Raw genomic sequence first — 56460 nt, forward strand, 5'->3', positions numbered from 1 at the left:
TCAAGATACCCGTTGCAACAAAAAGTCGTCATTCAACAACCCCGCCGCCCAGGCATCCCTTCTCATAATATCCACAATGTCAAAAAACAAACCGCCCAAAATCAAAAATTCCGGACAAAAAAAACGCCGCCGAACTCACCCTGAACTTCATCAGGCGTATCCGACTGCGTCGTTGCCCATCTTATATAGATAACCGGACAACGGCGTCAACAGGTAATTTTACAAAAAAAGGAAGAAAAGATTATATCTTTAACGCGCCTTTAATACAACTCTTATCTAATACAGGAATATGGATTACCTTGCCCGCTCTATAGCAATAATTGCGCAAGAGCGGAACTAGCAGAATATCCCTGTGCAAAGATTGCCTCGAGTATGGAGTTAGTAAGATTTATCTGTTAAGGCATAAGCATAATAATAATTGTAACACACAAGGTAGTGCAATCATGTCACGGCCAAAAATTGGCTTGGCCCTGGGGAGCGGCGTCGCCCGCGGCTGGGCTCATATCGGCGTTCTGAGGCGACTGGAAAATGAGGGTTTCAAACCCGACTATGTCTGCGGCACTTCTATTGGCGCCCTCATCGGCGGCATGTATCTGGCAGGAAAACTCGATGAACTGGAAAGCTGGGCGAGATCCCTTGGAAAATCCGGCCTGTTTCGCCTTCTCGACATTCGGCTTACCGGTGGCGGGCTTATTTCAGGCTCCAAGTTATTCACCCTGCTCGAAGACACATTAGGTGACACCAAGATAGAAGACCTGCCGGTACCTTTTGCGGCCGTCACAACTGAACTTGGTACCGGTCACGAAATCTGGATTCGTGAGGGAAACCTGGCGCAAGCGATTACCGCGTCTTACGCCCTACCCGGATTATTCTCTCCCCAGAAAATCGACGACCGCTGGCTTATCGACGGCGCCCTGACTAACCCTGTTCCGGTATCTGTATGCCGGGCCATGGGCGCCCGGCTGGTCATTGCCGTAAATCTGAACGCAGACGTCTTCGGAATGGCCAATATCGGTGAAAGCGAATCAGATTTTGTTCTGGATGACAATGGCAACAAGACGAGGCTGTTCCACGCCCGATCACCGCTCAACCTGATGAAACACAGGTTTTTCGACAAATCCGGCACCGAGCCGAGCATCTTCGGCGTCATGATGTCGTCCCTGAATATTGTTCAGGATCGCCTCAGCCGGTCGCGCCTTGCCGGCGATCCCCCCGATATCACCATTGCACCCAGGCTGGCGCAACATGGATTGCTGGAATTCGACAAGGCGGCGGAAATGATTATCGAAGGAGAGGCAGCAACAGAACGCTCCCTCACCTTCTTGAAGCATGCCATGGATGTTCTTGCTTAACGCCAAGATCAGCCGGTCGCGATGTAGTCACGAAGGGCCGCGGCCTCCCGCTCAACCTCATCCATCCGGCTTTTCACGACGTCACCGATCGAGATAAAACCGGCAAGTTCCCCATCATTCAGCACGGGCAAATGGCGAATGCGCTTCTCTGTCATCAATGCCATGACATTATCGATCGTTTCGGACGGGCTGGTTGTCACAAGATCAGATGTCATCAGGTCCTTGGCCAGCAGTTTGAGGCAGCCTTCGCCGGATTCCGAAAGACCACGGACTATATCCCGCTCAGACAACACACCACATAACTTGCCGGCCCCGTCCACAACCAGAACGGCGCCAATGCGCTTTTCCCCAAGAACATTCGAAACCGTCGCTATGCTGTCCGTGGGAGAAGCCGTGATAACGTCGCTCCCTTTTACCTTCAGAATACCTGCCACATTCATAGGGACCCTCCTTCTGGCACGCCGGACCGACCGCCGTCATAAATTTACTTTTGAAAAAACTAATTTATCAGAAGGGCCATGCAAACACAAATATTACCGTAAAAAAGAAGCACTTACGGCATTGCGAAGGGGCCATCGTCGTCATCGTCCTCGCCCTCATCACGTGTCGGTGGCGCGATAACGATCGTGACCTCTCCCTTGATTTTCTTCTCAGAGAATTGCTCCACCAGATCAACCAGCTGACCGCGATGTATATTCTCGAACTTTTTGGTAAGCTCAATACACACCGCCGCCGGACGATTGCCCAATATCTCATGGGCAATTTTTAATATTTTGCCCACACGAAAGGGAGATTCAAAAAATACGATTGAGGTTGGAGCCTCCGCAAAGGCCGCGAACAGCTTCCGCTGACGCCCCGGACGGCGGGGCAGGAACCCCAAAAAGGAAAACGCGGGCGTCGGCAGGCCTGAAACAGTCAAAGCGGTAATCACCGCACTCGGTCCGGGCAGTGCGACAACTTCATACCCGGCATCAACGACAGCGGCCGCGGCACGCTGTCCCGGATCGCTGATTCCCGGCGCCCCCGCATCAGAGGTGAGCCCAACAGACTTGCCTTCCCGAAGTAGGGATAGAATGCGTCCTACAGCCCGATCCTCATTATGCGCATGACAAGCAAAGATGATGGGCGGACTGGCAAGAGAATGACGCTCGAATATTTTCCGTGTATGACGGGTATCTTCGCACGCCAGCGCGTCGACCGATTGCAATATCCGCATCGCGCGCAGTGATATGTCCTCTAAATTTCCGATTGGCGTGGGAATGAGGTAAAGGGCTGGGCTAATCTCTTCGTTGTCTGTCATAACTGAAGGACTAACCATATTCTGCTGATCGACGCAACGATCCGCTGCCTTGCCGACCCTAAATAACAGAAAATATCTGGTCGCGAAGCCATTTGCCCGCCTCTGTCTGATCGGTGGATATATGCCAGTAGAGCTGAAGTTCGAGGTTCGGCGCGGCGAAGGGTAACGGAAAAGTCCGACAATTATACATTCGCGTCAGCTGCAACGGCGCCGTTAGCGCTAGACTGCTCTGTTCGATCATGTGAAATGCAGACTGGTAATGCTGAAGCCGCACGGCAATGCTTCGGGAAACACCGACTTTCCCAAGCTCTAAATCGACAAGGCCACCTCCACGGGGGCGCGACGATACAAGAATATGGGTCAGGCTTAAATAGTCGTCGAGCGACAGTTCCGCCTTGCCTGCCAGCGGATGATTCTGACCAACGACGCATACCTGTTGATCGCTCATCAACCTGCTGTGGATGAGCTGGCTATTTGCAAGCAGGGGAATATCAACCGCAAAATCGATTTCGCCAAGGGATAGCCGCCGCGGTATCGAGCGCCGGGGAACTTGAAAAGCCTGAATCGTCATAAGAGGCGCAAGTTGGCGTAACCTTTCAACGAGCCTGGGCAACAGGATGGTTTCACCAATATCACCGATTGCAATGCGCATCACTTTTTCACTTGTCAGCGGATCAAAATCCTCTTCAGCGCTGATGCCGGTCAGCAGGAGACGGAGCGCCTGACGAACCGGGCCTATCATTCTTTGGGCCATCGGCGTCGGATTCATCCGCTTACCCGCATGGATAAAAAGCGGATCGTCCAGACGTTCGCGCAAGCGTGCCAAAGCGTTGCTGACAGCCGGTTGCGTTACATTCAGATGGCGCGCCGCAAGTGTCAGATTGCCATGCGTATAGATCGCCTCGAATGTCATAAAAAGATTAAGATCGATTTGGTTGAGATTCATTCCGTTACTATAATTATTGTGAATAGTTTTTTATCATATAAATAAATTTTAATGATTATCATAGTGAGATTATCCTGCCTCGAGAAACAAATCGAGTTTACGAGGGTTCAGAAAAATGAATTTTACATTTACCGCAAAAGTCGACGACCTGGCCAGGCGCGTTGATAGCTTCATGAATACCAATGTCTATCCGGCTGAGCGGGAGTATCACGACTATATTGAGAAATCCAAGACTCGCTGGGTTATTCCCCCCGTGATGGAGGACCTAAAAAAGAAGGCGAAAGCGGACGGCTTATGGAACCTCTTTCTAGCAGAATTCGAAGATTATGGTGCGGGACTGAGCAATCTTGAATATGCCCCGCTTGCTGAAATCATGGGTCGGTCGATGATCGGACCCGAAGTTTTCAATTGCAGTGCACCTGATACCGGCAACATGGAAGTCCTCGCCCGATACGGAACCCAGGCCCAGCGCGATGAATGGCTGGTCCCGCTCCTGAACGGTGAGATTCGTTCCTCCTTTGCCATGACGGAGCCCGCTGTAGCCTCCTCCGACGCAACAAATATTCAATGTATGATAGACAAACAAGGCAATGAATATGTCATCAACGGGCGCAAATGGTGGACGTCCGGCGCCCCTGACCCACGCTGCAAAATCATGATCGTGATGGGCAAGACTGACGTAAATGCGCCGCGCCATCAGCAGCAATCCCAGATCCTTGTCCCCGTGGCGACCAAAGGGGTCACGATTGTTAGACCACTTAAAGTCTTCGGGTCGGACGATGCGCCCCATGGTCATGCCGAGGTTTTATTCGAGAATGTTCGCGTACCGGCGTCAAACCTGATCGGCAGCCAAGGTGAAGGCTTCGCCATCGCTCAAGGTCGTCTCGGACCCGGACGGATCCATCACTGCATGCGGTTGATTGGCTGCGCCCAACGGGCACTGGAAATGATGTGCGCCCGGGCAGAAAGTCGGGTTGCCTTTGGGAAGAAGCTAAGCGAACAAGGTTCGGTGCGTGAGGATATTGCAAGATCCATCTGTGACATTGAACAGGCACGCTTGCTTACCCTGAAAGCCGCCGCGCGGATGGATGAAGTATCCTATAAGGAAGCCCGCGACCTGATCGCCATGATTAAAGTTGTTGCCCCAACCATGGCACAAACGGTTATCGATCGGGCTATTCAGGTTCATGGCGCCATGGGATTGAGCCAGGATACCTTCCTTGCCGAAGCCTTTGCCTATGCCCGCACCGTCAGGCTCGCCGATGGACCGGATCAGGTTCATATGTCCTCGCTCGGCAAGCAGATAGTAGGCCGCTATGCCGCGTGATGATCAGATACCTGCCGGAGTGTCGGAGGGCTACGCCAGGCCCTCCGTCTTTTTACCACTCTTGCCATTTGTCCAAACCTATAGGGTCAAGATACTGGAGGAGACTGCAGGACATATTGTGATTGAAGCCCCCTTTCAGGAAGCTCTCTCGACACCCCCTGATCTTTTTCCGGCATCCTTCGTAGGAACGATTGGGGATATTGCCGCCGTAAGTGCCTGCAATTCCCTCCTGCCTGCGGGATGGGCGTGTGCCACTCTCGATTTTACAGTGAAAATGACCGGGCAGGCGCGAGGCGAAAAGCTGATCGCGCGCGGTCGTGTTCTGCAGAACGGCCGCACCCTTTCCGTTGGAGCGGCGGACATCTATTGTGTTTCCCAGGGACAAGAACGGCTTTGTGGCTCAGTTCTCGCCTCAACACGGAATTTCAAGATTTAGCCGACGTCAAGCTGCGGGGCGGCGGCGCACCAGGTAGCGCTGCTCCCCTTCCAGGACAAGCTCCCGCCGCTGGTTATGAATGGTGGAGCGCACCGTAACAACCCCGGTCGACTTCTGTTCCTTGAGGTCTGTGATAACCAGTTCCGGATAAACGGTATCGCCATAATATACAGGCCCAAGGAATTTTGATGACTGGTCAATAAAGGCGATAAGGGAGTCGCCGATCACATGCGGAAAAACGCCTGCGCCGGATGCCGTCTGAATCAGCACCTGAAATCCGTGGGCAAGCAATTCCGGGTGCCCCTGCTTCTTGCAGTACTCAACATCATAATGGATCGGGTGATTGTCACCGGAGGCCGCCTGAAAGGAAGAGAAATTGGCATCACGCAACGTTCGCGACGGAATGTAAAACCGTTGGCCGACAGTCAAGTCTTCAAAATAGCTTGTCTCGGCAAATTTATGATTATCTGGGTTAAATTGATCTTCTGACATTCCTCGCCTCGCTTGTTCATCAAGTCTTTTTAGTTATGGCATTTATAAAATGCGGCCTGCGCGCTATAGTTAAGGAACATATCATTCAAGTGCAAGGAACTAATCATGAAGGGCGACAGGTCCATTATCAAACATCTGAACATCATACTGAAAAATGAACTGACGGCCATAAACCAGTATTTCCTTCATGCCCGCATGCTCGAAGATTGGGGCCTCAAGGAGCTAGGTGAGAAGGAATATGACGAATCCATCGATGAGATGAAACATGCCGACAAACTCATCAAGCGGATACTATTCCTTGAAGGCCTCCCTAACCTGCAAGACCTTGGCAAATTGATGATAGGCGAAGACGTCAAGGAAATCATCGAATGCGATCTCAAGATGGAGAAGAGTGGCCATGTCGATCTAAAAGCAGCCATCAAGGATTGCGAAAGCAAGCAGGACTTTGTTTCCCGCGATTTGCTGGTCGATATTCTAGAATCGGAAGAAGAACATATTGATTGGCTGGAAACACAAATATCGCTGATCGAGAAGATGGGCATTCAGAACTACATCCAGTCACAAACCTCCTGAAAGCCCGGTTGTCTAACAGGTAACATTTCGCCTTAGCCCGGCAAAATGCCATTGACAACTATTCGCACAATGCCTATTTGTTAGGAATGATTTTCATTTTTAATATTAATTGGGCGTGAAATGTATATATGCCTTTGCAATGGATTGACGGACCGAGATATCAAAAGTGCCGTCGCGTCTGGCGCTCAGCGAATCGCAAATGTCTATGAATCTCTGGGGGCGGCCCCGCAGTGCGCGAAATGCACGACCAATATCCGGGATATCATTCGGGAATCCGCGGGCAATAATGCGCCAGTTACCGTTCGTCGGTGATCTGGCGACTTAATCAAAACTCAATCATTTATCGGGAAATGAAGAAATTACCCCCACCCTTTTAGGGTGAGGGATAAATTCAGTCTAAAGGGCCTTATTATTAATTTCAGCCTTGGCCTGGGCATACTGTTCTTTTAAGCGATCAACATATTCTTTAACGCTCGGCACGTCGCTTACGCTGCCAATTCCCTGCCCGGAACCCCAAATGTCCTTCCAGGCTTTTGACTTACCGGTTCCGCCGCTGCCAAAGTTCATCCGGCTTTTATCGGCACCCGGTAAATTTTCCGGATCAAGTCCAGCTTTCACGACGCTTGGGCGCAAATAGTTCCCGTGTACGCCGGTAAAGGTGTTGGTATAGAGAATATCCTCACCGGTACTCTCCACGATCATATTTTTGTATTCTTCGACCGCATTTGCTTCCCTGGTCGCGATAAAGGCGCTTCCCATATAGGCGAGGTCTGCTCCCATCGCCTGGGCTGCCAGAATCGATCGGCCATTAGCAATCGCGCCCGAAAGTGCAATCGGTCCATCGAAGAACTGCCGAACTTCGGAAACAAGAGCAAAGGGGCTCAACCGTCCGGCATGACCGCCTGCGCCGGCACAAACCAGAATCAATCCGTCGACTCCGGCTTCAAGTGCTTTCTCTGCATGGCGGATGGTAGTCACGTCGTGCAGGATAATACCGCCGTAAGAATGGATGGCTTCTACAATCTCATTCGGCGCACGAAGGCTTGTAATAATGACCGGGACTTTATGCTTGATGCAAAGCTCAACATCCTGCTCCAGCCGGGAATTCGAGGCATGAACGATTTGATTGACTGCAAAGGGAGCAACTTTCTGCTCCGGATTAGCCGTTGCATAATCAGAAAGTTCAGTCTTGATCTGGTGGAGCCATTCATCCAGCTGGGAGAGAGGCCGCGCATTAAGGGCAGGAAATGATCCAACGATACCCTGCTGGCACTGCGCAATAACCAACTCTGGCCCGGACACAATAAACATCGGTGATGCAATTACCGGAAGAGAAAGACGCCCTTCCAGAACGGTCGGCATAGACATTTATTGAATGTCTCCTGTTTATTTTTTGAAGGTTCAGCCAGGTCTGGATCTTGCGCCCAGTTACCTGGCTTTATAAAGTTCTACCAAGCCTGGATCTTGCGCCCAGTTACTTGGATTTAGATTTTTTAGCCAGGCCTGGATCTTGCGCCCAGTTACCCGGCTTGGCCATTCTATTAGCAGGCTTTTTTTAAAATGACAAATTGTCATTATTGACAAAATTTCATTTTTCCTCTTCGCACCTGCAGCATTATTGCGAATAATCTTTGAAAAACAAAATATTATTACTTTTGGCCCTGCGTAAAAAAAATTTCTTCGAAACCAACGGTCGCGGTACTTCAGAGTCAAAACCGGGTCCTCGGGTCGCGATTCACCATTTTTGATTCTCTTTTCATCGACAAATTCCGTCTCTTCGAACCCAATTTTGTAGTCGGCTAATTTTTCCCACAAATCGGGAAATATTGCCGCCTCTGCCTATGATGAGAAGGTGCTGTTTCTCGCCGCCACCTTAAAAACCTATAGTTTTACTCCACTTTGCCGTTGATTTGATTCTGGCACAAAGGCTGCATATGGAAGAGCAAGTAAATCTTTATGGAGACTATTTGTGCTGCAAGCTGAAATAAACACACAATCTGTTTCAAACAGATTCGAAAAACGGGGTGCCTTTCGGGTATCAAACCCTGTCCTTAGTGTCGAGATTGACGGAGTCCGGTTTTCCACGGAGAACTGGTCGCTGGATGGATTGCTGTTGAACGGCGTCGCGGAGCATATAGAGTTGGATAAACCAATCGAAGGAATTATCGGTCCGATTGGCTCTCCGGAAATGTGCCGCTTTGGAGGACGTATTGTGCGCATCGATGAAGATGACATGACGACGGCAATTGAACTGGACGAGAAAAATGCCGACGTAGCGGCACTACTTCCTTTATGGGTTTTGAAATATGGCGCTCGTTAGACCATTTCGGCGCTCCCGGGCTTGACAATCCGGAAGCGCGATCACTAAGGTCATTTAAGTTGCCGGGTTAAGCTGGCATTCCTTGATTATCCTGATGGGAGAGACCGGTACACCGGCGCCGAAGGAGCAACCGCCCCGGAAACTCTCAGGCACATGTACCGTCAGGAAAGAGGGCTCTGGAGAGTATGTCGCGGCACGGCCGAACGCATCACCGAAGAGGTAAGCCGGGATTATACCGGCATAATCTTTCAGGTACCGGGACAGAGGGGGCATCTATTGAACGCGTTGGTGGATTTTCACCAGAGTGAGAAGGGGTGCCTGCAAATGACGAAAATCTCCAAATCCGGCCTCGGTAATGTAACGCCCGTCGTGCCGTCGAAACCAACCAGCCCGCCAAACCCAACGTCCCAGTTAAACGTTAATATCAGCGTTACCGATCTTTATACAATTGGCATTGGCCCCTCCAGTTCTCATACTGTGGGCCCGATGCGGGCCGCAAAGCGGTTCGTTGATCGGCTGGAAGTAGAAAAATTACTCCCTAAAACTGATCGGCTTCTGGTCGAACTTTATGGTTCCCTGGCCCTGACTGGGCATGGCCATGCGACAGATATCGCTATTCTTCTGGGGCTGAGTGGCGAGCGCCCGTCCACCGTCGATCCGGAGAATGTCCATCCGCTGGTCGAAAAAATTCGGGCAAGCGGGAGGATTTTACTCAATGGTCAGAAGGAGATTCCGTTTTTCGAAGACCAGAGCCTTCTCTTCCTGAAAGACCAACTCCTTCCCGAACATTCAAACGGCATGCGGTTCTATGCCTATGACGCAGACGGCACGCAACTTTTCAGCCGTGACTATTTCTCTGTCGGTGGCGGCTACGTCGTCTCTCACAACGAAGGCGACAGGGCAGAGACAAAGGGGCATAACATAGTCCTTCCCTATCCCTTCACCTCCGCAGGAGAACTTCTCGAGATGGGAAAGAAAAGCGGGCTCAGCATCGCGGAAATGATGCTTGCTAATGAAGGAAGCTGGCGGAGCGAGGAAGAAACCTTCACCTTCCTCGACGATGTCAACGATGCCATGATCAGTTGCATCAAAAGGGGTTGCGAGGGCAAAGGTATCTTGCCGGGCGGTCTCAAGGTGAAACGACGGGCAAACGCGTTATACAGGGATTTGATGGAGAATCCTGAACGGGCTTCCCGCGATCCATTGACTGTACTGGACTGGGTTAACCTCTATGCCCTCGCGGTGAACGAGGAGAATGCGGCTGGCGGCCGGGTCGTAACGGCACCCACAAATGGCGCGGCTGGGGTGATCCCCGCCGTCCTGAAATATTACCAGCGCTTCTGCCCCGGCGTCACAAAGGAAGGTACACGCAATTTCCTGCTCACCGCGGCCGCGATTGGTGCCATCTATAAGAAGCGCGCGTCAATCTCCGCCGCCGAGATGGGCTGCCAGGGCGAAGTAGGTGTCGCCTGCTCCATGGCCGCCGGCGCGCTAACGGCTGTTCTTGGCGGCACAAATGAGCAGGTGGAGAATGCCGCTGAAATCGGGATGGAGCATAATCTCGGCCTTACCTGTGATCCTATTGGCGGACTGGTGCAGATACCCTGTATCGAACGGAATACCATGGGCGCAATGAAGGCTATCAATGCCTGCCGCCTTGCGCTATCCGGTGACGGCACCCATGTTGTTTCCCTCGATGAGGTGATCGAAACCATGCGCCAGACCGGCGTTGATATGCTCAGTAAATATAAGGAAACCTCGCAAGGCGGCCTCGCGGTAAACGTCGTGGAGTGCTAAACGTTCACTCGTCGCGGGTCAGTATCTTCTGGATGTGAAGCGGCAGGGCAAACGCCGCGAGATGCACTTCCGGCGTATAGTAATCCGTTGCAATCCCGGCCTCGACATATCTTTCCGCGAGCCGGGAGAGGCTGACTTTTCGATGATCTGCATCATCCGTCGCCCAACCATAGGCCATCACACCGCCGACGTAGCTCGGGATTGCGGCAAGATAAAAGCTGACATCCTTAAATTGGCTTCCAAGCCGATCATAGCTCGTCCGAAGTTCGCCTTCCTGCACGAAAGGCACGCCATTTTGCGTGATGATGATCCCGCCCGGTGATAGGCAAGCCTTGCAGTCAGCATAAAATTCCTTGGTATACAGGACTTCGCCAGGACCGTGTGGATCGGTGCTATCAATAATGATGACATCCCATCGGTCAGACGTCTCACGCACAAATTTGCAGCCATCGGCAATGATCAACTCGAGACGCGGGTCATCAAACGCGCCGCCGGACACCGAGGGCATAAATTTCTTGCTGAGTTCCACGACTGTGCGATCAATATCAACCATGGTCACAGCGATATTGCTGTGTTTCATTAACTGTCGCGCTGCACCGCCGTCTCCACCGCCAATAATCAACGCCCGGCTCACTTTACCATGCGCCAGAACAGGAACATGCACGAACATTTCGTGATAGATGAACTCGTCCTTTTCCGTCGTCTGGACGGCGCCATCAAGGGACATGACCCGACCAAACTGACTATTTTCAAAAATCATCAGGTCCTGGAGGTCTGTTTTCTCCCGGTAGATCACCTTTTCGACATTAAGGGCCAGATTGACGCCTGAATGCAGCCCTTCATCAAACAGTTCCATCAACTGACAATTCCCCGCTTGATTTCATTAAGCTGAAGGGTTTCTGGGTTGAAAGCCTCCCGTAAGATCGGGATGGCCTTATACGGGTCCGTCTTGCCACACATAAAGATGTCCAGCGCCATATAGCCGCGCTCCGGCCAGCTGTGAAAACTGATATGACTTTCTGCCAACACCGCGACACCGGAAAGACCATCCGGTTCAAACGCATGAATATGGAAATGCAGCAAGGTGGCGCCCGCCACGTCGATCGCATGACGCAGCGTTTCCTCGATCAGCACCGGATCGTTAAAACCGTCGCCATTCCAAAGATCAATGATCAAATGGGTGCCCGCGAATGTCAGGCCATCCTTATGAACAAAATAATCGAGACGATCTTCTTCCACCGCTTCGGGCGCGATTGCCATATTCTCATTCTCGAGCATAATTCCCGCGAATGCCTCCTTCACTGCCATATCATAAGGTGCCGCGTTATCGCCGAGACCACTACTTAGTGCAAGTGAAAAGTGGCAACTTCACTTGTGTTTCGGACACCAGTCAACGCAAAATGAGGAGGATTGAACAAGAGAGATAAACAGGTCGTCAAAATGCCCGAAACAAATGTCGAATTATTCGGCTATAAATTCAGCGTTTATACCCGGATCGTAAGGATCGTTCTGCAGGAAAAGGGAATCGCCTTTGATGCGCAGGAGATTAATCCATTCGCAGTGGATTTACTAGACAATTACCTCGACATTCACCCCTTCAAGCGGGTCCCTGCCATCCGCCATGGTGATTTCACACTGTATGAGACGAGCGCGATCACGCAATATCTTGACGAGGCTTTTGATGGCCCTTCCTTGCAGCCCGGAACGGCAAGAGAGCGTGCCAGAATGCATCAGGTCATCGGGATAACAGACAGCTACGGATACCAGCCTCTGGTCAGGAAGGTTTTCTCCCAGAAAGTTTTCGGACCGGCATTTGGCGACCCGACCAATGAGAATATCGTGGTCGAGGGATTAACAGAAAGCGACCGCATATTAAGTGCACTTGAAAAGCTCCTAAGCGAGGACGGATATATATCTGCCCCCACTTATTCACTGGCCGATGCACATGTCATTCCGATGATCGACTATTTTCTGATGGCGCCGGAAGGCGCCGCCATGTTCAGCAGATACCCAAAACTTAGCCGCTGGTGGAACAGCGTAAAAGAAAGGCCGAGCACTGTTTTTACCCGGCCAAGTTTACCATGTTAGGACCAACCAACTGGTCTATTTCAGATTCACATACTCATAGTCGACCGGCATATTGTTGATGCCGCGGTCCGGCGCGGCGATCCAGCCTGCCATCTTGCCAGGTTCAATAACCTGTTGCATCAGGCTATGAATAAAAGCACGGTCACTATCTGACGGCAGGAACTCGTCACGGCGGCGTTCATATTCTTCCGCAGAAATAAAAGCGCCTTTGGGATCTGTAATGACATCCGCCCAAAGCCCGATCTGCCGACGGAACCGGCTTGAAGGTAATTCGATCGTGAAGTCAAATCCTGCTTTCTTTATCAGGCGATTCCAACGGGTTACGCCAACCATGCAGTCCTTGATATAAGCGGTTCGGACTTGCTCGTTTATGGCACTACGTACCGTAATCTCACCCATACGAACGCTGCCCGCTTCATCTGGCATTTCAATCTCTAAGGATGTGTCCCGCTCCACATGATCTTCAAACACGCGCTCATCCGGACGCCCCTTGATGCCATTCGCAAAAGAGATTGCTGCATTGGAGGAGATTTCCGCGCCAAATAGATCCATGCAGGAAGAAAACCAGTAATTCACATAGCGCTGCAAGGTCGGGAGATCAATAACACCCGCTTTCCGCAAAATTACGGGATCATCAGACTTGAGCTCCACCATTTTTTCCAGCGTGCGCTTGAATATCCGAGTGATTCCGGTCTCCCCGACATACATGTGATGCGCCTCCTCTGTCAGCATGAACTGGCACGTGCGCGCAAGCGGATCAAAGGACGATTCAGCAAGGCATTTGAGCTGATATTTTCCGTCCCGATCGGTGAAATAGGTAAACATGAAGAAGGAGAGCCATTCACTGATTGGCTCGTTGAACGTGCCAAGAATACGCGGATTATCCTCGCTTCCTGAATGACGCATCAATAGGTCTTCCGCCTCTTCGCGGCCATCCCGACCAAAATAGGCATGCAGCAGATATACCATGGCCCAAAGATGCCTTCCCTCTTCCACATTGACCTGAAAAAGGTTACGCAAATCAAAAAGCGAGGGGCATGTCTGCCCAAGCAGGCGCTGCTGCTCAACCGACGCAGGCTCTGTATCACCCTGGGTCACGATCAACCGGCGAAGGATCGAGCGATACTCGCCCGGCACCTGCTGCCACACCGGCTTGCCAAATTCATCACCAAATCCAATGGTGCGACCCTCTTGCTGATCTGCGAGAAAAATACCCCAACGGTAGTCCGGCATCTTTACCGCGCCGAATGTCGCCCAGCCCTTGGCGTCAACGGAGGTTGCCGTCCGAAGATAAACGTCGTTGGCTTGAAACCCTTCTGGACCCAGTTCCTGCCACCATTCAAGAAACCGGGGTTGCCAATGCTCCAGAGCCCGCTGCAAACGGCGATCATTACCAAGGTCGACGTTATTCGGGATACGCTCCTGATAATTGATCATCATGTTACACTCTCCTTTTGTCGAATTCTGCTTTGGTACCGCTACCAAACAATTTAAGGGCACCCTTCTCGCCAACGGCATTGGGCCGGTTAAATATCCAGTTTTGCCATGCTGATAGACGTCCGAATATACGCGTCGCCTGGGTTTCCGCGCCGCCGAAGCGCAAATTTGCTTCCAGGCCCGTCAATGCATCCGGAGACAGGCTCGCGCGCTCCTCAATCAGGAGCCGGATTTCCTCAGCCCAATCAATATCATCGGGAATAAAGGTGACGAGGCCCTTTTCCTCCGCATCTACCGCATCGATCTGCATACCGGTCTGCTGCTTCAGGAGACTGAGAACACTCTCATCTTGATAAAAGCGACGAGCGAGTCGGGTTAGCCCGTTCACGGCTTCAAAGGCCCCGAAATTCATCTGGCTTAAGGCAATATGCGGCGGATTACCGTCTTCCTTCGCGATATCCAGCATGTAGATACGATCCGCAGCGAGAGCGACCTCGTAAAGAGTCCCAGCAAAACATGACCCCTCGTCCACCAGTGCAAAAAGACTGCGGGAGGAAACATCAAGGCGGGCCAGTGTCCTACGGATCATTCCGATGACTTCCCGGACGAACCAGTCATCCTGATGCGCGAAAAGGACGGTATCTGCTTTCAATACAACATCGACGTCACCGCGTGTTTTCAGGAGAATTGTACCGACTTCCTCGTTATTTGTCCGCAGCATGAGAATGGCGTCGTCAAGCTCACGCGCCATGGCGAGAGGCCACCACCCAGCGCCAGCCGCGTGAATATCCGTGAGAGTCTCCGGGAGTTGTCCATCCGGAGACAAAATCGTAATCGTCGCAACCCCTGACGCTTCATCCAGCGCAGCATCAACATACCGATAATGATAACCATCCTTATCAATCCGCCGATCCAGTGGCGTCAATTCTATACCCACTGCCTGCTCAGGTCGCAGACTGCCGACCGCGAGTTCTTCTGCACGCAATTTTACTTTTTTATCAAAACTGTTTCGCGGCACGACCTCATCCACGAGTCTCCACTCCTTTGCGCGGCGCCCGCGGACACCGTCCGGATTGGTACAAAAAACATCAGCGAGATCATGCCGCACTTTACGCTTGTCCGTGAGGCGCGTAAGCCCGCCTGTACCCGGCAACACCCCTAGAAGGGGCACCTCCGGCAGGCTTACGGCGCTGGACCGATCATCAATCAGGAATATTTCGTCACACGCCAGCGCCAACTCATATCCACCGCCGGCAGTTGTTCCGTTACAGGCAGCAAGAAATTTTATGCCGGAAAAACGGCTGGTATCCTCGATACTATTTCGGGTTTCATTTGTGAATTTACAGAAATTCACCTTCCATCCATGCGAGGACGTACCCAGCATATATATGTTGGCGCCAGCGCAGAACATCTTGTCCAGCCCGCTGGTAATGATAACGCTACGCACTGTCGGATGTTCGAAACGGATCCGCTGCAGCGCATCGTTTAGCTCAATATCCACACCGAGGTCATAGGAGTTGAGCTTTAACTGGTATCCAGGCACCAACCCACCATCTTCATCAACCACCAGCGTTAGGGTGGCTATGTCACCTGCCACGGAAAGCTGCCAATGGCGGTAATTGTCAGGATGTCTGTCAAACGTGATCATAGGGTTTCCTACCGGGATAGATAAAGAAAACGCCTATAGATTAGATGCACTTTAGTGCATGTCAAGCAATTTACTGCATGTCACCGGACAGAAGGCCGGAGACTATCTGCCCCAAATCCTGGAGACTTTCCGGGACCTCCTTGCCAGAGGTGTCACAATTGGCATCCGCGCGTCGATAGAGGGGCACTCTTGCTGCCAGTATTTGCTTCAGGTCGGCCATCGCCTCCCGGCTGTTGGCCATAGGACGCATGTCACCTTGAGCAATAACCCTTGCCATATGCTCTTCCGGTTTCGCCTGCAGCCAGACAACGTGGGTTCTGCTTAATAGCAGCGAGAGAGTTTGTTCATCAACGACGATACTTCCTCCCGTGGCGATAACAACCTCATCCTGCTTGGTAACGATGTCCGTCAGGCAACGGCGTTCCCACCTGCGAAAGGAGGGTTGTCCTGCCAACGCAAAGATTTCATCCAAGCTCGCGCCGAATTCCGTCTCAATAACCTTGTTTAACTCAATGAAACCAAACCCGAGCATTTCGGCGAGAAGCGGGCCAAGCGTTGATTTTCCAGCCCCGCGAAGACCAATCAATGATATCCGCCGACCTTTCGCCGCATCCTCTGACTTGACCAGATGCTGCTGGGCACCAGCAATCACAGCGGAAAGCTGATCCCGTGACAACCGCCTTCCAAGACTGTACAGTTCACGCATTTCGGCGCTGAACTCTTCACCAACGGAAACCAAATCTACCAGTGTCGTATCCATGGCCTCAGCAATCTGCCGAAGCACAAGCATGGACGCATTCCCCTGCCCCGTCTCCAGCTTGGCGAGATAGCGCTCAGACACACCGGAATCGCGCGCAAGGATTTTGCGGGTCATTCCCCTCTGCGCTCGCAATGCACGAACATTGGCACCAAGCGCAGAAAGAAAGTCATCTGCCTTGTCATCTTCTCGTCGCTCGGTCTCAAAGGTCGTCTTGATCATGTCACAACCACCTGCCAATTGAACATTATCCGCTGGACAAAATGCATTATATTTCCTATTCCATTTTTTAGTAGTATTTTTTGGAGAAAAGCAACATTGGCCGATCAGATAAAAATTCTTGTTAGCACCATGACCGGAACAGCCGAGCTTGTCGCCGAAGAAATAGCAGACGCATTGTCGGCCAAGGGAGAAGTTGCGGAAATCCTGTTAATGGATGACCTGGACGCCAATATTCTGAATAACGGTAGTGCCTATATTATCTGCACATCAACGTATGGACAGGGAGATATACCGGATAACGGGCAGGCCTTTATCGATCATCTCTCCCTCGCGTCTCCTGATCTTTCCGGTGTCAAATATGGCGTTTTCGCGCTTGGGGATCTGACCTACAACCAAACCTTCTGTAATGCAGGAAACCTATTCGACGAAGCCTTTAATAAGTATGGCGCGGTACGCATCGGGGAGATCTTGCGTCACGACGCCTCCTCCGGTGAATTGCCCGAAGACCAGGCAGGAGAATGGGCCGAAGAATGGCTTGAGTTGCTGAAGGCAGCGTAGTGCGAATTGACAGGAAAAGCTTGTCGTTACAACAGGGATGACAATAAAATCGAAGTAACGATAAACTACGGAACCGCATATAAACTATAATATGAAGCGCTATTCGTTCTGGGAGGGATACAATGTCTGGCAATGCCGAGGTAGTGGAAGCTTTTAATGCGGCTGTAGATCTGATCGACCACAATTTAGCGGCCGGCCGCGGACAAAAAGTGGCCGTTATTGATAAGTCCGGCCCTCATAGCTATCAGGCGTTAAGCGATGACATCAATCGTTTTGCCAACGTGCTGCGCCAAATTGGTGTTCAGCGGGAACAACGTATCGTTCTTTGCCTGAACGATTCTATTGATTTCCCGATTTGCTTTTTGGGAGCGATCAAGGCGGGCGTTATCCCCGTCCCGATCAATACCCGTTTCACCGAAAGCGACTATTCCTTCATCCTCGAAGACAGTCGTGCCGTTGCGCTTATTGTTTCCAGCGAGTTACTGGCGCCATTTGAAGGCCATCTCAAAAAGCATCCGGCGCTTAAATCCATAATTGTATCCGGCGACAATGTGAATGGGCACCTCAGCCTTTCTGAACTTGTAAAGGAGGAATGCCCGGAATTTACGGCGGCAGACACCTGTCGCGACGACATGTGCTTTTGGCTTTACACCTCGGGTACGACCGGAATGCCAAAAGGAACTGTGCACCTGCATGGAAACCTGCGTGCTACTGCAGAGTTGTATGCGAAGAAAACCATAGGCATCCGGGAAAATGACATTATGTTCTCTGCGGCCAAGCTCTTTTTTGCCTACGGCCTGGGCAATGGCCTGACATTCCCGTTTTCAGTCGGCGCCACAGCCATTCTGCTGGAGGGCCCACCAACGCCGGAAGCTGTTTGCAATATCTTTAAAAAACAGGGACCCACTATTTTCTATGGTGTTCCAACCTTGTTTGCCATGCTACTGGCCAGCGGCCATTTGCCAGAGAAAAAGGAACATAATCTCAGGTTCTGTGCATCGGCTGGCGAAGCACTACCTGCTGATCTGCTCGCCCGGTGGCAAAAGCAGATGGGGATTGATATCCTGGATGGTATTGGCAGCACCGAAATGCTGCATATTTTCCTTTCCAACCGGCCGGGCGATGTCCGTCCGGGCTCAACAGGCAAACCGGTCGAGGGCTACGATATTCGCCTGACGGGAGATGGTGGCCTGCCCGTTCCGCAGGGCGAGATGGGTGCGCTGGAAATTTCGGGCCCCTCAAGCGCCCTGATGTACTGGAACCGACGCGACAAAAGCCTTGAGACATTTCAGGGCCCCTGGACCCGGGCAGGCGATAAATACTATCAGGATGAAGAGGGGTATTTTATCTATTGCGGGCGGACGGATGACATGCTCAAAGTAGGTGGAATTTATGTCTCTCCTTTCGAAGTTGAAGCCGCATTGATCGAACATGAAGCGGTCCTTGAGGTGGCGGTTGTAGGCAAGGCGGATTCAGATCAGTTGATTAAACCAAGAGCAGTCGTTGTTGCTAAGCAGACTGATTTTGATGCGGAAATTCTGGCAGAGGAGTTGAAGCTATTTGTCAAGGAACGGCTGGCGGCTTTCAAATATCCAAGGTGGATCGAATTTGTCGATGAACTCCCGAAAACTGCAACGGGCAAAATTCAACGATTCAAATTACGTGATCCATCCTAACCCCCGATGACTGACTGGGTCGCCGCGCAAAAATGGCGCTCAGTGCTGCTGCTCGCCATCTGTCAGGTTTTGGCACTCTCCCTCTGGTTTTCGGCAACGGCAGTGATCCCGGTTTTAAAGTCGGAGTATGGCTTGAGCGGCCTGCAAGCCTCCTTCTTTTCCAGCGCCGTTGCGATTGGTTTTGTTTGCGGTACCCTTATCAGTGCAATCCTCAGCCTGGCCGACCGTATTCCGCCCAAGACCTTCTTTGCCGCTGCGACCCTGACCGCCGCACTCGCAAATGCGGCGATCGTCCTTTTTGATCCAACCTCTCCCTTCGTAATTCTCCTGCGAACTCTCACCGGAATCTGCATGGCGGGTATCTACCCAATCGGCATGAAAATGGTGTCGACTTGGGCCAAACGGGATACCGGTCTACTTGTAGGGCTGCTGGTCGGCGCGCTCACAATTGGCAGCGCCTCGCCCCATATATTGAACCTTCTGGACACAAGCGGTGTTGACTGGCAGTTGACGTTGATTGCGAGCAGTCTTCTTGCCGTCGCCGCAAGTGGTTTAATCACCCTTGTTTCTCTTGGCAGCGATATTCCCAAAGCGCCCCCGTTTGACCCTGCGTCTGCCCTCTATGCCTGGAAATACAAACCTCTTCGATTGGCGAATTTCGGATATTTCGGTCATATGTGGGAACTTTACGCGATGTGGGCGTGGATCGGGCTTTTCTTGTTTGAGAGTTTCCAGATAAGTGAAATCCAAGATGGCCAGTTCTACGCCAATCTTGGCACCTTCGCGACCATCGCAGTTGGTGGGCTTGGCAGCCTGATTGCCGGCATAGCGGCGGACCGGGTCGGCCGAACGACGGTTACAATCGCCGCGATGACCTTAAGCGGGACGTGTGCCGTGATAGTGGGTTTCCTGTTTGGCGGATCGCCCACAATATTGGTTGTCGTCTGCCTGATATGGGGCATTTCCATCGTCGCCGACTCGGCACAATTCTCCACCTGTGTCATTGAACTCAGTCCAAAAAACATGATTGGTACAATGCTGACGATCCAGACATCCATAGGATTCTTGATCAGCCTGGCGACAATCCATCTGATCCCGCTATTTATTGATCTCATTGGCTGGCGATACGCATTTGCAACGCTTGCGATCGGACCATTTCTTGGTGTTCTCGCCATGGTCAAGCTTCGCCACCGACCAGAGTCTGCTACATTAGCGAACGGACACCGATAATGGTTCTGGTGCTCCCGGGGTTGAATTTGTTAAGATACTTACCAAGTACCTTCGTATGAACAGGCGCGCCCGGATATAGGGGAGTATTATGATAAAAGGACTTCACCATAACGCTTACCGTTGTAAAAATTCTGAAGAGACGCGTCGTTTCTATGAGGATTTTCTCGGTTTGCCCTTAGCTGATGCGCTTTCAATAAGCGAATCCAAAACAGGCCGGAAAACAGACGTTCTCCATACATTTTACCGAATGGATGATGGCTCTTTCCTCGCCTTTTTTGAAGCCCCCCACCAGGACTTCGAGTTCAAGGATCAGCATGACTACGACCTCCATATCGCGCTTGAAGTGGATATGGACAGCCTTCACAAAATGTTTGCCAAGGGCAAGGAAATGGGCATCGAAACCCGCGGCATATCTGATCATCATTCCATCCATTCGATCTACTTCCGGGATCCCAACGGCTATGTGATCGAGCTCACGGCCAAAATCCCGGAAAAAACGCCGGATCAAGAGACCGCCGCAGCTGAGGCGAAGAAGCTGTTGCATGAATGGAACGAAGCCCACGCCACCGCTTAAATTCTTATCCAGCAGGATCTTTTAAAGTTGTTTGCCAGGGCGATTTGAAAATAATCTGTCCGCCTTGAACAACTTGATCCGTGGGGGATTTTCGATGCTGCGCAACAAAATTGGCTGGATAGTATTTTTTGGTTGGGTGTTTTTCATGATCCAGCCTCCGGCGTTGGCAGCAGAAGATCGATACATTGGCTATTATTACCCTACTCCAGAAGAGATAGAGATATATTGCGCCCGGGTTCCGCCTCTCGTTGATATGGATAAACGCCGGCGTGTTGGTTTTGTCATAGGAATCAAGGAAGGAATGTCCAACAAGGCCTATGATTCGGCTTATGCTGTGTTCGCCAAGGGCGGCGACTCCGAAAAATTGATCATTGTCGCCAAGACAGAAGGTCATCTGGGGACTATTTACCGGGTACGTGCGCTGCTAGCCGACCTGACCAACAGCGCCAGAACGACACCGATATTCGAAGAAAGCGGCGTGCCTGAATACCTGACTTTTCTGGATTTGCTAACCTTGCTTGGTTTTGAGTCGGTTACCGTAAGCGATGGCGACACATTCACCCACCAGATTGAAATACGGCGACTCAGCGGAGCGGCCTGCCCAAACCGATCTATTGATTAGTAGTGCAGGATTCCGGGGATACGACATTGTCCGCTTGTGTACATCATGGTTACAGTGCAGCTGTCAGATAGCTGAACAGTCAGGTTCCCTTTGCATTTTTCAAAGCTGACCCATCCGTTCAGTTCTTCGGAGCCTTCAGAGGCAACCGATCCTCGGCTGGATACGATGTAGGTAATCCTAGGGGCACCCAGTGCTTCTATGTCCAGTTTTTTTAGTTCACCTTCCACGACCCCGACGCATCCGGTTTCACGCCAACTTTCCGCCCTCAACTCAACTGGCATCAATGCAGCTAGCACCACCAAACTGACAACAAACACGTTTCCCATTTTCATTTCTGCTCAACGCCTCCTAGAGAGTGTAAAATTTCTGTCCTGCGATTTATCATGGCATTTGCCTTAAGCAATGCGGTAGAATTCACTCGAACGCAACAACCATAAAAAGGAAAAAACATGCAACCAGTAAATGTTGTCGCCATCATCACAGCAAAACCAGGGAAAAGAGAGGAAGTCCTGACAGCCTTCAAGGCGAATGTTCCTGCCGTACACGCGGAAAAAGGCTGTATTGAATATAACGCCGTCATCGACATGGATGGCGTTGGCGGATTCCAGGCGAAACTTGGGGAGAACAGCTTTGCCGTGATTGAAAAATGGGAGAGCATGGACGCATTAATGGCACATGCCGTCTCTGATCACATGAAAGCTTATGGCGCCAAAACCAAGGATTTGCTGGAAAGCCGGACTATCCACATCCTGAAATCCGCTTAATCGAACTTCATCGAAACTATGACAGCGCCCTCAGGCGCTAAAGCAGGAATGCGTTGATCTGCTCAACGCATTCCTCCCCGAAAACAGTAAAGTCCGATAATCCGTCGCTTACCGCGAGATGCTGACCGCGCACATAGCGCGGCGCACCTGATCATTTTTACTCATCCCACCAACGCCGTGACCCAGTTTCAGGCGGGCTCGAACATTGGGACTGGCGGCCCCTCGCCTTCGGTTTCAACAAAGCATACCTTTACTTCCTGCCCGATTTCCAGCGAGTCAAAATCACAGTTGACGATATTTGTCATCATCGAGATATCCGTCCCGGCAAGGGTCACATAGGCAATTGCATAAGGTATTGGCGCCGCGTGAAAGACACTAAAGGAATAAATATGAGCCCGACCATCACTTTCCTTGAAATAAGTGTCTTCACTTCCGCAATGCGGGCAAAGTGAGCGAGGATAATAATGCGGCGCCTCACATGTGCGGCAATATTTTACCAGCAGCTTGCCGTCACGAATGCCGTCCCAAAACGGGCGCGTTTCTTCTTCGATATGGGGGGCGGGTATTGTTCTATTTTCTGTCATTGTTATACCCTTTCCAGAATTAAGGTTCCTGCAGCATGTCTCGTTCCGAGCGAGCCGCCCGTACCATGAGCAACGGCTAGATCGCAATTCGCGACCTGAACGGCTGGATGCGCCTCTCCTCTGAGCTGACGCACGGCTTCAATTACTTTTGTCATACCACCTCGGTTACCCGGATGGTTATTGCAGAGTCCCCCACCATCAGTATTGAAGGGTAGCTTTCCGACGCCGGAAATAAGATTACCGTCAGCGACAAACTTGCCCCCGTCCCCCTTCGCGCAAAACCCGAGATCCTCGAGCTGGATCAATACCGTAATGGTAAAGCTGTCATAGATGGAGGCATACTTAATGTCAGAAGGCTTTACGCCCGCCTCGGCAAATGCCGCTGGTCCCGAGAAAGCCCCGGCTGAATAGGTGAGGTCAACACGTCCACCCATCTGATGCTTGGGCGCTTCGCCCGCACCGATAATCCGCACTTTCGGCCGGTTAAGTTCAGCCGCCACTTCAGGCGCAACCACAACCAGCGCCCCGCCACCATCGCTGATGACGCAGCAATCAAGACGATGCAGCGGATCGGCAATCAACGGGGAATTCACGACGTCATCGACTGTTACCACCTTCTGCAACATGGCGTTCGGATTGTGCTGCGCATGATGAGACGCGGCGACCTTGATCCAGGCAAGCTGCTCACTCGTCGTTCCGAATTCATGCATATGGCGCCGGGCACACATCGCGTAGTTGTTGACGATCGTCGGCGCAAACGGCAACTCGAATGCGACATCGGGGGAATCGGTTCCGTAATTGCGTGGCTTTGTGCCCGTCGCCTCACCGGAGGAGCGGGGCTTACCGGCAAGGGTAATAAGTGCGACTTTGCACTTGCCTTCCGAAATTGCCTGCGCCGCATGGGCAACGTGGATGACATAGGAGGATCCGCCGGTTTCCGTGGTATCGATATGGCGCAACTTCAGGCCCATATAATCGATCATGGAAAGCCCGCCCAGCCCGGGAGCATCACCGGCGCAGAAATAGCCATCGACATCGTCCTTCGTCAGGCCGGCATCTTCAAGCGCCCCTTTGGCGACCTCCGCATGGAGTTGTGCGAGTGATTTATCTACAGCCTTACGCGTCGGATGCTCATAAGCTCCAACGATATAGGCTTTCCCTTTTATGGTCATGAGAAAGGTACCTTATTGTTATTATTTTCCATGCCTTTACGGCATGTTTAGGGCGGCAACCGTAGCAAAGGCCCATCTGACATTCAATGATATTATTTGCCGGTTGGCGAACTGAAATCCCGGAGAACAAAAAAGCCGGAGGAGACATCGTCTCAACTCCGGCTTTGTGTTGGTGGCTCCTCCCAGACTCGAACTGGGGACACATGGATTATGATTCCACCGCTCTAACCAACTGAGCTAAGGAGCCACAGAGCAGACGCCCAACCTTCGTCCGCAAGCGAACGGCAGGCGCTTTGAAGCCCGGTTTTTAGGGTTTTTACAATGTCCTGTCAAGCAAGGAAATAACAATAATCAGACCAATTGGTGCCGAATGTCGGCGATTTTGACAGGCGCCTCTGTGCCGGCTATCCAACCACCGCCAAGAAGCCGGTCTCCATCATACATAACACAGGCCTGACCGGCAGAAACGCCCGCTTCCGGTTCCATAAGGTGAACTTCCGCCCAGCCATCTGGCGCACCGAACACGGTCGCCGCCATCGGCTCCTGCGTGGAACGGACCTTGACCATTACTTCTGTTCCGTTCTGCCCCAGGGGAGCATCACCGATCCAGTTCATCTCACGCAAGGTGAGTTTGGAGACGAGAAGCGCCTCGGTCGGCCCAACGATAACCCGGTTCCGGTCGGGATCAATCCGCACAACATAGAGGGGATTACCTGTCGCAATGCCAAGCCCACGGCGCTGACCGATCGTGTAGTTGATGATACCCGTATGCTGACCGAGTATATGGCCCTCAAGATCGACAATATCCCCCGGCACCGCCGATTCGGGCCGCATCCGTTCAATAACCTTGGCGTAATTGCCATTCGGCACGAAGCATATATCCTGGCTTTCAGGCTTGGCCGCGACAGCCAGATTATATTTATCGGCAAGGGCGCGCGTTTGCTCCTTCGTCAGATCGCCAAGCGGAAAGCGAAGATAGTCGGCCTGCTCCTGCGTCGTAGCGAACAGGAAATAGCTCTGGTCCTTGATGGCGTTGCGTCCGCGAAATAGTTGTGCCTTGCCGTCTTTTTCATCGCGGCGCAGATAGTGACCGGTCGCGAGGGCAACTGCCCCGAGATCCTTGGCTGTTTCCAGAAGGTCCCGGAACTTTACGGTCTGGTTGCAGCGGACGCAGGGCACAGGGGTTTCCCCGCGCAGGTAGCTATCGGCAAATTCGTCCATAACGCTATCCTGAAACCGGCTTTCATAGTCCAGAACGTAATGGGGAATGCCAATCGCTTCCGCCACTCGCCGCGCATCATGGATATCCTGACCTGCACAGCAGGCACCCTTTTTCTGAACAGCCGCGCCATGATCATAGAGCTGTAGCGTAATTCCCACTACATCGTAGCCCTGATCTTTCAGAAGCGCAGCCGTGACCGAACTGTCGACGCCGCCAGACATGGCGACAACGATGCGGGTATCTTCCGGCGCTGTATCAAATCCAAGTGAATCCATGGCGGGGAATATAGAGTGCACTGTCTAATATGCAAGTCAATCCCGCAGCAATACTGCCGTTTACAGGAAGTTCAGCAAACTCATGCGGTTGATTGCGCTCAATACGCTATAGGAAGTTTCAAGAGCGAGTTCCCTTTGAGTGAGGTTGGCAATAGCTTCGGCAGCGTCGACATCCTCAATATTGCTGACAAATACTTTTGTCTGGTCAACCTGAAGACCAAGGGTCTCCATCGTCTCGTCCAGGGTTTTCTGATTGAGGCCATTATCGCCCCGAAATCCTGCGATATTGTCGAGCATCGATTCAAGGCTTGCGATTTCAGTGATCAGAAAATCCTGATCCTCCTGAGAAAGAGGCGATCCAAAACTGTTCGAAGGGCCGACCGGCACCGGCGCTGTGCCAGGCACGACGCCATTCGCCCAGAGCGCCAACCGCTGCAAAGACGTCATGATTTCAAGACCAATTTCATCGGCCACCATGCCAACCTCGAGGGTTCGGTTCTCATCTATACGAACAGTTGCCTTGAGATCGTTGTTCTGAAAGATGTCCGTTGGCGGTTCTGCCGCTGCTATCAAGTCATTAATTGAGGAAAGATTGATCGGCGGCATATCACTGTTGGATCCGCCGAAAAGATATCCTTCGGTATTCTTGCTGTTCAGAAAATTCAAGACCGTGTCAAACGCGCCTTCGATGGTGCTGTAAAGACCTTGAGGCGATGCCGTATTGACTGTCGACATCACGGCGGACAGAACATCTCCGCCCGCTCTTTCCACACCGGCCAGCGCCTGATCATATTGTGCAAGCCGGTTCATGATCTTGCCGTTGTTCGCTTCATATTGCTCAAGACGGGAGAGTAATGACTTTGCACCCGCAAGGTTCGTCACATCCATGTGAATATCTTTATAATATTCCGCCACATGACCCGTTGATACCTGCCGCTGCGCATCTGCGAGCTTATATTGGCTCCCCATCATTTCCTTGATAAGCGTCTGGCTTTGCTGAAATGTTGAAACGCGTGTCATGGTTTTTCTCCTAGACGAGATTGATCAGGACGTCATACATTTCCCGCGCGGTCGTGATGATCCGCGCAGAAGCGTTATAAGCGTTCTGATATATGATTAGATTGGCGAGCTCTTCGTCCATGTTGACGCCTGAAACTGCCTGCATTCGATTTTGAAATTCACCACTCAATGCGGCTCGGTCAGTTTGCAGACTTTCAGCCCGGGCGGCATCCAATCCGGATTTGGCCAGTATTTGGGCAGCATAATCACCAAGAGTTACAGAAGACCCGGTCAGTCCGCCCACGGTGCCAAATGAGAAGGACTGAGTCGCCAGATCCTGAAATGCAAGTGCACCGCGATTATCCGCCGTCGTCAGCGCAGGTGTCCCCGATGGGTCAATCTTGGCCGTTGCCAAGCGCAGAATATCCGTCGAAATTGACGGATCAACGGCAAACTCCAACCCCGTATCAGCCGGATATTCAAGACCGACACCGAACATCTCTGAAAAACTTGTGCCGGTAGCGCCCCGATCTGAAGTATCTGACAGGACATTGATGCTGTAGTTCCCGTAACCTGTGGCAGAGGTGAAGTTCAAAGCACCGTTTGAATCCAACGATGCGGTCAAAAATGACCCCATATTGCTGTTGATCTCGGTGACAACATCCGACATCGTGCCGCCAATCGCGCCAAAATCGAGAACCATCGAAATTGGCTCTTCACCATTCGGGCCGATCAGCTCCAGAGTAGTTGTACCGGTAAATCCATGAGCGTCTGCCGCTGCTAACCCGGTCTGATACGAAGTGTCGATTCTCGTCGTGATCAAATCATTCATGCCGAAAAAGTGGGAAAAGCCGCGCCCTCCCCGATCAGAGGGACTAGCTGCTTCCTGACCGATACCGACACCGGACGCGCCGCCCTGTGCAGACATCGTCAGAACACCACCACTCAGGCTCAGTGTTCCCGCCCCCAGCGCGCCGTTCACCTCTGCCATCACATCGGCCATTGTCGCGGTACCGGGGTTGTCAAAATCAACCGTGTACGAGGCAACGATATTATTACTGGCGTTAAAGCTGTAAAAAGTGGCCTGACCCGTAAATCCATGCGCATCCGCTGCGAGAACGCCTGTCGCCCTGCCTGTCATAGTAGCTGGAGGGGGCACGGAGATATTCTCGTTATGGATGGCATTGAACTGCTCTGCCACACCGGCAGCAAGCGCCCCAATCTGCGCGGCAAGATTTGGCAATTCAGTATTGCGCATATCTATCCAGCCACGAAGAGACCCGCTTTGCAGTTCCGGATCCAGTGCGAGGCCCGTATCCGCAACTGTCTTGGTCGTCGGGTCATAGACATTGAGCGAAATCTGGTCGAAGATTGTCTCGCTGGTAACCGACGCCGCCGGCGAGTAAACAAGCTGGCGGGGCTCGAAATCCAGCAGCTGCTGCCCGGCATCCGTCACGACGGCAATTGCGCCATCGTTCATGGAATATGTCTTGATATCCATGACCTTTGAAATCTCGGTAAGAGCCTGGTCACGCAAGTCTTCCAGATCACCGATTGGCTGGTTGCTCTGGTAAGCCGACTTAATTTCGAGATTCAGTTCATAGATTCTCAGAATAGCGTCGTTTACGACATTCACTTCTTCGGCAATATGCTTATCCGCTTCCTTGCGAAGGCTCTGGATTTTCGTGAGCAACCGATCTGTTTCGATACCAAAATTGGTAATTTCATTGAGGGCCGCCGTACGCGAGACCGACATGGTAGGGTCGATGGTCAGCGCTGCAAATGCGGAGTTCATGCTGTCGAGTTTACCCGTCAGCGAGTTATTCGCCGCCGGATCCCCGAGCAAAGACTGAAGTTGGCCATAGATTTCGGACATGGCCTTATATTGCTCCGATCCTGCCGTCGCCAGGCGCAACTCCTTTGCAATGAATTCATCTGTAATGCGCCGAACTTCCGAGACCTCTACTCCGGTGCCAATTCCGTTAATTGACAGGGCGCTGTATTCAACAGTTTTGCGCGCATACCCTTCCGTCTGGACATTGGCAATATTCGTTGACGTCACATTGAGGGCAGTTTGGTGCGCCAGCATACCGCTTACGCCAGAGTTAAAAATTGCATTCAGGCTCATGATACTTGCTCCAAAACGATTGGCGTAACGGTAAGCTCACCGGAAAATATGGCCGCTGACTGGCAAAACATACCGGGCGACATTTGCCTGCCGTCCTCAGTAAAACCCAGAGGAATATTAATAACCTTATGTTTTATATAGTTTTTTAACGTCATATCTAACTGCTCGCATAAATGCTTCAGGCACAAAGTCCGGCCCTCACCATTAAAGAAAGCAAATTTGATGCCAATTAGTGAGGGAGCGTTCGCCAGAGGGCGTCTTTCAACAGAAAATGTACCCAGGTAGATCTTGAGAACCCTGCCAGATTTGGATTGTCGGGTTTGCAGGGTTATGTCCTCTGACCCCTTTATTTCCAACTCGGCAATTTTATCCACATCACTAAATTAGACCGATCGAATCCGGAGTATTTTTCCTAATCCACCAGGGAAGATAAATCCCAACCCATTATTTTTATTGATATTTTTAATTCTCAAAAAACTGGCCCGATGTTTGCTTCCTATTCCGGTGAGCTATTAAAGCGCGTGACGCATATACATTGAGTGAGAGTAGCATAATGGATGTTGGGCAGATAATAACGGCGACGACCGATCCGACGAGACGGGATAGCGATCCGTATCGGAACGACGCCGAGGATTTCGCGTCCTACGTGAATGAGACGGCGCCAAAATATGAGTCTCCCGCCAAGGAGAAATCCGCGAGCAAGAACGCAACCACGGATGAACCCGTTAGCGCGCAGAATGCCGCGTTGCAGAAACCGACAGAGAACGACAGTACATTTGAGAATGAAGCAACAGCGACTGAAGATGCCATGCCCGCGTCTCAGGCCGCAAATACTTCGTCAGTAGCTGTACCATTACCATCCGTAGTACCGGCCTCTCCGGCCACGTCAACCGGGCTTGAGGGAGTTGCCAGGAAACCTTCCGTTGCTTCCGCGACAGCTCAAGCCTCCGTATCGACCCCGTTAGCGGATACCTCTCATCTTCCAATAAATGTAACGGCCAATACGGGGAAGAAACTGGGATCTACTGCGGTTGACACTAACGTAAAGAATTCAGAGACGGCCACAGCGCCCGTAACTAAAGCAAATGAAAAGGCTGCTGTGGCAACTCCACAAGATGCAAAAACGGCGAATGCGTCTCCAGACGTGCTCACCAACTTGCGGGCTGAAGCCAATGCGAAGCTAAGTGAGAAAGACATTCTCTCGTCAAAAATCGCGGAGATGCTCCAGGATGGAAAAGGCAAAATCAGCCTGACCGCGACCAAGCAACAGCAGAGCTTCCAGACCGCATTGGCAAGCAGCACCAACCTGGTCACGGCCACCATGACCAATAGTACAGCCACGCCAAATCCGACCCTTTTGTCTGCTTCCGGCGGTGACTTAAATGGTGCGGCGACCCAGACGTCCTTACCCGCTTCAGGGGGCATTCAGGGTCTACCTGCAGAATCATTGAATCAGACTGTGCCAACAGCTCCTACAGGCAGTGTCCAGGGCGTTGACGCAACAGCAACAAACGCGATGAGCCAGGCCTCCAACGCAGCCCGCGCGGCAGCTCATTTACCGGTCGCCGAACAGGTGTCCACACAAATTAGTGCCGCCATCAAGGAAGGTCATGACCGGATCAAGATTAGCCTGCACCCGTCAGAACTCGGGCGTGTCGAGGTGAAGCTGGATATTGGACATGATGGTCGCGTCCTGGCGGTTGTCTCCGTGGATAAGCAGGAAACCCTCGATCTCCTGCAACGGGACGCCCGCAGCCTGGAGCGTGCCCTGCAGGACGCCGGATTTGATACGGGGTCCAACAGCCTTAACTTCAACCTCAGCCAGAATGGGCAGGATGGCGAAGGTGAGGACTTGAATTTCGCAAACGTAAATATGCCAATTGAAGAAACGGGGGAAGATACGGGATTGTCAAATCTTCCTCTTCATTCAAAGGCCGGGACCCCGACAAGTGACGGTGGCCTCGATATCCAAGTCTAGATATTTGACTAAATGAATTGATTTAAAAAAGTGAGAATTGAATCATGCCGGAAGTAACTTCCACCTCGCAAACCCAGAGCAGCGCCGCCGCTAAGGCGCAAACAAACCTGGCCAGCAATTTCGACGATTTTCTGACATTGCTGACAACGCAATTGACTCACCAGGATCCGCTCAACCCGACGGATTCGACGGAATTCACCAATCAATTGGTGAACTTCAGCAATGTCGAGCAGGCGATCGCCACCAACCAGAATCTGGAAGCCCTAGTGCAGCTGACGCAAATGTCGCAGCAAAATGCATTGTCTGCGAGCATGATCAATTATCTCGGAAAATCTATCGGAACAAATCTCAATGTGTCCGAATTGAGTGACGGGGAAGCAAGCTGGAATATAGACCTGGGCAGCCGCGCCTCTTCCGTTAAGTACGAGATTTATAATCAGGAAGGTAATATCGTTTATACCGAAACTGCCGATGGCGCTCCTTCCGGTAAACAGCAATTTACCTGGGATGGCACCAAGTCCAGCGGCTCGGAGGCAGAAGACGGCGCTTATTACCTGGTCGTTAAGGCCGAGACTGAGGGTGGCAGCGCTGTCAATGTCGGCTACAGCTTCAAAGGTGTTGCCACAAGCATTGAAACGGTCAATGGCGAAGCCGTCTTGATGGTTGGCGATGTCCCGATTGGCCTTGGCTATATCACTTCCGTAACTGAACCTGCAACTACTGATCCGTCCGCTTAATCGCGGCTAACTAAGACGCCTTCGCCATTCTCTAGGTGGGCGGTAAAATAGGAGAGAGAAAATGAGTTTAACAGCAGCAATGTTTTCCGGTGTTTCGGGATTGGCCGCGCAATCAACGGCGATGGCAACCATCTCGGACAATATTTCCAATACGAACACAATTGGTTACAAGAGTACCAACGCGATCTTCTCGACCCTGGTGACCGAGAGTGCAACGGACACGACTTATTCTGCAGGGGGTGTCCTTGTTCATCCGCGGGCACAGATTGACCAGCAAGGCCTGATTACGGCATCAGATTCGACGACGCATATGGCCATTGCGGGCGATGGCTTCTTTGTCGTCTCGACAGCCGCTGATCCAGCCGCAGCGGGAGGCAATTATGTCTACACACGCGCTGGTACATTTGAGCCCGACGCGGCAGGTCTTCTTCGTAATGCCCAGGGATATTATCTACAAGGTTGGGAAATCGACCCGAATGGTAATATTCCGGCTAACCAGTCTGACCTGGCGGCACTGACCCCGGTAAATATTACGGGCCTAACGGGTAACGCCGAAGCGACCTCGCTCATCAATCTCAAGGCCAACCTTTCATCCGACCAGACGACCTATGGCGCAGGCTATGTCGCAGGAGACATGACGAGCGGTGCGGTCGACCCTCACTTTGTACGGTCTTTCCAGATCTATGACAGCATGGGCTCCGCGCACAGTGTCTCGTTCAATTTTCTGAGAACGGGATCGGGTGCGACACCGAATGAATGGACTGTCGAAATCACGACAGACATTGATGGTGATGGCACAGAAGATATGCTCTCCTCAGACATCGTCGCCTTCAATTCCGACGGTACGCTCGATATGGCCTCAACAACCCTCTCCAGTACAATCACAATTCCCTGGACTGCGGCCATGGGTATCGATACGCCGCAAGATGTTACGCTTAACTTTGGCTCCGACGGTCTTTCAGATGGCTTTACTCAGTTCGCCTCAAACTCAGAGCTGGTTTCGTCTGAGGTAAATGGTGCCTTGTTTGGCGCCTTCAACGCAGTGTTTATTAATGAAGAAGGAACTGTAATCGCCAAGTTCGATAACGGTACGTCAAAGGAAATCTACAAGATACCGGTCGCAACTTTTGCAAACCCGAACGGATTACGGAACCGCGACGGCAATGCCTATGACGAAACACCTGAGTCAGGAGCCTTCACCCTGCGGGAAGCTACTCTAGGCGGAGCCGGCACAATTATTTCATCTGCGACTGAAGCGTCCACTGTCGATATCGCGGAAGAGTTCACCCGTATGATTATTACCCAGCGTTCATATTCCGCAGCCGGTAAAATCATTACGACTGCGGACGAAATGCTTGAAGAGCTAATCCGCCTGAAGCGGTAGTTTTTTTAAGGCCCTGGAATTGATATCTTCATGGCGCGAAACATGCTCTCCCGCCATGAAGATAAAATTAACCAACCTCATTAGCTGTTTGTTAAATCGATGGGCCTATGATCTCATTTCAAGGCGAAATGTAAGAGTGAGGTAGAGTGCAGATGCAGTCGCAAATGGACCGCAAAGTAAATCGGATTATTGGACTGGATGGTCAGCCCATGACGATTCATGACCTACCGCCGAAAGATACCAAGAGATGGGTCATTCGGCGGAAAGCTGAAGTGGTCGCCGCTGTCCGCGGCGGGCTGATCAGTCTGGATGACGCATGCCGGCGCTATACGCTTTCAGTCGAGGAATTCCTATCCTGGCAAAAAGCAATTGATAAGCACGGCCTGCCGGGTCTTCGCACGACCCGGATCCAAGAGTACCGTCCTAGTGATGCAGGTTTCAAACATGACTAGTTAATTTAATTGTTATTCTCTTTTGAATGAAGCCCGGCAGATGATGTCGGGCTTTTATTTTGGCCGAAGCAACCCGTATCCGAAAACCGTAGTTTAAATGCAATCCAGTGCTTAAGAAAAACCACTAGGCAAAAATTTCCGTCTACCCGGCAATTTTTGCCTGCCGTTAACCACTTGTTTATCTCCTCATCGTATCTTTTGTGAAGTGGAACAAATTTTATACGCATTTTAATTGAGTGGGAGCATCAACGTGAACGGATTAAGCCAGCTTCTGCAAAGTCTGGGAACAGTAAGGGTGATGATCCTTGGCGGCGTCGCCGTTGGATTGATTGCGTTGATCATGTTAATGGCAACACGGATCAGCAGCCCCGACTTTGCCTTGTTGTATGGCGGTTTGGAACCTTCTGACTCTGCGGCAATCGTTTCGAAGCTTGAAGCAGAGAACATTCCGTTTCAGATTGCCGGAAATGGCCGGGATGTCCTTATCCCTAACGATCAAGTGGCGTTGGTCCGACTGAAAATGGCTGAAGCCGGACTGCCGAATGGCGGCTCCGTGGGTTACGAAATTTTTGACAGCTCCGACACTTTCGGCACCACAAGCTTCGTTCAGAACGTCAACTATGTTCGTGCCCTTGAAGGTGAACTTGCACGCACCATCCGCGCATTGAATAACGTATCCGCTGCACGTGTCCATCTCGTACTGCCAAAGCGGGAAGTGTTCAGCCGTGATAAGCGACAGGCCAGTGCTTCTATCGTCTTGAAACTTAACGGACGTGGAAGGCTGACAGACGATCAGATCGCGGCCATTCAGCATATGACGGCAACTGCGGTACCGGCGCTTTCTCCCTCTCATATTTCCATTGTTGATGAAAATGGCAACTTGCTGGCGAGGGGCGACGGGAAGGAATCCCCTGGTTCCGGTTACAGCTCACAAAGTGATTTTAAACGCATCGCCTATGAAAGCCATCTGAAAGAACAGATTGAGCAGTTGCTGGAAAAATCGCTGGGTCCGGGTAATATCCGTGCCGAGGTTAGCGCTGTTATGGATTTTGACCAGCGTACCATCCACTCGGAAACCTATGATCCCGATAGCCAGGTCGTTCGTTCTTCTCAGCTTGTCGAGGAAAGCAACTCGTCGAATGAAGGTATCTCCAATGATCCTGCGGTATCGGTTGCCAATAACCTTCCGGAGGCCGGGGCAGATAATGGGGGAGGCACAAATTCAAAGAATGCTGCTTCCCGGACAGAAGAAACGGTCAATTACGAAATCTCCAAGACGATTACAACGGAAGTACGGGAGTCCGGACCGGTTCGGCGTCTTACGGTTGCCGTTCTTGTCAATGGTCGTTCAGAAGTTGCGGCAGACGGGACCCGCACCTATGAACCGTTGAGCGAAGAAGCTCTGACGCAGGTGAGCCGCCTCGTAAAATCCGCCATAGGCTACAACGAGGAACGTGGCGATGTCGTCGAAGTGGTCAACATGCCGTTCGCCCAGGTCATCGAAAAATTTGCGGAAGAAGAGGTTGTCACCGAGGACATTTTCATGGGCCTGACAAAAGCTGACCTTTTCAAAATGGGAGAAATGGGCGTTCTTGTTATTGTCGCCATCCTCGCGTTGCTGCTTGTTGTCCGCCCTCTTCTTAACCGCGCTCTTACGGCCACACCGGCCCTTGCCGGTCACGGTGGCGGGGCTGGCGCCCTGCCAGGGGGCGGCTCCGTGCCGGCCATTGCTGGCAATCAGGGGCAGGGCGGCGCCGGGCAACGGTCTGAAACTTTGAATGAAATCGACAGCATGATCGATTTGGACAGGGTTGACGGCCAGGTCAAAACCTCGGCTCTCAACAAGGTTAGTGAAATTGTAGACAAGCATCCAGACGAAGCAATCTCCATTCTTCGTAGCTGGCTCTATCACGACGCATAAGGGAACGTCATTTTATGGTTGCAAATGATACAAAATATCTGAATGGACCCGACAAGGCCGCCATCATGATGCTCGCCCTCGGAGACGAACATACAAAAGATTTGTGGACGCGGCTCGATGAAGAAGAAATCAAGGATATTTCACAGGCAATGTCCAATCTCGGATCCATTTCTTCTGAGGTAATGGAGTCACTGTTCGTCGAGTTTGCCAGCAAGATTTCTTCTACAGGAAATATCGTCGGCAGCTATGAAGCGACAGAGCGGCTGCTTATGAAAGCTCTTTCGGGCGAAAAGGTCGAGGGCATCATGGAGGAAATTCGCGGCCCTGCCGGCCGCACCATGTGGGATAAGCTGGCCAATGTAAACGAGCAGGTTCTCGCCAACTATCTGAAAAATGAGTATCCGCAAACAGTGGCCGTGGTCATGAGCAAGATCAACGCCGGTCACGCGGCAAAAGTCCTGTCCACACTTCCGGAAGACTTTTCCCTCGAAGTTGTCAACCGGATGCTGCAAATGGAATCCGTACAGAAAGAGGTTCTCGATAAAATCGAGGATACATTGCGCAGTGAGTTCATGAGCAACCTCGCAAAAACCAATAAGCGGGACAGTCATGAGTTGATGGCGGAAATCTTCAACAATTTCGATCGTAATACCGAAGGCCGTTTTATTTCAGCTTTAGAAGAGCGCAACCGGGATTCAGCCGAAAAAATCAAGGCGCTGATGTTCACGTTTGAAGATCTGCTCAAGCTAGACCCGGCAGGCGTCCAAACACTGCTCCGAAATGTAGACAAGGAACGTCTTGGTATCTGCTTGAAGGGTGCATCGGAAAGCCTGCGCGATCTCTTCTTTACCAATATGTCTGAAAGGGCCGCGAAAATCCTCCGTGAGGATATGGAGGCAATGGGACCTGTTCGCCTTAAAGAAGTTGATGAAGCACAGATGGAAATCGTCAACATCGCAAAGGATCTTGCGGATAGCGGTGAAATTATGCTGGCCGATAGCGGCGGCGATGACGAGTTGATCTATTAGGATGCGATTAGACATGGCGGCAACCAACAAGTTTCTTTTCGACACTGATTTCGGCCCGGATCCGTCCTCACCGGAGGCGGCGCAGAACCATGTGCAGCGGGAAGTAGCCATTTATACGGAAAGCGAGGTTGCCGCGTTAAAAGCCGAAGCTTTTGAACAGGGTCGCCAAGAAGGTCAAAGCCAGTCTCAGCAGGGACTCGAAACGGCCGCTGCAGAGACAATGACCGCGATCAGCGCGCAACTGGAACATCTCATGTCCAGTCATGAGTCAAAAATGAATGTCTTGAAACAGGAGGCGGCGAGCCTCGCACTTACAATAGCGTCAAAATTTGCCCCTGCGCTGATCGAGCGCGCACCGGAAGCAGAGGTAAAGAAGCTGATAGAGGATTGCCTGGTCGATCTACAGGATGAGCCGCGAATAGTAATTCGAGCAAATGAAGAGGTTTGCGAAAGCATTTCCCAAAAGATTGACGAAATCACCAGCCGCTCAGCTTTTCAGGGAAACCTTATCCTTCTTCCCGACGAAACCAGGCACGCCGGCGATTGCCGGGTGGAATGGGCAGACGGCGGAACGGAACGCCGCCTTGAAGATATTGAGGCGCGTCTCGAAAAAGTAATCAATCGCTTTATTCGCTCTTCGGGCGAGACAGAGCAGGAAATGCAAAATGTTACGGATCAGCCGACCGCTGAGCAATTTTAAGGAGTGAGAACGTGGCAGAAGATGAAGAACTCAACCTTGAGGACCTGAACAAGTCGTCTGCGGCTGACGGGGACGTCGCTGTCAGGGAGGAAATCTCCGGCGGAACGGCTCTCGACAATGTCAACGAGGATGAAGATACCGAAATTGCCCGCACGGCAGCAGACCTGGAAACCGTCTTCGATATTCCGGTACATGTTACTGCCGTCCTTGGTAAATCCCGCATGCGGGTTAGCCAGCTCCTCAAACTGGGCCGTGGGGCCGTGATTGAACTGGATCGGAAAGTCGGTGAGGCGATTGATATTTATGTCAATAATCGCCTGGTCGCACGTGGCGAAGTCGTTGTTGTCGAAGACCGTCTTGGCGTAACGATGACGGAAATCATTAAAGCCGATCGCCGCTAAAAACAATGGGTAGCGTAGTGAACAAAATTGATATAGCAACGGTTCTGGGATTGTTTGGCAGCTTCGCGCTCGTCACAGGCGCTGTCCTGCTCGGCGGGTCGATTGCCTCTTTCTACAATCTGCCTTCCGTCTTGCTGGTGCTTGGAGGAACCTTTCTGGTCACAACGATCAGCTTCTCCCTGACGGATATTATCCGTGCGCAAAGGTTAATCCTGAACGCCCTGTTCACGCGCAACGTAACGCCTGATCTTGCTGCCTATTCCATGCTTGACCTTGCAGATAAATGCCGTGGCAAGGGTGTCCTTCACCTGCAAAACTATATGCAGTCGCTCGAGCAAGACAGCTTTCAGCGCAAATCCCTGCAACTTGTGGTCGATGGTCTTCCTGTAGAAGAGGTCAATCGCATATTGCAAAATGATCTCAACGGCATGATTGCAAGGCACAATGCCTGCTCCAGCGTCTTGCGGAAAGCAGGGGAAGTCGCCCCGGCCATGGGCCTGATCGGCACGCTTGTCGGGTTAGTGCAAATGCTGGGCAACCTGAATGATCCGTCAAGCATCGGTCCGGCGATGGCCGTCGCCCTGCTCACCACCTTCTATGGCGCTATTCTCGCCAACATGTTCTTTAACCCGCTGGCGTCCAAACTGGAGCGCAATTCGGCCGAAGAAGTCTTGTTGAACCGGGTATTCATGCTCGGCGCCACATCTATCGGACGGCAGGAAAATCCCCGCCGCCTTGAAATGTTATTAAACACCCTGCTGCCGCCCGCAAATCGCGTGCAGTACTACAGTTAAGTTACTAGGAGAGTAAGTCGATGAGGTTGCTTATAATTGGTTCCCTGAACGGTCAGATTGGCGCTGCCAGCCAGATCGCCATGTCGCGCGGCGCCAAGGTCAGTCAGGTGGATGATATCGAGATGGCAATGGCATCGCTGCGGGCGGGCAAGGGTGCCGACATGGCAATGATCGATGTCAACCTGCCGATTAAGGCGCTTGTCACCATGCTCTCCAGCGAACGGATCAATCTTCCCGTTATCGCCTGTGGGGTAAACACCGACGCAGCCGCGGCAGCGAACGCCATCCGTGCAGGCGCCAAGGAATTTTTGCCTCTGCCCCCGGATCCGGAACTGATCGCTGCGGTTCTTGAGGCTGTCTCCCAGGAGAACAACAAGCTCGTTTTCGCTGACCCTGCCATGAAAGACGTTGTTTCCCTGGCGGAACAGATCGCACCCTCATCTGCGTCTGTCCTGATCAATGGCGAAACGGGAACAGGCAAGGAAGTCATGGCGAGCTATCTGCATTCGCACAGCCTCCGCTCAGATAAACCCTTTGTCTGCGTGAACTGCGCAGCTATTCCCGAAAACCTGCTGGAATCCGAACTCTTCGGTCATGAAAAAGGCGCCTTCACCGGCGCAATCGCCCGTCGTATTGGCAAATTCGAAGAAGCGAGCGGCGGGACACTGCTGCTGGATGAAATCAGTGAGATGGATATCCAGCTGCAGGCAAAATTACTGCGCGCCATCCAGGAAAAAATGATCGACCGTGTCGGAGGCACCAAGCCGGTGCCGGTAGACATCCGCATCATTGCAACGTCGAACCGTGATCTTGCCGAGGCTGTTGCCGACAAGACATTCCGGGAGGATTTGCTGTTCCGGTTGAACGTTGTCACCCTTAAAATCCCCCCTCTTCGCCAGCGTCCCGTTGATATCGAGGTTCTCTCCAAGCATTTTGCGAAGAAATATTCGGAATCAAACGGGGTGAGCGAGCGGAAAATCGATGATAGCGCCATGGTAAAGCTCAAGGCAAATCCCTGGAAAGGGAATGTTCGCGAGCTTGAAAACACGATCCACCGCGCTGTCCTTCTCTGTCAGGGCGACGTGATTACCGGAGACGCCATTCTGATGCCGGACGGTAGCGCCACACCAGCGGATCAAGGCGCGTCTGCGTCAAGCGACGCTTTGAATGGCGGCGCGATGGCGAGTTCGCTTGTTGGACGGAAAGTAGCCGATGTCGAAAAAGACCTGATCCTGAACACGCTTGATCATTGCTTTGGTAACCGTACCCATGCCGCCAACATTCTGGGGATCTCCATCCGGACATTGCGGAACAAGCTCAAGCTCTACTCCGATGATGGCGTGGAAATCCCCGCCGCTGCCGGGGACAACCGGTATCAGGCACGTGCCTAAGCTTCTCATAAATATTTCCAGTTCTGGAGCGTAAACAGTACATGAGTGACCCACAATCAACGGCAACGGCGCCACAAGGAAGCAATGATCTTCTGCAGCGGATAACGCAGATTGTTGGACGCAGCGATATCGGCCTCGCCCTTGGTGTTGTCTGCATCCTGATCATTCTCATTCTGCCAATGCCGAGTTGGCTACTGGACTTCAGCCTCGCGATATCGATCACCTTCTCCGTCGTGATCCTGATGACCTGCCTGTTTATCTCCAAGCCGCTGGATTTCAGTTCTTTCCCGACAGTTCTCCTAATTGCGACGATGTTGCGGCTCGCCCTTAACCTTGCCTCTACCCGCCTGATCCTGTCTGAAGGACATACAGGCCCTGAAGCCGCGGGACATGTGATCGAGGCCTTTGGCAGCTTTGTCATGGGCGGCAATTTCGTCATTGGTATTATTGTCTTCTCCATTCTGGTACTGGTGAATTTTATCGTCATTACCAAGGGTTCCGGCCGTATTGCCGAAGTCGCGGCCCGGTTCTCTCTTGACGCTATGCCCGGCAAGCAGATGGCAATCGACGCCGATCTCTCTGCAGGCATGATTAACGAGGAAACGGCTCGCACTCGCCGTAAGGAACTCGAGGATGAAAGCGGGTTTTTCGGTGCCATGGATGGTGCCTCGAAATTTGTCCGCGGAGACGCCATAGCCGGACTTCTGATCACTTTTATTAACATCATCGGCGGCATCATCATTGGCGTCGCCCAGGAAGGCATGTCCTTCGCAGCGGCTGCTGATAGCTATACTCTCCTTACCGTAGGTGACGGCCTGGTCAGCCAGGTACCGGCTCTTATCGTATCCGTTGCAGCCGGCCTTCTGGTTTCGCGTGGCGGTGTCATCGGCACAACGGATAAAGCCCTGATGGCGCAATTGGGCGGTTATCCCCGCGCGCTTGGGGTGAGCTCCTTCCTTCTGGTTGGTCTCTCGCTTCTTCCTGGCGTACCGATGATACCCTTTCTGATTTTGGCAGGCGGCATTGGTTATTCCGCGTTTGTTCTGAACCGCCGACAGGAAGTGAAAGCCAGCGAGGAAGAGCAGCTTCTACTTGAGAATAAAAAGGCCGCTGTTCCCGTAGAAGAGCCGATCTCCACCGCGCTTGCGATTGATGATCTTCGCCTTGAGCTCGGCTACGGTCTGCTGTCCCTGATCAATGACAATGAAGGCTATCGCCTTACTGATCAAATCAAGGCCCTGCGTCGCCAGATCGCCAGTGAAATGGGCTTTGTGATGCCGAGCGTACGCATCCTTGATAACATGCAGCTTCCTGCTAATAATTACCTTGTCAGGGTAAAAGAGGTTGAGGCGGGCGCTGGCGATGTCCGGCCCAACAACCTCCTGATCATGGATCCGCAAGGCCAGCAAATCGACCTCCCCGGCGAAGAAACTGTAGAACCGACGTTCGGACTGCCCGCCGTTTGGGTAGATGCAGGCCAGCGCGAGGAAGCTTCTTTCCGGGGGTATACGATTGTCGATCCGGCAACTGTCATCACGACACACCTGACTGAAATCCTGAAAGACCATATGCCGGATCTGTTATCCTACGCGGAGACACAAAAACTTCTCGATGATCTGCCAAGTGTCAATCAGAAGCTCATCGCCGATCTAATTCCGACACATATCTCGGTAAGCGGTGTACAACGTATTCTGCAAAATCTTCTTTCTGAGCGGGTCTCCATCCGCGATTTGCCGACCATTCTGGAAGGAATTTCAGAAGCAACAGGATATTCGCAGAATATCAATATCATTACGGAGCATGTTCGCGCACGCCTCGCCCGGCAGATCTCTGCCGTGAACACGGCAGAGGATGGCTATATTCCGCTCATCACGCTCACCCCGCAATGGGAGCAGAATTTCGCCAACGCAATTATCGGGCAGGGTGACGACCGGCAACTTTCCATGGCACCGAGCCAGTTGCAGGAGTTTATCGCGCGGGTAAGAGAAGTATTCGAAACGCTGGCGAGTCAGGGCCATAATCCGGTAATGCTGACCAGCCCTGCAATCCGTCCCTATGTGCGGTCCATCGTCGAACGTTTCCGTCCGTCAACCGTGATCATGTCACAAAATGAAATCCACCCCAAGGCCAGACTGAAAACACTGGCGCAGGTTTGAGGCAGCAATAAATGCGGATCAAAACCTATACAGCCCCGACCATGGAGAAGGCCATCAATATGTTGCGCCTTGAAATGGGGCCGGAGGCAATCATCCTGTCCAGCCAGAATATGGAGTCCGGAGTTGTCCAGCTAACGGCCGCCGTCGAACAAACAGAAGTCTCGACACCATCAAATGGCAGCACATGGGCAGCTGACTGGGATAGTGACTGGAAAGCGGAAGCGGCCGAACCATCGCGCCCAAAAGTGAATGTCAATTCCCAACGGTCCGCCCCGCCCAAACCTTCTGACTCGTCCTCGAAAAAACCCAAAGAGTTGCGGATTACTCCCAAGATGGAAGCCCTCGTCCAATCGATGGCGTATCACGGTATCCCTACAATTCTCGCGGAGAAGCTATGCCGGTCGGCGCTTTCCATAAAATCGGAAGATACCGAACTGGCCCTCGCCGCTGCCCTGGACAGCCATTTCAAATATTCAACGCGCATCATGGGCCGCAAAGTACCCATGATGCTTGTCGGTCCGCCCGGAGTCGGCAAGACCATGACACTCGCGAAATTCGCCGCAGCGGGAAAGATGGAAGGGCATCGGGTCCGGGTTATCACCACCGATACCAGTCGTGCCGGAGCCTTTGAACAGCTTAAAGCTTATACGGATATACTTGAGTTTGATCTCGATGTCGCCGAAACGCCCGAGCAACTTTCGTCTCTTGTAAATAGAATAAAGGAGACGGAAAATGCGGACATTCTCATCGATACCGCGGGGGTCAATGTTTATGACGAGGATGAGGTTACCAAACTCACCCGCCATATCATCGCCTCAAAGGCAGAGCCCGTTGCGGTTCTCGCGGCCGGCACCGATACCGCCGAAATGAGCGACACAGCAGAGGGGTTTGCCACGCTAGGCGCACGACGGATGATCGTGACGCGCCTCGATACTACGCGCCGTTATGGCGGAATTTTCACCGCGGCGCATACCGCCAAGCTCAGCTTCTCCTACGCCAGCGTATCTTCCTCAGTTGCCACCGGCTTACACACGATCAATCCGGTCAACCTCGCCCGTCTCCTGCTGAGAGATCCGACACAATCCGAAGTCGACAAAGAATTTGACAAGGTAAAGCCATGATCCAGACTGAAAGCCCACTTCGCAACCGCCCCTCACTCCACCCTGCGACTCCGTCCGCAGGTAGAAACCTTATTACTATAGCGTCCGGTAAGGGCGGCGTTGGTAAAACTGTTCTCGCCGTAAGTCTTGCTCAATCCCTTGCCAGAGCAGGGAAAAAGGTTCTGCTTTTTGACGGCGATGTCGGGCTTGCCAACGTCGACATCCAGCTCGGGATCATGCCCGAGAAGGACCTGGCGACTGTCATCACAGGTGAAATGTCTCTAACCGATGTGATTTTCGAATGCGCGGCGGGCGGGTTCGATCTCATCGCTGGACGGTCAGGGTCGGGGTCTCTTGGCAGTATGTCTATGGTCCAGCTTAAAAAGATCCGTGAAGACCTCGCGACACTCGGCAACCAGTATGATTTCATCATTATGGATCTTGGCGCCGGCATCGATGATACGGTCAAGACACTCTCCAACGGGCTGGGGGCGAAACTGGTGGTAACCACCGGCGATCCAACATCCCTCACTGACGCCTATGCCTACATCAAGGTGACCTCACAGCTTATGCCAGGCGCGGATCTGCGGGTCCTTATTAATATGGCTAAATCTGAAGCCGAAGGACAAAAGGTTTATGAGAAGCTGCTGAGCGCCTGCCGGAACTTTCTAAAATTTGAACCGCCGCTCGCCGGAATCATCGAACTGGATGAAAAGGTCTCTAGCGCTATCCGGGCCCAGACCGGGCTCATGACACGATATCCGACCAGTCGCGCGGCCGGAAATATCGATAATCTTGCGCGTAGTATCATCAAGGGAGCTGCATAGTAATGCGGTAACAATGAATGAGTGGCATTCGCTCACCAGCAGGCGTGCCGTCCGGATTGGCGGGAAGCGCTACCTCCCGTTCCTCCGGTCAAGGACCAGTGGAACCGGCGACACCTGTTGCCCCCACTGGAGAGCAGCATGGCTTGCCCGCACAGTCGCCACGGGGCAAATCATCTGCAGCAATGAGCGAGAATACGCCGATTAATGCCGTTGTGATGGCAAAATCCTCGAATGAGAATATTGTCCTACATACGGCATACGGCAATTTCCGGATTACTTCGCCGACGCCGCTGTCCATTGGCTGCCATATCGTGTTTGAAGTAACCGAACAGGCGGAAGTTATTCTGGCGCGGCTGCTCGCGATGAATGGCGAGAAATTTTCTCCTCCAATTGACGTCAAATTATTACCCACTGTCGAGAGAACGATATCCACTGCGGAGGGTTATCTGAAGGCAGGTCAACTGCATCCCCTGGAACTTAAGACGGATATGCTGAATCTTGCTGCCTCGCTATCCCGGGGTGCCAAGACACTTGCTGCGCCACTCACCCCTTCTTCTCAACTTCCGTCCTTGTTAGCGGACCCGCTTGGCACCAAGTCAACCCCGGCCCCCGCAGGAAACATTGCCGGCATTCAAAGTGATCGGGTTACCGCGACCACCCAAATGGGGTTATCCGCATATCAGAAATATCACAATCCGTCGTTGGCGGCTGCGCAGGGCGCGGAGGGTCCGATATCGCCCATGCGATCCGGTCCCGCCAAGACACTGGCAGCCATCCGGCAACATATCGTCGAGGCTGACATCCTGCGACTGGCGTCCCCATCAACTGTTGAAACATCCAAGGGGCCCCTCTCAATCACGGAGGGAAGCAAGATTGCGCTGGTCATCCGGTCGCAGCAAATGGCCGGCTCACTCTCTTCCCAGACCGGCCTGTATCAGGGAACGGTAATTGCCCTCACCAACACTTCCGCGGCAAATGGCAGCAGCCGTGTCACTCTGCAAACGCCGCTCGGGACACTCTCCTTTACGACGACAACACCTCCCGCGACAGGAACAACTGTGCAGTTTTCCATTGCGGACCGGATCGACGTATTTCCTCTTCCGAATGCAGAAATTCAGCAATCGGGTAGTCGATTACCGGCAATTGGCGCCATGGTGGACTGGCAAAACCTCCGTGAGGCCCTCAATCTCGTTGCGCGGCAGGATCCAATTATCGCACAGACAATAATCAATCAGATTTTGCCCCAGGCAAATGCGCAACTTTCAAATAGTCTGTTGTTCTTTATGGCGGCGCTAAATTTGGGTTCCATCGAAAAGTGGCTAGGACAGGATTTTACGCAGGCCTTGAAGGCGGCGGGAAGGACGCCTCTTCTTGGAGCTCTCGAAGATGATTTCGCAATCTTTTCCCGGCTGCAATCAGAAACAGGGGGACAGGACTGGAAAGCCCTCAACTTTCCTTTCTTCGACGGGCATAATTTGCGGCAGATTCGCATGTTCCATCGGCAAAGAAAGAACCCGGAAGATGCAGATCTGGAAAAAGACACAACCCGCTTCATTATCGAGCTTAATTTGACGAAATCAGGTAAACTCCAACTCGACGGCCTTTTCAAGTCCAAGCTGTTCGATCTCGCCGTCCGCAGTCATCAGGCCATTCCGGAAGAAATGCGCCTCCACATAGGCAAGCTTTTCAATGAACATATGGAAATCTCCGGCCTGAAAGGTCAGTTGATTTTCAAGACAGTTCCCTCATTTCCCATTGATCCGCTGGCGGAATGGGAACGTGGTCGCGATGACGGAGCCAGCGCCTAAATGCCAAGCTCTGCGCGCATCGCCCGGGTCAGCTTTGCCTTTACTATCGTATAGGCTTCCTGAATATACGCCTCTATATCCTGATCCTGCATTGCGTCTTTGCTAATCAATTGTACCCATCGTGCCCGCGCCAGGTAAGGCGCAGGAATTATACCTTCTTGTTCAGTCAGGATCGCAAAAGCAAGATCACTGCACTTAAAGCTTATTTTTTGCGTCTCATCCGGTCCCCAGTTGGAACAGATGGCAAATATCTTGCCTCCGACTTTCCAGACAGACGCATTTCCCCACTGTTTGACATTGGTGGCGGCAGGCAGTGTAACGCAAAAGCTGTCAAAATCATCTCTTGTCATAATTCCTTTTCCTATTGCGATACGTCGGTACACAGACAGTTTGCGAAGTTCATTCCTAACATTCAGCCTTGATAGATTGCGACCGCTACGCCATATTCCCGGTCAAATCCAAACGATTAGGAATACAATAGATGTTCGTTGTTGCAGCGCTTTATAAATTTGTAGCCCTGCCCGACTATGAGCAGTTGCAAAGCCGATTGCTTACCCTTTGTCAGGAAAACAATATTCAGGGTACGCTCCTGCTCGCCGAAGAAGGGATCAATGGCACGGTTGCCGGCACCCGTGCGGCAATTGATGCGTTGGTTGCATTCCTCAAAACCGATACAAGGTTTGATGATCTGCAGTACAAGGAATCCTACAACGAAAAACAACCCTTCTACCGGATGAAGGTCCGCCTTAAAAAGGAGATTGTCACCCTTGGTGCGCCGGGCCTTAACCCCCGAGAAACAGTTGGCACCTATATCAAGCCGCAGGATTGGGATAGCCTGATAAGCGATCCGGATACCTTGCTTATCGACACGCGCAATGACTACGAAGTTGAGGTTGGAACCTTCAAGGGGGCCGTAAATCCGGAAACCAAGACTTTCCGGGAATTTAAAAAATTTGTTGAGGAAAAGCTCGACCCGGTTCGCGACAAGAAAGTGGCGATGTTCTGCACGGGGGGTATTCGTTGTGAAAAGTCGACATCCTATCTCCTCTCCAAGGGATTTGAGAATGTGTACCATCTTGAAGGCGGTATTCTGAAATATCTTGAGGAAATCCCGAAAGAGGAAAGCAGCTGGGAAGGTGAATGTTTCGTTTTCGATCAGCGGGTTACGGTCAACCACGATCTTGAAAAAGGGTCTTATGATCAATGTTATGCCTGCCGATATCCGATTACAGACACGGATAAGGACTCCCCGCTTTATATTGAGGGAATTTCCTGCCCGCGCTGTCACGACAGCCTGAGCGAGGAGCAGAAAATGCGTTTTGCGGATCGGCAAAAACAGATCAATCTCGCCAAAGCACGGAACGAATCCCATATTGGCGGCAAGTAGCAGCTTGCGCATTACTCTTCCAGATTTACCGATTTGATCAGCTTTTCTATCGAGGCAAAAGACGTTGCGCCCTTGAAGGATGCGAAGGAGCCAGTTTCAAGAATTTCCTTTGCCGAGTTTATCATTGCGCCATAGGCAACCCGGGCGAAAGCGGAACCGACACTGATGCGCCTCACTCCTGCGCGCTCTAGTTCAGCAATTGTGACACCCGGCAATCCGATACCGGCTACCACGTTAACGGGCTTTGAAACCTCCTTGCAGACTGTCTTAATGGTCTCCAGGTCTGGAAGTGCAGGCGCATAAAGAACGTCTGCCCCAACTGCCTCATACCCTTGAAGGCGTGCCAGTGTATCATCCAGATATGGTCGGCCAAAAAGATAGTTTTCAGCCCTGGCCGTCAACATAAAAGGCCGCTCCAAACGTCTGACGGTTTCTGCAGCTGCAGCTATCCGTTCAATCGCATGACCCCGCTCATAAATAGGGTTATCCGGATCACCGGTAGTATCCTCGATCGTGCAGCCGGCAAGACCAATGTCAGCCGCCAACCGGATCGTTTCTGCCACCGCTTCCGGAGTGTGACCAAATCCATTTTCAAGATCCGCGCTCACCGGCAAGGTCGTCGCCGAGATAATTTCAGCCGCATGCCCGAGCGCTTCCGACCGGCTGATATCGCCGATTGAAGTGCCCCGTCCGGTAGAAAATGCAAATCCGGCACTTGTCGTTGCCAAAGCTTCAAAGCCAAGTGCCGTCAACATTTTTGCCGATCCCACATCCCAGGGGTTGGGGAGGACAAATGCTTTTTGTCTCAGATGTAACGCCTTGAAAACTTCCGCCCTTTCATGAATATCAATCGACATGCACCCTCCCGGCCATATTGTTCATGATTTGTTCACTATCGAATATATATGAAAAGCTCGCAAGGAAAAATACAAATTTGGGGTTGGAAAAGACTTCGAAATTACCGCATTCGATCTTTGCGCCGATGCAGCTCGATGGCGAGCTCATCAAGACCCATCTGTTCTATTCTGTCCCGCTCATATTTTTCCTTAACTTTGCGGGCATCCAACGCGACCTGATATTTCTTGAGGTCCTGATAGCAGACAGTCACTTCAACATTCAGCTCGGCAATCTTGGCATCAACATCTTCAATGCTCGCCTGAATATTTTCCCGTTGTCTTTTTGCCGCGGCGGCATAGTTCGCGAAAGAAAAACCAACCTCGAAGTTATTCCCGGCGACGTCTTGCTCCCGCTGCTGCTCATCCTCAAGGGCTCGTAATTGTTTGAAGAAACCTGCTCGCAGGTTTTCGAAGTCAGCGAGTTCCCGTCGCTTCTCGTCAAGTTTCCACTTATGGACCCTTATGAGACTGTCTAAGCCCTTCATCTGGAATTCAACCTCAATGCATCAGCCTCCCAAACTATGCCGTTTCAAGATCTGGCTGCTGCGCCAGGATTTCTGACAGCGCCGCAAAGCATTCCGACAAACTTGCGCGGTCCTTTTTTCCCTGACTCATAAATTCTTCCAGCATGGGAAAGAAGTGAATAGCCTCGTCAACCAAGGGATCCGCCCCTTGGCGATAGGCTCCCAAACGGATCATTTCGGCCATATCGTCATAGGTAGACAGATATTGCTTCGCTTTCGAAATGAGAGTGTTTTCATTATCGCTGTTGCATCCAGGCATTGTCCGCGACACAGATTTAAGTACGTTGATCGCTGGATACCGTCCCCGTTCGGCGATCTGTCGCTCCATGACTATATGTCCATCCAGAATCCCACGGACGGCATCGGCGATGGGTTCATTATGATCATCGCCCTCAACAAGAACGGTGAAAAGTCCCGTAATGCTTCCCTTGCCGGAACCGGGGCCGGCACGCTCAAGTAATTTTGGCAGTTCACTAAAGACAGTTGGCGTGTAACCTTTACTCGTCGGAGGTTCTCCGCCCGAAAGACCGATATCCCGTTGTGCCATGGCAAATCTGGTGACGCTGTCCATCAGGCAAAGCACATCGCGGTCCTCATCACGGAAATACTCCGCCAACGAAAGCGTCAGGTAAGCGGCCTGGCGCCGCATAAGTGCTGATTCATCTGATGTCGCGACAACAACGATGCTTCTCTTCAGGCCTTCCTCACCGAGGTCGTCCTTGATAAATTCCTGTACTTCCCGACCACGCTCGCCAATCAGGCCAATGACGTTAATGTCAGCCGCCGTGTTTCGGGCAAGCATCGAGAAAAGCACGGACTTACCGACGCCCGAACCTGCAAAGATACCCATTCTCTGTCCGCGACAGCATGTAACGAAGGAGTTGAGAGCACGGACCCCAAGATCAATTTTCTCGCCAACCCGTTGACGGGTATGTGCTGGTGGCGGGGCATTCCGAAAGGGAACAGCCCTGTTGCCTGACTTTAGCGGTGGTCCGCCATCAATTGGCTCCCCCATGGCATTGACCACCCGCCCGAGCCAACTTTCGTTAGGAAAGACGACTGGATCACGCTCAGCAATTTCCGCCTTGCAGCCAATGCCAATGCCTTCAAGAACACCGAACGGCATAAGCAACGCGCGATCGTCCCGAAACCCGACGACCTCGCATTTCACTTTTCCGCCATCGCGGGCACGCAGATTAACTCGGCTACCAATACTCAGTTGTCTCTGAATACCGCCGATCTCGACCAACAGACCCATTATTGCAACTACACGCCCGTAATATTGTGAAGTTGGTACACGATCGATTTCCGAAATTATACTTTGCACGAAAGACGCCCCGCTAAACTTGTTTGTATGTTCCTGGCTTTGTCTAATTAATCCATTCTGCCAGATACATTTTAATGTTTAGTAAATGCCGTCATACGAAGTTAACAAAGATAGTTAATTTTTATCTTTTGTTTTAACTAATTGTTAAGTTAAGTTGTTAATAATAGTTGGGTACAGGAGGTACAGTATATGCGGGTACTATTGATAGAAGATGATAGCTCAATGGCTCGTGGCATCGAATTGATGCTGAGCGCAGAGGGCCTGAATGTTTACACGACCGACCTCGGTGAAGAGGGCGTAGATCTTGGTAAACTTTACGACTATGACATTATTATACTGGATTTGGGCCTGCCTGATATGTCCGGTTACGACGTCTTGAAGAAGCTTCGTACGGCCAAGGTATCGACGCCCATTCTGATATTGTCCGGCATGTCCGAACCTGATGACAAGGTTAAGGGATTGGGCTTCGGCGCGGACGATTATCTTACCAAGCCTTTTAACAAAGATGAACTTGTTGCACGAATTCACGCAATTGTTCGCCGATCAAAAGGCCATGCCCAATCTACAATCCAGACTGGTAAGCTTACAGTAAATCTCGATTCCAAATCTGTTGAAGTCAGCGGTCAGCGTCTGCATTTGACAGGCAAGGAATATGGTATGCTCGAGCTTCTCAGCTTGCGAAAAGGCACGACATTGACGAAAGAAATGTTCCTCAACCATCTTTATGGGGGCATGGACGAGCCGGAACTCAAAATCATCGATGTTTTCGTTTGCAAATTGCGCAAGAAGCTTGCCGCGGCGACTGCCGGCGACAACTATATTGAAACGGTTTGGGGCAGAGGATATGTCCTTCGCGACCCCGAAGAGAACCTTCAGGCGCGAGCCAGCTAGCATTCGATCAGATAACGAGGCGTCATTAAAAACCCCGCAGTAATTTGTTATTGCGGGGTTTTTTATTTGGAAATATCAACTGACACTTTCAATCACAGCCTGATTTTCTGGTCAACCGGTTGCGGCCATCAATCCACCATTCACCGAAGTATAGACTCCCCGCTGACCGTCCACCGGTTTAAAGCTGTCGCAAATACCAAGTACCGTTTCCGCTCCCCCCAGGAAGAGCGCGCCATCTTCAGCTAGGATATTATGGACCTGGGTTAGTACCTGGCTTTTTGTTGGCTGGTCAAAATAGATCAATACGTTCCGGCAGAAGATAACGTCGAATTGACCCAGGTTTCCGAGATCTTCAAGCAGGTTCTTCGGTTGGAATTTCACCATTGCCCGGATAGAACTATCGATCTGCCACATCTCTCCGACCTGCTGGAAATGCTTCATTAGCAATTGGATGGGAAGACCACGTTGCACCTCAAATTGTGAATAGAGCCCAGCTTTGGCCTTTTCCAAGACTTCATGAGAAATATCTGTTGCCATGATTTCCACACGCCAACCTGCCATTTTGGCGGCTTGCTCCTTCAGCAGCATGGCAAGAGAATAGGGTTCCTGACCTGTTGAGCACGCTGCAGTCCATATCCGCAAGGATTTTTTCGCCGCGCGCGCCGACAACAGCTGCGGCAGCACGACATCACGGAAAGTATCAAAGGGCTTGGTATCGCGGAAAAAGAAGGTCTCGTTAGTTGTCATCGCCTCGGTTATTTCTTCCAGAAGGCGTTCGTCATTATAGCGGCGAACTTCGTCCGCCAGAGCTGCCAGGTTTTCCAGCCCGCGTCGCCGTGCGAGAGGAACCAACCGACTTTCAAGCAAATATATCTTCTCTTCAGTCAGCACCAGCCCGGAACGTGACTTGACGATGTCGCAGAAGAGTTGGAAGTCCTTACTGTTCATACGGGTCTCCCATTGATGATCTTTTCAATCGCGTCCGGGATTTTGTGCAACGGTAAAACCCGATTGCATAAGCCGGCAGTGGCGACCGCCCCCGGCATTCCCCACACGACACTTGTTTCCTCGTCCTGAACAATCACCGACGCTCCTGATTCCGCGAGCATTTTGCAACCGTCCAGTCCATCGTGCCCCATACCGGTCAATATTATCGCAAGCACATTGGCACCATAGACCGTCGCCAAACTTCTAAGCATCGGGTCTACGGAAGGACGACAATAGTTTTCGGGTGGCTCCTGGTTTAGCTTGATGACCACATCTGAATCTTTCCTGGCAACCGTCAAGTGCCAGTCACCCGGTGCCACGTATACCCGGTTTTTCAGTACCTTTTCACCGTCTGTTGCTTCCCTGCAGTCCTTCTCATAGATCTTGCCCAAATGCTCGGCGAGAATGGCCGTGAAAGTGCCGGGCATATGCTGGGTGATTAAAATTGGAAGGCTGGTTCTGCCTTTTAGCGCTTCAAAGGTCCTAAAGAGAGCTTGCGGACCGCCCGTGGAAGATCCGATCGCAATTACTTCAGGCACCGAGGGTGTCTTGTCGAAGGCCCGCAAATTGATGGCCGGCTTCTTGAATTTTGGCGATACGATTTTTTGCTCAGAAACTATTGGCTTAAGGGTCGGCGAAGACATCACTTTCCCCGCCTTGCAAGAACGTGCTCGGCGGGTTGCGCCAAGCGCCCGTATCTTTTCCAGCAACCCTCTATGGAATTCTTCTTTCTCGTTAGCAACACGAGTCGATTCCGGCTTCGCGATATAGTCTGCTGCCCCCATGGACAACGCCTTTAAGCTGACATCTGCATTTCGCCTTGTCAGCGTCGATGCCATTATAACCTGCACAGCTTGATCCAACTGGATAAGTTTTGGCAATGCCGTCAGACCGTCCATTTCCGGCATCTCAATATCCAAAATAACCAGTTCGGGGCGCGAACGTTCAAATTCCCGGAGCGCCGTCACACCGTTGTTGGCAATGGCGACAACCTGAATATCCGCCTCCGCCTCAAGCCACCTGGTCAGAAATCCGCGTATAACCGCGGAGTCATCAACGATCATGACCCGATAGGGTTCCTTGACCATCTTGTCAGGCAGACTTGTTATCGCTGTTTCGGCTTGCACCACCTAGAGAACTCCCACCTGTGAGAATTTCGCTTCTATAATCGCCCTGTCGAACGGCTTCATGATATATTCGTTTGCCCCTGCGGATATGGCCTCACGGATATGCGCCATATCATTTTCCGTCGTGCAAAAGATCACGACAGGCTGCTCGCCATTTTCCGCGTTCCGCAGCGTCCGTAGAAAATCTATTCCATTCATCACCGGCATGTTCCAGTCGAGCAAAATGACATCCGGCATTTTCTCAAGACAAGCAGTCAGCGCGCGCTTACCGTCTTCTGCTTCAAGGATACCAAAGCTCAAATCTTCCAGAATGCGCCTCGCGACCATGCGGACAACTTTGGAATCATCAACAATCAAACAAGATGGCATCGAAATTCTCCGTTCTTTTTCAAGCTGCGATGGTCGAATTGTCTGCGAAATTCAGAAGCTGCTCAATTTGCATGACAACAAGCAACTTGTTTTCCAGCCGGTAAACACCGCCTGATACTTCTTTCCAGCAAGAATTCAATGTGACAGGAGTTGGCAGCAACTCATTTAAATCAAGGCTGAGCACTTCACCTACGTCGTCAATCATCAGGCTATAAGGTTCACCCTGATGTTCAACGACAATACTCATGCCGTTTTCTTTATCCTTCCGTTGCGGCAACCCAAGTCGCTCGCGCACGTCAATAGCAGTCACGATGCGGCCACGAAGATTAAGGACACCCGCTACTTCTGCCGGGGCAAGAGGAATTTTAGTAAGTCTCAGACCTCGAAGAACGTCATGTACCTCCAGAACTGGAATACCAAAAAGCTGGTCCGCGATCAGAACTGTTACATAATCTTGAATATTACGGGTGGTCATCTTGCACTCCCACTTTCCCTGAGAGTCTGCGAAAGCGCGGACATCAATGAGTCTCTATCGAATTTTGCGACATAATCTGAAAAACCTACGGCACGGCCGCGATCGAAATCACCTGGCGTCGTGTGGGAAGATAATGCGACAATTGGCGTACCATTCCACCTGTCGTCACCTTTTACTTCCTCGGCAAACCTGAAACCGTCCATTTCCGGCATCTCGATATCACTGATAATGATGTCGAATGTCTCGCCTGACTCTCGCTTCTTTAATGCATCAATGCCGTTTTCCGCAGTTGAGACGTCATATCCCGCCGTCTTAAGGAGCGGTACGAGCATATTGCGGAAAAAAGGACTGTCATCGACAAGCAAAACCTTCTGCTTCTCGTTGCTATGGCCAAAAGGTCGTGTCTGGGAGTCACCAACCCAGCTTCCAAAACATTTATTCAGGCAATAGCCCACATCAACTATGTCGGTTGCCTTACCCCGGATAACAGCGCTGCCGACATAACCGTCACGTTCCGAGATCATTTCAACGTCGAGATGATCTTCGACAATATCGACAATTTCATCGACGACCAGCCCCATCGAACGATCCTGATCACTGAAGACAAGGACAGCTTGCCTGCCCTCTTCTTTAATCTCGATATTGTCGTCTATTGTCGTCAGCGGCATAAGCTGACCGCGATACTGGACAACCCGCTTGCCGTTGGCTACTTCAATGGTGCCAACATCAATCTCTTCAAGGCGCGCAACCAGAGATAGAGGTACGGCCTTCGGGTCTTTGCCACCTGCCCGGAAGACAAGCAACGCAACCTTCTCATCCTGCACCTGCGCTTGGCTTGTTTCCTCGTTTACCGAACTTTCCGATGTGACAACCGCATCACCAGACATGGCGGCAATTCCATTTGGATCGAGGATCATGATAACGCTGCCATCCCCCAGGATTGTATTTCCGGAGAAAATGGAAAGATTTTTCAAGATTGGCGCAATCGGTTTGACGACAATTTCTTCGGTATCGAAAACCCGATCAACAACAATGCCGAACAAAAAGCTGGCAACCTGAATAACAATGATAAATTCTTCTGACCCTTTTACGTCGCTTCGGTCCGCCACTTCATCCGCTGCCGTTTCTAGGCGCATGATTTCGCTGAGATGAACAAGGGGTAATAGATGGTCACGCAGGCGTAGGACCGGCGATGCATTGATCATTTCAATTGTATGATCACTACTGCCATTGGTCGACGCCCGCACGAGCTCAACGACACTTGTCTGCGGGATGGCAAATCTCTCGCCGCAACATTCAACGATCAACGCAGACACGATCGCAAGAGTGAGCGGTATCTTTATTGTAAAGGTAGACCCCTCACCTTCTTCTGACGTCAGGGCAATCGTCCCGCCAATCTTCTCGATATTTGAGCGAACGACATCCATGCCGACACCTCTGCCGGATACATTGGTTATCTTTTCTGCAGTCGAAAATCCGGCACGCATGATGAAATTGTGGATTTGCTGTTTGCTCATCCCATTCAACTCAGCTTCAGTCGCCAAGCCGCTATCAATAACTTTCTTTTTGATTTTCTCGCTGTTCAGCCCGCGTCCATCATCCGTAATCTTGATGATAATGTGACCGCCTTCATGATAGGCTTCAAGAATGATCTTGCCTGTCTCAGGTTTTCCGACTGCGAGACGATCCTCGGTTACTTCAAGTCCATGATCCGCCGAATTTCTCACCATATGGGTGAGCGGATCCTTGATCAGTTCAAGCACCTGGCGGTCGAGTTCCGTCTCGGCACCGTGCATAACAAGATCGATTTTCTTACCCAGGTCATGGCTGAGATCTCGAACGATCCGCGGCAACTTCGACCAGGCGTTTCCTATTGGCTGCATCCGCGTCTTCATCAGCCCTTCCTGCAACTCTGTCGTTACATGGCTGAGCCGTTGCAGAGGAACGGTAAATTCATTGTCATCCATCCCGCGAACCATCTGCAAAAGCTGGTTTCGGGTCAAAACAAGTTCACTGACCATCGTCATGAGGTTTTCGAGCATCTGCACATTCACGCGAATGCTCTGATTGGCGATGCTGGATTCTTTTGACGTTTTCTCTACTGCGTTATTTTTCTCTTCGGGCGGGCTTTTTTCTTGCGTCACAGCAGGTGGCGCAACCATATCGTCGGGCCCTTCCGCAGCCTGAAAAGCTGCCTCCAACTCTTCCAGAGAAACCTCTCCAGGGCGCAAGTCAGCTTCCTTGAAGTCGTCGTCCGGACCTTCCGCGGCCTGAAAGGCCGCTTCAAGTTCCGCCTCGGAAACCATTCCGGCGGGAATCTCGTCCTGTTCGGGTGCCAGCGCCGCTTCCGTGGCAATCTCGCCAAATGCGACATCATTCAAGCGGGAAATCAAATCAGCATCATTCCCCGCGGGCTCTTCTTCCGTCTCCTCGATCGTGGCCAAGATATCCTTGATCGCATCCATCGCCTCTAGGATGAGGGTTACAACATCGGTTGTAACGGTCAGTTCCTTGTCGCGAATTTTTCCGAGAACATTTTCACCAGCGTGCGCCACTGCCTCCAGCCTTGGCAACCCAAGAAAACCGCAAGTCCCTTTGATTGTATGAACAAGCCGAAAAATACTGTCGATATGACTTTCGTCACTCGGATCCTGTTCCAAAACTACAAGGGAAGCATCAACGATACCTATGTTCTCGTTGGTTTCCGTAAGAAATTCGCTTAAGAGGTCATCCATACGCCTGCGCACTTTCCGCATCTTTACTTACTTTTCAGGAAACTAGCCCCTGAAATATTCAGATACAGAATGCAGGACAGAGGTTAACAAGCGGTTACATATTGGCCCGAAAACCTCCCTTTTTTAGCACAAAATATCGGCTCTGGAATTCGGGTGGAACGCGACGTGAATTAATTCAATCCAGCTCAAAGTGGGGCAGAAATCCGGCAATACCCGGTCATGATGAGCGGACGGCAAGCGTTACCAGACCATCCTCCACTTCCAGAATATCAAGGAGCGCTCTATTGTTTTCACAAAGAGCCATTAAATACTGCGCTCCCACATTTTGCGCCGTAAGTTCATTTTCATTGTATCCGTTCTGCAGAATATGCGTCATGTCTTCACGCAGGACGGCACGCGGTCCCTCCGCCCGAAAGGTAAAGGACCAGTCTGCCCCGGTTACACTTCCAGTAACATTTACTTCCCCGCCGCGAGGCAAGGTACCTGTCGCAATAACCAGCAGATTACAGAGGATTTTTATCACATCTTTTGGCAACAGTTCCGCACCGCCTTCACTGTCCGGCCAA

The 56460-nt window shown here is 51.7% G+C and carries 57 protein-coding genes, 1 tRNA gene and 2 riboswitches (1 of these 60 only partly in view); of the genes, 30 read left to right on the forward strand and 28 right to left on the reverse strand.

The window, feature by feature from the left end; genetic code table 11:
- The first annotated feature begins 443 nt into the window (after positions 1 to 443).
- Positions 444 to 1352, forward strand: coding sequence for a patatin-like phospholipase family protein (locus J0X12_RS16215; protein WP_207047487.1), 909 nt, complete (start codon positions 444 to 446; stop codon positions 1350 to 1352).
- Positions 1353 to 1360: 8 nt separating this feature from the next.
- On the opposite strand, the gene J0X12_RS16220 is transcribed toward J0X12_RS16215, so the two are convergent.
- From J0X12_RS16220 to J0X12_RS16230, 3 genes are all read right to left on the reverse strand, one after another.
- Positions 1361 to 1792: a CBS domain-containing protein gene (locus J0X12_RS16220; protein WP_207047488.1), complete on the reverse strand. Its 432-nt coding sequence runs from the start codon at positions 1790 to 1792 to the stop codon at positions 1361 to 1363.
- Positions 1793 to 1905: 113 nt separating this feature from the next.
- Positions 1906 to 2652 (reverse strand): 16S rRNA (cytidine(1402)-2'-O)-methyltransferase, encoded by a 747-nt coding sequence (rsmI, locus tag J0X12_RS16225; RefSeq protein ID WP_207047489.1) that lies wholly within the window; start codon positions 2650 to 2652, stop codon positions 1906 to 1908.
- A 58-nt stretch (positions 2653 to 2710) separates the two neighbouring features.
- Entirely contained in the window at positions 2711 to 3598 is an 888-nt protein-coding gene (locus J0X12_RS16230) for a LysR family transcriptional regulator (RefSeq protein WP_207047490.1), read from the reverse strand.
- Between the two features lie 115 nt (positions 3599 to 3713).
- On the opposite strand from J0X12_RS16230, the gene J0X12_RS16235 reads away from it, so the two are divergent.
- Both J0X12_RS16235 and J0X12_RS16240 read left to right on the forward strand, forming a co-directional pair.
- Positions 3714 to 4925 carry an acyl-CoA dehydrogenase family protein gene (locus J0X12_RS16235; protein ID WP_207047491.1) on the forward strand — a complete coding sequence of 404 codons (1212 nt, stop codon included), beginning with the start codon at positions 3714 to 3716 and terminating at the stop codon, positions 4923 to 4925.
- Positions 4915 to 5361 carry a PaaI family thioesterase gene (locus J0X12_RS16240; protein WP_207047492.1) on the forward strand — a complete coding sequence of 149 codons (447 nt, stop codon included), beginning with the start codon at positions 4915 to 4917 and terminating at the stop codon, positions 5359 to 5361. Before J0X12_RS16235 ends, J0X12_RS16240 begins: the two co-directional genes overlap by 11 nt.
- A 6-nt stretch (positions 5362 to 5367) precedes the next feature.
- Here J0X12_RS16240 and J0X12_RS16245 read toward each other — a convergent pair whose 3' ends face one another.
- On the reverse strand, positions 5368 to 5853 hold the full coding sequence (locus J0X12_RS16245) for a MaoC family dehydratase (protein WP_207047493.1): 486 nt from the start codon (positions 5851 to 5853) through the stop codon (positions 5368 to 5370).
- Between the two features lie 105 nt (positions 5854 to 5958).
- Between J0X12_RS16245 and bfr the strand changes: the two genes are divergently transcribed.
- Together bfr and J0X12_RS17710 are read left to right on the forward strand one after the other, a co-directional pair.
- Positions 5959 to 6426, forward strand: a complete 468-nt coding sequence (gene bfr, locus J0X12_RS16250; RefSeq protein ID WP_207047494.1) for a bacterioferritin — start codon at positions 5959 to 5961, stop codon at positions 6424 to 6426.
- A gap of 120 nt (positions 6427 to 6546) precedes the next feature.
- Complete coding sequence (locus J0X12_RS17710; protein ID WP_420497097.1) at positions 6547 to 6738, forward strand: (2Fe-2S)-binding protein; 192 nt, start codon at positions 6547 to 6549, stop codon at positions 6736 to 6738.
- A gap of 84 nt (positions 6739 to 6822) precedes the next feature.
- On the opposite strand, the gene J0X12_RS16260 is transcribed toward J0X12_RS17710, so the two are convergent.
- Positions 6823 to 7794 carry an NAD(P)H-dependent flavin oxidoreductase gene (locus tag J0X12_RS16260; RefSeq protein ID WP_207047496.1) on the reverse strand — a complete coding sequence of 324 codons (972 nt, stop codon included), beginning with the start codon at positions 7792 to 7794 and terminating at the stop codon, positions 6823 to 6825.
- Between the two features lie 601 nt (positions 7795 to 8395).
- Between J0X12_RS16260 and J0X12_RS16265 the strand changes: the two genes are divergently transcribed.
- Positions 8396 to 8746 (forward strand): hypothetical protein, encoded by a 351-nt coding sequence (locus J0X12_RS16265; protein ID WP_207047497.1) that lies wholly within the window; start codon positions 8396 to 8398, stop codon positions 8744 to 8746.
- Positions 8747 to 8831: 85 nt separating this feature from the next.
- Positions 8832 to 8917, forward strand: a riboswitch (glycine riboswitch).
- A 3-nt stretch (positions 8918 to 8920) separates the two neighbouring features.
- A riboswitch (glycine riboswitch) is annotated at positions 8921 to 9012 on the forward strand.
- Between the two features lie 58 nt (positions 9013 to 9070).
- Positions 9071 to 10543, forward strand: coding sequence for an L-serine ammonia-lyase (locus tag J0X12_RS16270; protein WP_207047498.1), 1473 nt, complete (start codon positions 9071 to 9073; stop codon positions 10541 to 10543).
- 4 nt (positions 10544 to 10547) lie between these two features.
- Here J0X12_RS16270 and speE read toward each other — a convergent pair whose 3' ends face one another.
- Both speE and speD read right to left on the reverse strand, forming a co-directional pair.
- Positions 10548 to 11399 carry a polyamine aminopropyltransferase gene (gene speE / locus J0X12_RS16275; protein WP_207047499.1) on the reverse strand — a complete coding sequence of 284 codons (852 nt, stop codon included), beginning with the start codon at positions 11397 to 11399 and terminating at the stop codon, positions 10548 to 10550.
- Positions 11399 to 11845: an adenosylmethionine decarboxylase gene (speD, locus tag J0X12_RS16280; RefSeq protein ID WP_207047500.1), complete on the reverse strand. Its 447-nt coding sequence runs from the start codon at positions 11843 to 11845 to the stop codon at positions 11399 to 11401. Before speD ends, speE begins: the two co-directional genes overlap by 1 nt.
- A 138-nt stretch (positions 11846 to 11983) precedes the next feature.
- On the opposite strand from speD, the gene J0X12_RS16285 reads away from it, so the two are divergent.
- Positions 11984 to 12631: a glutathione S-transferase family protein gene (locus J0X12_RS16285; RefSeq protein WP_207047501.1), complete on the forward strand. Its 648-nt coding sequence runs from the start codon at positions 11984 to 11986 to the stop codon at positions 12629 to 12631.
- A 15-nt stretch (positions 12632 to 12646) separates the two neighbouring features.
- Here the strand turns inward: J0X12_RS16285 and boxB are convergent, their stop codons facing one another.
- From boxB to J0X12_RS16300, 3 genes are all read right to left on the reverse strand, one after another.
- Positions 12647 to 14071 carry a benzoyl-CoA 2,3-epoxidase subunit BoxB gene (gene boxB, locus J0X12_RS16290; RefSeq protein ID WP_207047502.1) on the reverse strand — a complete coding sequence of 475 codons (1425 nt, stop codon included), beginning with the start codon at positions 14069 to 14071 and terminating at the stop codon, positions 12647 to 12649.
- Between the two features lies 1 nt (position 14072).
- Positions 14073 to 15716 carry a 2,3-epoxybenzoyl-CoA dihydrolase gene (gene boxC / locus J0X12_RS16295; protein ID WP_207047503.1) on the reverse strand — a complete coding sequence of 548 codons (1644 nt, stop codon included), beginning with the start codon at positions 15714 to 15716 and terminating at the stop codon, positions 14073 to 14075.
- Between the two features lie 70 nt (positions 15717 to 15786).
- Complete coding sequence (locus J0X12_RS16300; RefSeq protein ID WP_207047504.1) at positions 15787 to 16695, reverse strand: helix-turn-helix transcriptional regulator; 909 nt, start codon at positions 16693 to 16695, stop codon at positions 15787 to 15789.
- A gap of 96 nt (positions 16696 to 16791) precedes the next feature.
- On the opposite strand from J0X12_RS16300, the gene J0X12_RS16305 reads away from it, so the two are divergent.
- The 5 genes from J0X12_RS16305 to J0X12_RS16325 all read left to right on the forward strand — a co-directional run bounded on the left by J0X12_RS16305 (position 16792) and on the right by J0X12_RS16325 (position 21355).
- Positions 16792 to 17253: a flavodoxin domain-containing protein gene (locus J0X12_RS16305; RefSeq protein WP_207047505.1), complete on the forward strand. Its 462-nt coding sequence runs from the start codon at positions 16792 to 16794 to the stop codon at positions 17251 to 17253.
- A gap of 122 nt (positions 17254 to 17375) precedes the next feature.
- Complete coding sequence (locus tag J0X12_RS16310; RefSeq protein ID WP_207047506.1) at positions 17376 to 18929, forward strand: benzoate-CoA ligase family protein; 1554 nt, start codon at positions 17376 to 17378, stop codon at positions 18927 to 18929.
- 6 nt (positions 18930 to 18935) lie between these two features.
- Positions 18936 to 20159, forward strand: a complete 1224-nt coding sequence (locus J0X12_RS16315) for an MFS transporter (RefSeq protein ID WP_207047507.1) — start codon at positions 18936 to 18938, stop codon at positions 20157 to 20159.
- Positions 20160 to 20247: 88 nt separating this feature from the next.
- Positions 20248 to 20733: a VOC family protein gene (locus J0X12_RS16320; RefSeq protein WP_207047508.1), complete on the forward strand. Its 486-nt coding sequence runs from the start codon at positions 20248 to 20250 to the stop codon at positions 20731 to 20733.
- A 94-nt stretch (positions 20734 to 20827) separates the two neighbouring features.
- Complete coding sequence (locus J0X12_RS16325; protein ID WP_207047509.1) at positions 20828 to 21355, forward strand: hypothetical protein; 528 nt, start codon at positions 20828 to 20830, stop codon at positions 21353 to 21355.
- On the opposite strand, the gene J0X12_RS16330 is transcribed toward J0X12_RS16325, so the two are convergent.
- Positions 21352 to 21636 carry a hypothetical protein gene (locus J0X12_RS16330; protein ID WP_207047510.1) on the reverse strand — a complete coding sequence of 95 codons (285 nt, stop codon included), beginning with the start codon at positions 21634 to 21636 and terminating at the stop codon, positions 21352 to 21354. The two genes, J0X12_RS16325 and J0X12_RS16330, sit on opposite strands and share 4 nt — an antisense overlap.
- Before the next feature lie 168 nt (positions 21637 to 21804).
- Between J0X12_RS16330 and J0X12_RS16335 the strand changes: the two genes are divergently transcribed.
- On the forward strand, positions 21805 to 22119 hold the full coding sequence (locus tag J0X12_RS16335; RefSeq protein WP_207047511.1) for a putative quinol monooxygenase: 315 nt from the start codon (positions 21805 to 21807) through the stop codon (positions 22117 to 22119).
- Between the two features lie 188 nt (positions 22120 to 22307).
- Here the strand turns inward: J0X12_RS16335 and J0X12_RS16340 are convergent, their stop codons facing one another.
- The 7 genes from J0X12_RS16340 to J0X12_RS16370 form a co-directional block, all read right to left on the reverse strand.
- Positions 22308 to 22703, reverse strand: coding sequence for a Zn-ribbon domain-containing OB-fold protein (locus tag J0X12_RS16340; RefSeq protein WP_207047512.1), 396 nt, complete (start codon positions 22701 to 22703; stop codon positions 22308 to 22310).
- Between the two features lie 2 nt (positions 22704 to 22705).
- The gene (locus J0X12_RS16345) at positions 22706 to 23875 is read right to left on the reverse strand and encodes a thiolase domain-containing protein (RefSeq protein WP_207047513.1); all 1170 of its coding nucleotides are present in this window, start codon (positions 23873 to 23875) and stop codon (positions 22706 to 22708) included.
- Positions 23876 to 24045: 170 nt separating this feature from the next.
- Positions 24046 to 24122: transfer RNA gene (locus J0X12_RS16350), tRNA-Met, on the reverse strand.
- A gap of 104 nt (positions 24123 to 24226) precedes the next feature.
- Positions 24227 to 25372, reverse strand: a complete 1146-nt coding sequence (gene mnmA / locus J0X12_RS16355) for a tRNA 2-thiouridine(34) synthase MnmA (RefSeq protein WP_207047514.1) — start codon at positions 25370 to 25372, stop codon at positions 24227 to 24229.
- A gap of 60 nt (positions 25373 to 25432) precedes the next feature.
- A complete protein-coding gene (locus J0X12_RS16360) occupies positions 25433 to 26392 on the reverse strand; it encodes a flagellin (protein WP_207047515.1) in 960 nt (319 codons plus the stop codon).
- A gap of 10 nt (positions 26393 to 26402) precedes the next feature.
- Entirely contained in the window at positions 26403 to 28499 is a 2097-nt protein-coding gene (gene flgK, locus J0X12_RS16365) for a flagellar hook-associated protein FlgK (protein WP_207047516.1), read from the reverse strand.
- Positions 28496 to 28873 (reverse strand): hypothetical protein, encoded by a 378-nt coding sequence (locus tag J0X12_RS16370; RefSeq protein WP_207047517.1) that lies wholly within the window; start codon positions 28871 to 28873, stop codon positions 28496 to 28498. The genes flgK and J0X12_RS16370 overlap by 4 nt, the downstream gene beginning before the upstream one ends.
- Positions 28874 to 29052: 179 nt before the next feature.
- Here J0X12_RS16370 and J0X12_RS16375 point away from each other — a divergent pair, with 179 nt between their 5' ends.
- The 14 genes from J0X12_RS16375 to J0X12_RS16440 all read left to right on the forward strand — a co-directional run bounded on the left by J0X12_RS16375 (position 29053) and on the right by J0X12_RS16440 (position 45176).
- Positions 29053 to 30477, forward strand: coding sequence for a flagellar hook-length control protein FliK (locus tag J0X12_RS16375; protein ID WP_207047518.1), 1425 nt, complete (start codon positions 29053 to 29055; stop codon positions 30475 to 30477).
- Positions 30478 to 30521: 44 nt separating this feature from the next.
- A complete protein-coding gene (locus tag J0X12_RS16380; RefSeq protein WP_207047519.1) occupies positions 30522 to 31214 on the forward strand; it encodes a flagellar hook assembly protein FlgD in 693 nt (230 codons plus the stop codon).
- A 61-nt stretch (positions 31215 to 31275) separates the two neighbouring features.
- Positions 31276 to 32598 (forward strand): flagellar hook protein FlgE, encoded by a 1323-nt coding sequence (flgE, locus tag J0X12_RS16385; protein WP_207047520.1) that lies wholly within the window; start codon positions 31276 to 31278, stop codon positions 32596 to 32598.
- 152 nt (positions 32599 to 32750) lie between these two features.
- Positions 32751 to 33050, forward strand: a complete 300-nt coding sequence (gene sciP / locus J0X12_RS16390) for a CtrA inhibitor SciP (protein ID WP_207047521.1) — start codon at positions 32751 to 32753, stop codon at positions 33048 to 33050.
- A gap of 250 nt (positions 33051 to 33300) precedes the next feature.
- Entirely contained in the window at positions 33301 to 34971 is a 1671-nt protein-coding gene (gene fliF / locus J0X12_RS16395; protein ID WP_207047522.1) for a flagellar basal-body MS-ring/collar protein FliF, read from the forward strand.
- A gap of 14 nt (positions 34972 to 34985) precedes the next feature.
- A complete protein-coding gene (gene fliG / locus J0X12_RS16400) occupies positions 34986 to 35999 on the forward strand; it encodes a flagellar motor switch protein FliG (protein ID WP_207047523.1) in 1014 nt (337 codons plus the stop codon).
- A gap of 13 nt (positions 36000 to 36012) precedes the next feature.
- Complete coding sequence (locus J0X12_RS16405; protein ID WP_207047524.1) at positions 36013 to 36699, forward strand: FliH/SctL family protein; 687 nt, start codon at positions 36013 to 36015, stop codon at positions 36697 to 36699.
- An 11-nt stretch (positions 36700 to 36710) separates the two neighbouring features.
- Positions 36711 to 37100 (forward strand): flagellar motor switch protein FliN, encoded by a 390-nt coding sequence (gene fliN, locus J0X12_RS17620; protein ID WP_207047525.1) that lies wholly within the window; start codon positions 36711 to 36713, stop codon positions 37098 to 37100.
- Positions 37101 to 37117: 17 nt separating this feature from the next.
- The gene (locus tag J0X12_RS17625; protein ID WP_207047526.1) at positions 37118 to 37894 is read left to right on the forward strand and encodes a motility protein A; all 777 of its coding nucleotides are present in this window, start codon (positions 37118 to 37120) and stop codon (positions 37892 to 37894) included.
- Positions 37895 to 37914: 20 nt separating this feature from the next.
- Entirely contained in the window at positions 37915 to 39285 is a 1371-nt protein-coding gene (gene flbD / locus J0X12_RS16420) for a sigma-54-dependent transcriptional regulator FlbD (protein ID WP_207047527.1), read from the forward strand.
- A gap of 41 nt (positions 39286 to 39326) precedes the next feature.
- The gene (flhA, locus tag J0X12_RS16425) at positions 39327 to 41441 is read left to right on the forward strand and encodes a flagellar biosynthesis protein FlhA (RefSeq protein WP_207047528.1); all 2115 of its coding nucleotides are present in this window, start codon (positions 39327 to 39329) and stop codon (positions 41439 to 41441) included.
- An 11-nt stretch (positions 41442 to 41452) separates the two neighbouring features.
- Positions 41453 to 42562, forward strand: a complete 1110-nt coding sequence (locus J0X12_RS16430; protein ID WP_207047529.1) for a flagellar biosynthesis protein FlhF — start codon at positions 41453 to 41455, stop codon at positions 42560 to 42562.
- Complete coding sequence (locus tag J0X12_RS16435) at positions 42559 to 43368, forward strand: MinD/ParA family protein (RefSeq protein WP_207047530.1); 810 nt, start codon at positions 42559 to 42561, stop codon at positions 43366 to 43368. The genes J0X12_RS16430 and J0X12_RS16435 overlap by 4 nt, the downstream gene beginning before the upstream one ends.
- Before the next feature lie 17 nt (positions 43369 to 43385).
- Entirely contained in the window at positions 43386 to 45176 is a 1791-nt protein-coding gene (locus J0X12_RS16440; RefSeq protein WP_207047531.1) for a hypothetical protein, read from the forward strand.
- Here the strand turns inward: J0X12_RS16440 and J0X12_RS16445 are convergent.
- Entirely contained in the window at positions 45173 to 45526 is a 354-nt protein-coding gene (locus tag J0X12_RS16445; protein WP_207047532.1) for an MmcQ/YjbR family DNA-binding protein, read from the reverse strand. The genes J0X12_RS16440 and J0X12_RS16445 overlap by 4 nt on opposite strands.
- Before the next feature lie 131 nt (positions 45527 to 45657).
- On the opposite strand from J0X12_RS16445, the gene trhO reads away from it, so the two are divergent.
- The gene (trhO, locus tag J0X12_RS16450; RefSeq protein ID WP_207047533.1) at positions 45658 to 46563 is read left to right on the forward strand and encodes an oxygen-dependent tRNA uridine(34) hydroxylase TrhO; all 906 of its coding nucleotides are present in this window, start codon (positions 45658 to 45660) and stop codon (positions 46561 to 46563) included.
- An 11-nt stretch (positions 46564 to 46574) separates the two neighbouring features.
- On the opposite strand, the gene J0X12_RS16455 is transcribed toward trhO, so the two are convergent.
- The 3 genes from J0X12_RS16455 to fliI form a co-directional block, all read right to left on the reverse strand.
- Positions 46575 to 47420, reverse strand: coding sequence for an isocitrate lyase/PEP mutase family protein (locus J0X12_RS16455; protein WP_207047534.1), 846 nt, complete (start codon positions 47418 to 47420; stop codon positions 46575 to 46577).
- A gap of 101 nt (positions 47421 to 47521) precedes the next feature.
- Entirely contained in the window at positions 47522 to 47944 is a 423-nt protein-coding gene (locus J0X12_RS16460) for a flagellar FliJ family protein (RefSeq protein ID WP_207047535.1), read from the reverse strand.
- A gap of 34 nt (positions 47945 to 47978) precedes the next feature.
- The gene (gene fliI / locus J0X12_RS16465; protein ID WP_207047536.1) at positions 47979 to 49310 is read right to left on the reverse strand and encodes a flagellar protein export ATPase FliI; all 1332 of its coding nucleotides are present in this window, start codon (positions 49308 to 49310) and stop codon (positions 47979 to 47981) included.
- A 189-nt stretch (positions 49311 to 49499) separates the two neighbouring features.
- Between fliI and ctrA the strand changes: the two genes are divergently transcribed.
- Complete coding sequence (ctrA, locus tag J0X12_RS16470; protein WP_207047537.1) at positions 49500 to 50201, forward strand: response regulator transcription factor CtrA; 702 nt, start codon at positions 49500 to 49502, stop codon at positions 50199 to 50201.
- Between the two features lie 111 nt (positions 50202 to 50312).
- On the opposite strand, the gene J0X12_RS16475 is transcribed toward ctrA, so the two are convergent.
- From J0X12_RS16475 to J0X12_RS16500, 6 genes are all read right to left on the reverse strand, one after another.
- Positions 50313 to 51149: a CheR family methyltransferase gene (locus J0X12_RS16475; protein ID WP_207047538.1), complete on the reverse strand. Its 837-nt coding sequence runs from the start codon at positions 51147 to 51149 to the stop codon at positions 50313 to 50315.
- Positions 51146 to 52318: a chemotaxis-specific protein-glutamate methyltransferase CheB gene (locus J0X12_RS16480; RefSeq protein WP_207047539.1), complete on the reverse strand. Its 1173-nt coding sequence runs from the start codon at positions 52316 to 52318 to the stop codon at positions 51146 to 51148. The genes J0X12_RS16475 and J0X12_RS16480 overlap by 4 nt, the downstream gene beginning before the upstream one ends.
- Complete coding sequence (locus J0X12_RS16485) at positions 52319 to 52684, reverse strand: response regulator (RefSeq protein ID WP_207047540.1); 366 nt, start codon at positions 52682 to 52684, stop codon at positions 52319 to 52321.
- A gap of 19 nt (positions 52685 to 52703) precedes the next feature.
- Positions 52704 to 53159 (reverse strand): chemotaxis protein CheW, encoded by a 456-nt coding sequence (locus J0X12_RS16490; RefSeq protein WP_207047541.1) that lies wholly within the window; start codon positions 53157 to 53159, stop codon positions 52704 to 52706.
- Positions 53156 to 55894, reverse strand: coding sequence for a hybrid sensor histidine kinase/response regulator (locus J0X12_RS16495; RefSeq protein ID WP_207047542.1), 2739 nt, complete (start codon positions 55892 to 55894; stop codon positions 53156 to 53158). The genes J0X12_RS16490 and J0X12_RS16495 overlap by 4 nt, the downstream gene beginning before the upstream one ends.
- A gap of 217 nt (positions 55895 to 56111) precedes the next feature.
- Positions 56112 to 56460, reverse strand: the 3' portion of a protein-coding gene (locus tag J0X12_RS16500; RefSeq protein ID WP_207047543.1) for a histidine phosphotransferase family protein. 290 nt of this gene lie beyond the right edge of the window; 349 of the gene's 639 nt are visible here — the last part of the coding sequence; the start codon falls outside the window, past its right edge — the gene reads right to left on this strand; the stop codon is at positions 56112 to 56114.

It is taken from the genome of Sneathiella sedimenti (assembly GCF_017313765.1).
Taxonomy (GTDB): Bacteria; Pseudomonadota; Alphaproteobacteria; order Sneathiellales; family Sneathiellaceae; genus Sneathiella; species Sneathiella sedimenti.

What these genes read in the sequence shown, in the direction of transcription:
- J0X12_RS16215 (WP_207047487.1), top strand. Translation starts at nt 444, where the DNA reads ATGTCACGGCCAAAAATTGGCTTGGCCCTGGGGAGCGGCGTCGCCCGC.
- J0X12_RS16220 (WP_207047488.1), bottom strand. Translation starts at nt 1,792, where the DNA reads ATGAATGTGGCAGGTATTCTGAAGGTAAAAGGGAGCGACGTTATCACG.
- rsmI (WP_207047489.1), bottom strand. Translation starts at nt 2,652, where the DNA reads ATGACAGACAACGAAGAGATTAGCCCAGCCCTTTACCTCATTCCCACG.
- J0X12_RS16230 (WP_207047490.1), bottom strand. Translation starts at nt 3,598, where the DNA reads ATGAATCTCAACCAAATCGATCTTAATCTTTTTATGACATTCGAGGCG.
- J0X12_RS16235 (WP_207047491.1), top strand. Translation starts at nt 3,714, where the DNA reads ATGAATTTTACATTTACCGCAAAAGTCGACGACCTGGCCAGGCGCGTT.
- J0X12_RS16240 (WP_207047492.1), top strand. Translation starts at nt 4,915, where the DNA reads ATGCCGCGTGATGATCAGATACCTGCCGGAGTGTCGGAGGGCTACGCC.
- J0X12_RS16245 (WP_207047493.1), bottom strand. Translation starts at nt 5,853, where the DNA reads ATGTCAGAAGATCAATTTAACCCAGATAATCATAAATTTGCCGAGACA.
- bfr (WP_207047494.1), top strand. Translation starts at nt 5,959, where the DNA reads ATGAAGGGCGACAGGTCCATTATCAAACATCTGAACATCATACTGAAA.
- J0X12_RS17710 (WP_420497097.1), top strand. Translation starts at nt 6,547, where the DNA reads ATGTATATATGCCTTTGCAATGGATTGACGGACCGAGATATCAAAAGT.
- J0X12_RS16260 (WP_207047496.1), bottom strand. Translation starts at nt 7,794, where the DNA reads ATGTCTATGCCGACCGTTCTGGAAGGGCGTCTTTCTCTTCCGGTAATT.
- J0X12_RS16270 (WP_207047498.1), top strand. Translation starts at nt 9,071, where the DNA reads ATGACGAAAATCTCCAAATCCGGCCTCGGTAATGTAACGCCCGTCGTG.
- speE (WP_207047499.1), bottom strand. Translation starts at nt 11,399, where the DNA reads ATGGAACTGTTTGATGAAGGGCTGCATTCAGGCGTCAATCTGGCCCTT.
- J0X12_RS16285 (WP_207047501.1), top strand. Translation starts at nt 11,984, where the DNA reads ATGCCCGAAACAAATGTCGAATTATTCGGCTATAAATTCAGCGTTTAT.
- boxB (WP_207047502.1), bottom strand. Translation starts at nt 14,071, where the DNA reads ATGATGATCAATTATCAGGAGCGTATCCCGAATAACGTCGACCTTGGT.
- boxC (WP_207047503.1), bottom strand. Translation starts at nt 15,716, where the DNA reads ATGATCACGTTTGACAGACATCCTGACAATTACCGCCATTGGCAGCTT.
- J0X12_RS16300 (WP_207047504.1), bottom strand. Translation starts at nt 16,695, where the DNA reads ATGATCAAGACGACCTTTGAGACCGAGCGACGAGAAGATGACAAGGCA.
- J0X12_RS16310 (WP_207047506.1), top strand. Translation starts at nt 17,376, where the DNA reads ATGTCTGGCAATGCCGAGGTAGTGGAAGCTTTTAATGCGGCTGTAGAT.
- J0X12_RS16315 (WP_207047507.1), top strand. Translation starts at nt 18,936, where the DNA reads ATGACTGACTGGGTCGCCGCGCAAAAATGGCGCTCAGTGCTGCTGCTC.
- J0X12_RS16320 (WP_207047508.1), top strand. Translation starts at nt 20,248, where the DNA reads ATGATAAAAGGACTTCACCATAACGCTTACCGTTGTAAAAATTCTGAA.
- J0X12_RS16325 (WP_207047509.1), top strand. Translation starts at nt 20,828, where the DNA reads ATGCTGCGCAACAAAATTGGCTGGATAGTATTTTTTGGTTGGGTGTTT.
- J0X12_RS16330 (WP_207047510.1), bottom strand. Translation starts at nt 21,636, where the DNA reads ATGCCAGTTGAGTTGAGGGCGGAAAGTTGGCGTGAAACCGGATGCGTC.
- J0X12_RS16335 (WP_207047511.1), top strand. Translation starts at nt 21,805, where the DNA reads ATGCAACCAGTAAATGTTGTCGCCATCATCACAGCAAAACCAGGGAAA.
- J0X12_RS16340 (WP_207047512.1), bottom strand. Translation starts at nt 22,703, where the DNA reads ATGACAGAAAATAGAACAATACCCGCCCCCCATATCGAAGAAGAAACG.
- J0X12_RS16345 (WP_207047513.1), bottom strand. Translation starts at nt 23,875, where the DNA reads ATGACCATAAAAGGGAAAGCCTATATCGTTGGAGCTTATGAGCATCCG.
- mnmA (WP_207047514.1), bottom strand. Translation starts at nt 25,372, where the DNA reads ATGGATTCACTTGGATTTGATACAGCGCCGGAAGATACCCGCATCGTT.
- J0X12_RS16360 (WP_207047515.1), bottom strand. Translation starts at nt 26,392, where the DNA reads ATGACACGCGTTTCAACATTTCAGCAAAGCCAGACGCTTATCAAGGAA.
- flgK (WP_207047516.1), bottom strand. Translation starts at nt 28,499, where the DNA reads ATGAGCCTGAATGCAATTTTTAACTCTGGCGTAAGCGGTATGCTGGCG.
- J0X12_RS16375 (WP_207047518.1), top strand. Translation starts at nt 29,053, where the DNA reads ATGGATGTTGGGCAGATAATAACGGCGACGACCGATCCGACGAGACGG.
- J0X12_RS16380 (WP_207047519.1), top strand. Translation starts at nt 30,522, where the DNA reads ATGCCGGAAGTAACTTCCACCTCGCAAACCCAGAGCAGCGCCGCCGCT.
- flgE (WP_207047520.1), top strand. Translation starts at nt 31,276, where the DNA reads ATGAGTTTAACAGCAGCAATGTTTTCCGGTGTTTCGGGATTGGCCGCG.
- sciP (WP_207047521.1), top strand. Translation starts at nt 32,751, where the DNA reads ATGCAGTCGCAAATGGACCGCAAAGTAAATCGGATTATTGGACTGGAT.
- fliG (WP_207047523.1), top strand. Translation starts at nt 34,986, where the DNA reads ATGGTTGCAAATGATACAAAATATCTGAATGGACCCGACAAGGCCGCC.
- J0X12_RS16405 (WP_207047524.1), top strand. Translation starts at nt 36,013, where the DNA reads ATGGCGGCAACCAACAAGTTTCTTTTCGACACTGATTTCGGCCCGGAT.
- flbD (WP_207047527.1), top strand. Translation starts at nt 37,915, where the DNA reads ATGAGGTTGCTTATAATTGGTTCCCTGAACGGTCAGATTGGCGCTGCC.
- flhA (WP_207047528.1), top strand. Translation starts at nt 39,327, where the DNA reads ATGAGTGACCCACAATCAACGGCAACGGCGCCACAAGGAAGCAATGAT.
- J0X12_RS16430 (WP_207047529.1), top strand. Translation starts at nt 41,453, where the DNA reads ATGCGGATCAAAACCTATACAGCCCCGACCATGGAGAAGGCCATCAAT.
- J0X12_RS16435 (WP_207047530.1), top strand. Translation starts at nt 42,559, where the DNA reads ATGATCCAGACTGAAAGCCCACTTCGCAACCGCCCCTCACTCCACCCT.
- J0X12_RS16440 (WP_207047531.1), top strand. Translation starts at nt 43,386, where the DNA reads ATGAGTGGCATTCGCTCACCAGCAGGCGTGCCGTCCGGATTGGCGGGA.
- J0X12_RS16445 (WP_207047532.1), bottom strand. Translation starts at nt 45,526, where the DNA reads ATGACAAGAGATGATTTTGACAGCTTTTGCGTTACACTGCCTGCCGCC.
- trhO (WP_207047533.1), top strand. Translation starts at nt 45,658, where the DNA reads ATGTTCGTTGTTGCAGCGCTTTATAAATTTGTAGCCCTGCCCGACTAT.
- J0X12_RS16455 (WP_207047534.1), bottom strand. Translation starts at nt 47,420, where the DNA reads ATGTCGATTGATATTCATGAAAGGGCGGAAGTTTTCAAGGCGTTACAT.
- J0X12_RS16460 (WP_207047535.1), bottom strand. Translation starts at nt 47,944, where the DNA reads ATGAAGGGCTTAGACAGTCTCATAAGGGTCCATAAGTGGAAACTTGAC.
- ctrA (WP_207047537.1), top strand. Translation starts at nt 49,500, where the DNA reads ATGCGGGTACTATTGATAGAAGATGATAGCTCAATGGCTCGTGGCATC.
- J0X12_RS16475 (WP_207047538.1), bottom strand. Translation starts at nt 51,149, where the DNA reads ATGAACAGTAAGGACTTCCAACTCTTCTGCGACATCGTCAAGTCACGT.
- J0X12_RS16485 (WP_207047540.1), bottom strand. Translation starts at nt 52,684, where the DNA reads ATGCCATCTTGTTTGATTGTTGATGATTCCAAAGTTGTCCGCATGGTC.
- J0X12_RS16490 (WP_207047541.1), bottom strand. Translation starts at nt 53,159, where the DNA reads ATGACCACCCGTAATATTCAAGATTATGTAACAGTTCTGATCGCGGAC.
- J0X12_RS16495 (WP_207047542.1), bottom strand. Translation starts at nt 55,894, where the DNA reads ATGGATGACCTCTTAAGCGAATTTCTTACGGAAACCAACGAGAACATA.